Origin of the sequence: Paenibacillus sp. EKM211P (genome assembly GCF_011066175.1) — a bacterium.
GTDB classification, from domain to species: domain Bacteria; phylum Bacillota; class Bacilli; order Paenibacillales; family Paenibacillaceae; genus Paenibacillus; species Paenibacillus polymyxa.
Window position 1 is genome coordinate 1 of sequence record NZ_JAAMNS010000007.1, and the last position, 57671, is coordinate 57671.

51 protein-coding genes are annotated in these 57671 nt (G+C 43.0%); 19 read left to right on the forward strand and 32 right to left on the reverse strand.

What is annotated here, in order from left to right:
• Nucleotides 1-407: 407 nt before the first annotated feature.
• Nucleotides 408-1568 carry a trans-sulfuration enzyme family protein gene (locus tag G9G57_RS12495; RefSeq protein ID WP_019687223.1) on the reverse strand — a complete coding sequence of 387 codons (1161 nt, stop codon included), beginning with the start codon at nt 1566-1568 and terminating at the stop codon, nt 408-410.
• 226 nt (nt 1569-1794) lie between these two features.
• Here G9G57_RS12495 and G9G57_RS12500 point away from each other — a divergent pair, with 226 nt between their 5' ends.
• Genes G9G57_RS12500 through G9G57_RS12510 form a run of 3 tightly spaced genes read left to right on the forward strand, consistent with a single transcriptional unit; the run spans nt 1795 to nt 5761 of the window.
• Complete coding sequence (locus G9G57_RS12500) at nt 1795-3414, forward strand: spore germination protein (protein ID WP_019687222.1); 1620 nt, start codon at nt 1795-1797, stop codon at nt 3412-3414.
• 9 nt (nt 3415-3423) lie between these two features.
• Nucleotides 3424-4626 carry a Ger(x)C family spore germination protein gene (locus G9G57_RS12505; protein ID WP_019687221.1) on the forward strand — a complete coding sequence of 401 codons (1203 nt, stop codon included), beginning with the start codon at nt 3424-3426 and terminating at the stop codon, nt 4624-4626.
• A 28-nt stretch (nt 4627-4654) separates the two neighbouring features.
• Nucleotides 4655-5761 carry a GerAB/ArcD/ProY family transporter gene (locus G9G57_RS12510; protein WP_019687220.1) on the forward strand — a complete coding sequence of 369 codons (1107 nt, stop codon included), beginning with the start codon at nt 4655-4657 and terminating at the stop codon, nt 5759-5761.
• A 125-nt stretch (nt 5762-5886) separates the two neighbouring features.
• Here G9G57_RS12510 and G9G57_RS12515 read toward each other — a convergent pair whose 3' ends face one another.
• The 15 genes from G9G57_RS12515 to G9G57_RS12585 form a co-directional block, all read right to left on the reverse strand.
• The gene (locus G9G57_RS12515) at nt 5887-6567 is read right to left on the reverse strand and encodes a YetF domain-containing protein (RefSeq protein ID WP_019687219.1); all 681 of its coding nucleotides are present in this window, start codon (nt 6565-6567) and stop codon (nt 5887-5889) included.
• Nucleotides 6568-6748: 181 nt separating this feature from the next.
• The gene (locus G9G57_RS12520) at nt 6749-7015 is read right to left on the reverse strand and encodes a metal-sensitive transcriptional regulator (RefSeq protein ID WP_016819043.1); all 267 of its coding nucleotides are present in this window, start codon (nt 7013-7015) and stop codon (nt 6749-6751) included.
• 94 nt (nt 7016-7109) lie between these two features.
• Nucleotides 7110-7625 (reverse strand): DsrE/DsrF/DrsH-like family protein, encoded by a 516-nt coding sequence (locus G9G57_RS12525; RefSeq protein ID WP_019687218.1) that lies wholly within the window; start codon nt 7623-7625, stop codon nt 7110-7112.
• Nucleotides 7622-8212 (reverse strand): sulfurtransferase TusA family protein, encoded by a 591-nt coding sequence (locus G9G57_RS12530; protein WP_019687217.1) that lies wholly within the window; start codon nt 8210-8212, stop codon nt 7622-7624. Before G9G57_RS12530 ends, G9G57_RS12525 begins: the two co-directional genes overlap by 4 nt.
• 210 nt (nt 8213-8422) lie before the next feature.
• A complete protein-coding gene (locus G9G57_RS12535) occupies nt 8423-8950 on the reverse strand; it encodes a TetR/AcrR family transcriptional regulator (RefSeq protein ID WP_164965022.1) in 528 nt (175 codons plus the stop codon).
• A 144-nt stretch (nt 8951-9094) separates the two neighbouring features.
• Nucleotides 9095-9883, reverse strand: a complete 789-nt coding sequence (locus G9G57_RS12540; RefSeq protein ID WP_019687215.1) for a DUF4309 domain-containing protein — start codon at nt 9881-9883, stop codon at nt 9095-9097.
• Nucleotides 9884-10002: 119 nt separating this feature from the next.
• Nucleotides 10003-10629, reverse strand: a complete 627-nt coding sequence (locus G9G57_RS12545; protein ID WP_016819038.1) for an HXXEE domain-containing protein — start codon at nt 10627-10629, stop codon at nt 10003-10005.
• Nucleotides 10630-10647: 18 nt separating this feature from the next.
• Nucleotides 10648-11238: a TetR/AcrR family transcriptional regulator gene (locus G9G57_RS12550; RefSeq protein ID WP_019687214.1), complete on the reverse strand. Its 591-nt coding sequence runs from the start codon at nt 11236-11238 to the stop codon at nt 10648-10650.
• A gap of 246 nt (nt 11239-11484) precedes the next feature.
• Nucleotides 11485-12717: an aminopeptidase gene (locus tag G9G57_RS12555; RefSeq protein WP_029515023.1), complete on the reverse strand. Its 1233-nt coding sequence runs from the start codon at nt 12715-12717 to the stop codon at nt 11485-11487.
• 47 nt (nt 12718-12764) lie between these two features.
• Nucleotides 12765-14354 (reverse strand): acyl-CoA synthetase, encoded by a 1590-nt coding sequence (locus tag G9G57_RS12560; protein WP_019687212.1) that lies wholly within the window; start codon nt 14352-14354, stop codon nt 12765-12767.
• 177 nt (nt 14355-14531) lie between these two features.
• Nucleotides 14532-15635 carry a hypothetical protein gene (locus G9G57_RS12565; RefSeq protein WP_019687211.1) on the reverse strand — a complete coding sequence of 368 codons (1104 nt, stop codon included), beginning with the start codon at nt 15633-15635 and terminating at the stop codon, nt 14532-14534.
• 197 nt (nt 15636-15832) lie between these two features.
• A complete protein-coding gene (locus G9G57_RS12570) occupies nt 15833-17857 on the reverse strand; it encodes a S9 family peptidase (protein ID WP_019687210.1) in 2025 nt (674 codons plus the stop codon).
• Between the two features lie 316 nt (nt 17858-18173).
• Nucleotides 18174-18722, reverse strand: coding sequence for a GNAT family N-acetyltransferase (locus tag G9G57_RS12575; RefSeq protein ID WP_019687209.1), 549 nt, complete (start codon nt 18720-18722; stop codon nt 18174-18176).
• Between the two features lie 286 nt (nt 18723-19008).
• Entirely contained in the window at nt 19009-19512 is a 504-nt protein-coding gene (locus tag G9G57_RS12580) for a ferritin (protein ID WP_013371107.1), read from the reverse strand.
• Nucleotides 19513-19648: 136 nt separating this feature from the next.
• Nucleotides 19649-22636, reverse strand: a complete 2988-nt coding sequence (locus G9G57_RS12585; RefSeq protein ID WP_019687208.1) for a glycoside hydrolase family 48 protein — start codon at nt 22634-22636, stop codon at nt 19649-19651.
• Nucleotides 22637-22913: 277 nt separating this feature from the next.
• Between G9G57_RS12585 and G9G57_RS12590 the strand changes: the two genes are divergently transcribed.
• Nucleotides 22914-23282, forward strand: coding sequence for a DUF423 domain-containing protein (locus G9G57_RS12590; protein ID WP_017428559.1), 369 nt, complete (start codon nt 22914-22916; stop codon nt 23280-23282).
• Between the two features lie 81 nt (nt 23283-23363).
• On the opposite strand, the gene G9G57_RS12595 is transcribed toward G9G57_RS12590, so the two are convergent.
• Together G9G57_RS12595 and G9G57_RS12600 are read right to left on the reverse strand one after the other, a co-directional pair.
• Nucleotides 23364-24221: a sugar phosphate isomerase/epimerase family protein gene (locus tag G9G57_RS12595; RefSeq protein ID WP_123797185.1), complete on the reverse strand. Its 858-nt coding sequence runs from the start codon at nt 24219-24221 to the stop codon at nt 23364-23366.
• Between the two features lie 16 nt (nt 24222-24237).
• Nucleotides 24238-24972, reverse strand: coding sequence for a thioesterase II family protein (locus G9G57_RS12600; RefSeq protein ID WP_016819027.1), 735 nt, complete (start codon nt 24970-24972; stop codon nt 24238-24240).
• Between the two features lie 224 nt (nt 24973-25196).
• Between G9G57_RS12600 and G9G57_RS12605 the strand changes: the two genes are divergently transcribed.
• The 3 genes from G9G57_RS12605 (at nt 25197) to G9G57_RS12615 (ending at nt 29539) form a co-directional block, all read left to right on the forward strand.
• Complete coding sequence (locus G9G57_RS12605; RefSeq protein WP_164965023.1) at nt 25197-27632, forward strand: GH36-type glycosyl hydrolase domain-containing protein; 2436 nt, start codon at nt 25197-25199, stop codon at nt 27630-27632.
• Between the two features lie 95 nt (nt 27633-27727).
• Complete coding sequence (locus G9G57_RS12610) at nt 27728-28852, forward strand: GGDEF domain-containing protein (RefSeq protein WP_017428555.1); 1125 nt, start codon at nt 27728-27730, stop codon at nt 28850-28852.
• Between the two features lie 168 nt (nt 28853-29020).
• Complete coding sequence (locus G9G57_RS12615; RefSeq protein ID WP_017428554.1) at nt 29021-29539, forward strand: NAD(P)H-dependent oxidoreductase; 519 nt, start codon at nt 29021-29023, stop codon at nt 29537-29539.
• 93 nt (nt 29540-29632) lie between these two features.
• Here the strand turns inward: G9G57_RS12615 and ectB are convergent, their stop codons facing one another.
• Nucleotides 29633-30895 (reverse strand): diaminobutyrate--2-oxoglutarate transaminase, encoded by a 1263-nt coding sequence (gene ectB / locus G9G57_RS12620; protein ID WP_019687204.1) that lies wholly within the window; start codon nt 30893-30895, stop codon nt 29633-29635.
• Nucleotides 30896-31443: 548 nt separating this feature from the next.
• Between ectB and G9G57_RS12625 the strand changes: the two genes are divergently transcribed.
• Complete coding sequence (locus G9G57_RS12625; RefSeq protein WP_016819022.1) at nt 31444-32136, forward strand: response regulator transcription factor; 693 nt, start codon at nt 31444-31446, stop codon at nt 32134-32136.
• A 5-nt stretch (nt 32137-32141) separates the two neighbouring features.
• Here the strand turns inward: G9G57_RS12625 and G9G57_RS12630 are convergent, their stop codons facing one another.
• The 5 genes from G9G57_RS12630 to G9G57_RS12650 form a co-directional block, all read right to left on the reverse strand.
• Complete coding sequence (locus G9G57_RS12630; RefSeq protein ID WP_019687203.1) at nt 32142-34706, reverse strand: hybrid sensor histidine kinase/response regulator; 2565 nt, start codon at nt 34704-34706, stop codon at nt 32142-32144.
• Between the two features lie 149 nt (nt 34707-34855).
• The gene (locus G9G57_RS12635) at nt 34856-36856 is read right to left on the reverse strand and encodes a methyl-accepting chemotaxis protein (RefSeq protein ID WP_017428551.1); all 2001 of its coding nucleotides are present in this window, start codon (nt 36854-36856) and stop codon (nt 34856-34858) included.
• Between the two features lie 387 nt (nt 36857-37243).
• The gene (locus G9G57_RS12640) at nt 37244-39319 is read right to left on the reverse strand and encodes a thioredoxin domain-containing protein (RefSeq protein WP_017428550.1); all 2076 of its coding nucleotides are present in this window, start codon (nt 39317-39319) and stop codon (nt 37244-37246) included.
• Between the two features lie 202 nt (nt 39320-39521).
• A complete protein-coding gene (locus G9G57_RS12645) occupies nt 39522-40526 on the reverse strand; it encodes an alpha/beta hydrolase (RefSeq protein WP_038978241.1) in 1005 nt (334 codons plus the stop codon).
• Nucleotides 40527-40925: 399 nt separating this feature from the next.
• Nucleotides 40926-41195 (reverse strand): CD3324 family protein, encoded by a 270-nt coding sequence (locus tag G9G57_RS12650; RefSeq protein ID WP_025364821.1) that lies wholly within the window; start codon nt 41193-41195, stop codon nt 40926-40928.
• A 342-nt stretch (nt 41196-41537) separates the two neighbouring features.
• Here G9G57_RS12650 and G9G57_RS12655 point away from each other — a divergent pair, with 342 nt between their 5' ends.
• The 3 genes from G9G57_RS12655 to G9G57_RS12665 all read left to right on the forward strand — a co-directional run bounded on the left by G9G57_RS12655 (nt 41538) and on the right by G9G57_RS12665 (nt 44036).
• Entirely contained in the window at nt 41538-42260 is a 723-nt protein-coding gene (locus tag G9G57_RS12655) for a TetR/AcrR family transcriptional regulator (RefSeq protein ID WP_016819016.1), read from the forward strand.
• Nucleotides 42261-42286: 26 nt separating this feature from the next.
• Nucleotides 42287-43033 carry a type I methionyl aminopeptidase gene (map, locus tag G9G57_RS12660; RefSeq protein WP_016819015.1) on the forward strand — a complete coding sequence of 249 codons (747 nt, stop codon included), beginning with the start codon at nt 42287-42289 and terminating at the stop codon, nt 43031-43033.
• Nucleotides 43034-43505: 472 nt separating this feature from the next.
• Nucleotides 43506-44036: a DUF4303 domain-containing protein gene (locus G9G57_RS12665; protein WP_016819014.1), complete on the forward strand. Its 531-nt coding sequence runs from the start codon at nt 43506-43508 to the stop codon at nt 44034-44036.
• Nucleotides 44037-44053: 17 nt separating this feature from the next.
• Here G9G57_RS12665 and G9G57_RS12670 read toward each other — a convergent pair whose 3' ends face one another.
• Together G9G57_RS12670 and G9G57_RS12675 are read right to left on the reverse strand one after the other, a co-directional pair.
• Entirely contained in the window at nt 44054-44737 is a 684-nt protein-coding gene (locus tag G9G57_RS12670; RefSeq protein WP_016819013.1) for an alpha/beta hydrolase, read from the reverse strand.
• A gap of 92 nt (nt 44738-44829) precedes the next feature.
• Complete coding sequence (locus G9G57_RS12675; protein ID WP_016819012.1) at nt 44830-45555, reverse strand: RNA polymerase sigma factor; 726 nt, start codon at nt 45553-45555, stop codon at nt 44830-44832.
• A gap of 199 nt (nt 45556-45754) precedes the next feature.
• On the opposite strand from G9G57_RS12675, the gene clpP reads away from it, so the two are divergent.
• From clpP to G9G57_RS12695, 4 genes are all read left to right on the forward strand, one after another.
• Nucleotides 45755-46339, forward strand: coding sequence for an ATP-dependent Clp endopeptidase proteolytic subunit ClpP (gene clpP, locus G9G57_RS12680; protein ID WP_016819011.1), 585 nt, complete (start codon nt 45755-45757; stop codon nt 46337-46339).
• Between the two features lie 69 nt (nt 46340-46408).
• Nucleotides 46409-46615 (forward strand): hypothetical protein, encoded by a 207-nt coding sequence (locus tag G9G57_RS12685; protein ID WP_016819010.1) that lies wholly within the window; start codon nt 46409-46411, stop codon nt 46613-46615.
• A gap of 116 nt (nt 46616-46731) precedes the next feature.
• Nucleotides 46732-47397: an MBL fold metallo-hydrolase gene (locus G9G57_RS12690; RefSeq protein WP_016819009.1), complete on the forward strand. Its 666-nt coding sequence runs from the start codon at nt 46732-46734 to the stop codon at nt 47395-47397.
• A gap of 534 nt (nt 47398-47931) precedes the next feature.
• Nucleotides 47932-48372 (forward strand): hypothetical protein, encoded by a 441-nt coding sequence (locus tag G9G57_RS12695; protein WP_044786526.1) that lies wholly within the window; start codon nt 47932-47934, stop codon nt 48370-48372.
• Nucleotides 48373-48525: 153 nt separating this feature from the next.
• Here the strand turns inward: G9G57_RS12695 and G9G57_RS12700 are convergent, their stop codons facing one another.
• From G9G57_RS12700 to G9G57_RS12720, 4 genes are all read right to left on the reverse strand, one after another.
• Entirely contained in the window at nt 48526-48858 is a 333-nt protein-coding gene (locus G9G57_RS12700) for a hypothetical protein (RefSeq protein WP_017428546.1), read from the reverse strand.
• Between the two features lie 15 nt (nt 48859-48873).
• Nucleotides 48874-50094 carry a WXG100 family type VII secretion target gene (locus G9G57_RS25885; protein WP_017428545.1) on the reverse strand — a complete coding sequence of 407 codons (1221 nt, stop codon included), beginning with the start codon at nt 50092-50094 and terminating at the stop codon, nt 48874-48876.
• Nucleotides 50095-50320: 226 nt separating this feature from the next.
• Nucleotides 50321-50599, reverse strand: coding sequence for a DUF6809 family protein (locus G9G57_RS12715; protein ID WP_164965024.1), 279 nt, complete (start codon nt 50597-50599; stop codon nt 50321-50323).
• Nucleotides 50600-50842: 243 nt separating this feature from the next.
• Nucleotides 50843-51685 (reverse strand): alpha/beta fold hydrolase, encoded by an 843-nt coding sequence (locus G9G57_RS12720; RefSeq protein ID WP_025364815.1) that lies wholly within the window; start codon nt 51683-51685, stop codon nt 50843-50845.
• Nucleotides 51686-52473: 788 nt separating this feature from the next.
• Here G9G57_RS12720 and G9G57_RS12730 point away from each other — a divergent pair.
• The 4 genes from G9G57_RS12730 to G9G57_RS12745 are packed head-to-tail and all read left to right on the forward strand — an operon-like array spanning nt 52474 to nt 56474.
• Nucleotides 52474-53901 carry a spore germination protein gene (locus G9G57_RS12730; RefSeq protein ID WP_164965025.1) on the forward strand — a complete coding sequence of 476 codons (1428 nt, stop codon included), beginning with the start codon at nt 52474-52476 and terminating at the stop codon, nt 53899-53901.
• 44 nt (nt 53902-53945) lie between these two features.
• Entirely contained in the window at nt 53946-55124 is a 1179-nt protein-coding gene (locus tag G9G57_RS12735; RefSeq protein ID WP_274597703.1) for a Ger(x)C family spore germination protein, read from the forward strand.
• A gap of 6 nt (nt 55125-55130) precedes the next feature.
• Nucleotides 55131-55358, forward strand: a complete 228-nt coding sequence (locus tag G9G57_RS12740) for a hypothetical protein (protein ID WP_016819002.1) — start codon at nt 55131-55133, stop codon at nt 55356-55358.
• Nucleotides 55359-55370: 12 nt separating this feature from the next.
• A complete protein-coding gene (locus tag G9G57_RS12745) occupies nt 55371-56474 on the forward strand; it encodes a GerAB/ArcD/ProY family transporter (RefSeq protein ID WP_044786533.1) in 1104 nt (367 codons plus the stop codon).
• A 54-nt stretch (nt 56475-56528) separates the two neighbouring features.
• On the opposite strand, the gene G9G57_RS12750 is transcribed toward G9G57_RS12745, so the two are convergent.
• On the reverse strand, nt 56529-57221 hold the full coding sequence (locus tag G9G57_RS12750; protein ID WP_031463481.1) for a pseudouridine synthase: 693 nt from the start codon (nt 57219-57221) through the stop codon (nt 56529-56531).
• Between the two features lie 140 nt (nt 57222-57361).
• Nucleotides 57362-57553: a DUF3934 family protein gene (locus G9G57_RS12755; protein ID WP_016818999.1), complete on the reverse strand. Its 192-nt coding sequence runs from the start codon at nt 57551-57553 to the stop codon at nt 57362-57364.
• Between the last annotated feature and the right edge of the window lie 118 nt (nt 57554-57671).

Here is a 57671-nt window from a genome sequence, read left to right on the forward strand (position 1 = left end):
GTCAACCTGTTTCATCTTCATCCACTCCAATGAGAAGAACCGAAGATGAAACAATATAGAAAGAGCGATTAGCTCATTTTGAAACTGACGAGATAAAATATCTCTTTTGGATTTTATAAACAAAATCCGTACTCACTCGTTGTTCAGTTTTCAAAGATCAAATCAACAGCCGTTTAACTGGCTGGATATATAATTTATCACGTGTATACCCATCAAGCAAGTTGTAATTTTTCCCAGTAAATAATTTGTGTTTCTACGCAGTGTGATTTTTTTCTGAACCACGCCTTCACATAGTGATTTGTCTATAACAACCGAAGGTATAAACGTTATAAATCATAAAAGCAGAAACTCTTTATTGATGGAACTGCTGCTTTCACTTTTTTTATATAAAATCCTGAAATGATCGCTTAGCTTAAAGCTGTAGCTAGGTCTTCTATTAAAAGTTCAGCAGGTTCATGCCCCACAGCCAAGCGTATTAGGGATTCAGGCATGTGTTGTTTTTTTAGACTCTGATTATTGAACCCGTAGTTCGGTGAGATCACCTGGCTCTCCATAGCCCCCCACGATACACCGATCCGAATCAGTCGCAGTTTATTGATCACTCTGCATATATCCTCATAACCCGAATCTTTTAGTTCAAAGCTGAATAATCCGGCATACCCTTTAAGCTGTCTACATGCCAGCTCATGCTGTGGGTGAGAAGGAAGTCCAGGATGATTTACTTTAGAAATGGCCGGATGATCTGATAGAAAACGGGCAACCAACAGAGCATTCCTTTGATGGGCTTCCATACGGAGCGGGAGTGTTCTTAGACCCCTAATGAGTAGCCAGGCTTCAAAAGGGGCCAACGAGCCGCCAATCAATTCATATTCTTCAGCATACATACGATTTATTATCTCTTTAGAAGCGATTACTGCCCCTGCAATTAAATCATTATGTCCCCCCAAGTACTTGGATGCGGAGTGAACGACGATATCAACGCCCCATTCCAATGGTTTTTGGAAAAGGGGTGTAGCCCATGAATTATCTATGATTGTGCGTATACCCTTCGCTTTGGAAAGTGAAGTTACCTCCTGAATATTTACCATATCGAATGTAAACGAGGTAGGAGACTCCATAAGAATAGAACGAGTCTGCGGTTGGATGGCATTAGCAACTGCTTCCGTAGAAGTCGAATGTACAATGGTGTAGTTTATATCGAACTTCGTTAAGTATTTGGCTAGGCTGACGGAAGTTTCATATATATGTCCGACCAGAATCAGATGATCCCCTGCAGATAAGCTACACATTAGAGCGGCACTGATAGCAGCCATTCCAGAGGCAAAGCACTTACAGTCCTCCCCACCTTCTAGCGCAGCAATCATTTGCTCTGCAATCTGAACGGTAGGATTGGTCCCCCTCGAATAGACATAATGCTCCTTTTCATGATTAGCCGCTTCAGCATAGTCTTCGTAGGTATCAAAGAAAAATGGAGCAGTCTCATAAATAGGAGGAACAGCAGCCTTAGCAAAATACCCTAGTTCGTCCTCAAATCGGAGACAGATAAGCTGATCATCCGAGAAACTCAAATCTGATCACCACTTTCTGAAATTTCAAAACCATAAGAGATAGTCTCCTCAATTCGGGACTCAAATATTCTATAAGACAAATTGCTTTGGATCTGTGCTGTTTAATTTTCGAAGGAGTTATGAGGCTGCCAAATGTCTTTCACTAAGTATCCAATTCATAAAAATAGCGTATATTTTTGGGTTGCAGGGCAAAGATATGCTTTATCAATATAGAGGGGGTTTACTTGTGTTAACACGTTGGATTAGAAATGTTCTGAAGCCTGGAAAAAGGTACACACAGGATATCGAAAAATCCAAACAGCAGGCCTCTTCAGAACCCATAAATCCATTATTAACACATACTCTATCTTTACTTAAATTAAAACTCGGACAAAGCTCTGATTTTATCATTCGTGATTTTTCGGAAAGTTCTGTCCATGCTGGACATCTTGCCGTTTGTTATATTGAGGGGCTGATTGACCAAAACTTACTTTCCGATTTAATGGAAGGCTTAATTACAGAGCCGGTCTCCGCAGCTTCTTTTAAGCTTGAAGAAAATACCGCAGTTTCGCTAATAAAAAGAACAATCCCATCAGGAAATATTCGAATGATACACTCGCAAAATGAAATTTATCAATCCATCCTCTCCGGCAATGCTGTCATTGTTATCGATGGAAGTACATATGCCCTGGCAGTTTCCATCGGCGGCGGAGTAAGACGAGCTATTCAGGAACCCAGTACTCAAACCGTAGTGCGGGGTCCTAAAGAAGGATTTACGGAGGATATCTCAACCAACATCACACTGATCAGAAGAAAATTGCGGACACCTGACCTTAAATTTGATAGTCATATTATTGGGCGATATACACAAACTAAAATCATTTTAGCTTACATTGAAGGTGTCGCTAATCCAGAAGTAGTGCATGAAATTACTAAACGGCTTCAATCCATTGATACAGACAGCATACTTGAAAGTGGCTACATCGAAGAATTCATACAGGATGAACCACTTAGTCTCTTTCCCACCATGCTAAACTCAGAGCGTCCGGATACAGTCGCAGGTAGCCTTTTAGACGGACAAGTAGCTGTTCTGGTTGATGGGACGCCATTCGCTCTGATTGCACCTGTAACCTTCTTTAATTTCTTTCAGACGGCCGAAGACTACTACCAGAGATATGACATTTCAACTTTTTTAAGGGCTCTTCGTGTGGTATCTTTTCTAGTCTCATTGTTGCTTCCCTCTCTATTTATAGCCTTGACGACTTTCCAGCAGGAAATGATCCCCACCACGCTGTTAATTACGCTGATGGCTCAACGGGAAGGAACTCCTTTTCCTGCATTAATTGAAGCATTAATGATGGAATTGATGTTTGAAGTGATTCGTGAAGCCGGTGTGCGAATGCCACGGGTCATCGGACCAGCCGTTTCCATTGTAGGAGCTTTGGTTATCGGGCAGGCAGCGGTACAAGCCGGACTGGTCTCAGGTGCAATGGTGATCGTTGTAGCCTTCACTGCTATATCGAACTTTGTTATCCCGTATTTTGGTATGGCTTCAGCAGTCAGGTTGTTGCGTTTTGCACTTATGCTACTGGCGGGGGCTCTGGGATTATTCGGTATTTTAATAGGAATTATCCCCCTTCTTGTTCATCTTGTATCTCTCAAATCATTCGGAGTTGATTATTTTGTGCCCTACAGCCCCACCTTTAAATCTAATATGAAGGACCTTATCATCAGAGCTCCGTGGTGGGCTATGAAAACTAGACCTAGCGAAAAAACAGGCCATAACCAGACAAGACAGGCAGCTCACCAATACCCTGCTAATTCGGATAAAATTAAAAATAATGACAAGTCTGATACCCAAAAATAGGAGAGATCAATGGTGCGGCAATTAAGAGTTAGTTATGTTCTGTTTATTACAGGGTTATTACTTACAGGGTGCGTAGATCGTACAGAATTGAACGAATTAGGCATCACAACAGCAACTGGAATTGATGGACATAAGGGCGACTGGATCAATACCTATCAAATTATAATTCCATCAGCCATGACGACTGGATCAGGTGGTTCTTCCACTGGGGCATCGCAAAGTGCTGTACATACATTTTCTACACATGGAAAAACATTGAGAGAGACCGTTACGAAGAGTAGCCTGGAATATTCACGTAAACTATATTTTGCCCAAAATAATATACTCGTTATTGGAAAAAAAGCAGCAGAACAAGGCATTGAAGAGATTATTGATATTTACCTCCGCAATCTTGATTCACGAGAAACTGTAAAAGTATTCATTGCCAACGGAGAGGCTCGTGATTTTTTAAAAAAGCTTGTACCACCAGAGAAAATTCCTGGTCAAGCTTTAGAAAAGATTATAGAAAGAGATAGCAAATTAGGATCAATTTACCCCGCAATATCCATGTATGAATTTATTTCGAAAATTAGCTCCGATAGTGGTGCAGCCGGAGTTCCAGAAATATCTCTTGAGGGTTCCGAGCCGGAGAAACTAGACTCTGTTGATGTTTTCAAGGAAACCTCCGCTAAAAGTAAACTCAAGTTATCAGGCTTAAGCATTTTTCAGAAAGACAAGAGAGTCGGCTTCCTAAATGAAAAGGAAAGTATAGGGGTTTCATGGTTAAACAACCAGATTAAAAATACCACTGTAAACTATGTGGATGGGAATGTTACGTCCGCTTTCCTCATCCGGAAAGCCAAGGTTAAGGTTACGCCAATCAAGAATTTAAATCATTATTACCTAAACGTTGACGTTAAAGCTACCGGTGATCTTCTGTCAGCCTCTTCGCAAAGAGAAATGAAAGATATGCAAAGTATACATCAATTGCAGATGCAAGCAGCGGAAATAATCAAATTGCAGATTCAGGAAAGCTGGAAAGCCTTACAGCAAAAGAATATCGACCTTATTGGTATTGGAAATAAAATTCATCACAAGTATCCAGAAGACTGGAAAAAAATAAAAGAGACGTGGCCTAGGGAGTTAGCAAACATGGATATAAAAATAGATGTTAAAATGAAGCTTGCGCGTCCAGGATTATTCGAAAAATCTTTTAACGAACTGTTGAAATGAAATAAACAGGGAGAGGTGAATTGAAGTAATGCGTCAAAATACAATCCGAGTATCCGAGCTGATTATTTGTATGTCTTTATTTGAAGTTGGAAGTACAACTTTGTTTTTAATGGGGGCTGAAGCAAAGCAAGATGCTTGGTTAGTTATGTTGATAGGAGCATTAGCAGGACTACTTCTGCTAATGCTCCATCTTGCAATTCACCATCAAGATCCTGAATTAGATTTGTTCATGTTGTTTCGCCGTTACACTGGGAAATATGTGGGTACACTCATCAACTTACTCTTTGTGATGTATTTTACATATGAAGCTTCTCGGAACATACGCGATTTAGGCGAGGTGACAGTAATGACTTTGCTCCGCCAAACACCCTTGTGGATCATCATCTTGATCACAATCGTGGTTGTATCCAACACGGTTCGTTACGGCTACAAAGCATTATTCTTATTTTGCTTATTTCTTTTCCCTTTTTTTGTACTTGGATACGCCATAATTAGTATATTAATTCCGACAACTGGTCTCTTTCACTTGGAAAATTCCCTTCCGGTTTTAGAGGAAGGATGGAAACCCATATTTAAAGCCGCTATTCCTGAGCTGATCTCCTTTCCATTCGGACAAACTGTGTTATTTCTTGTATTTTATCCGCTTGCACATAAAGGGCGGAATCTCACAAAACCCGTTTCCTTTGCCTATATAATAACCGCACTTGCTCTAACATTTGTTAATCAATTGGAAATTTTTGTTCTCGGACCCAAGATCGCCGCAAATAGCACACTTCCTCTTTTGGAAGCCGTTCAGTTGATTGAATTAGCAGACGTGTTCGAACGAATGGATGCCCTTTTCACCTTGCTTCTTTTTCTTGGCTTGATCATCAAAATGTCTTTATTTTTTAATGGTGCCGTTATAGGACTAGAAAAAATAACCGGAGTCGGATTTAAAAAATGGATTCTTCCCCTTGCTGCACTTATTTATGGTCTTTCTTTTTTGTCCCCTAACTATACTCATCACATGGTAATCGGTCGAAAAATTATAATTAATTCCTGGTTTCCTATTTTTCAAATCTTCCTCCCTTTATTACTATTTGTGGTTATTGTCATCAAAAAAAGAAAAAAGACAAATAAACAGCCCTCTTCATGAGGAGAGAGTAGTTCAATACTCCGAAGTTATACCTCTATCTCAGCAGCTACACCATACACGGTAAGAAGCGCAGAACTATAGTATGTCTATCATTCAAGTATTCAGCCTCTTTTATTGTGCTTTTTCTATTTCATCGGCACGATGTGAAGTGTCCCATCCTCGCTAAACTCTGCATAGGCAATCTCGTCGATACTATCATATCCCTGCTCTCGCACCTTTACTTTAATCTGTTCAATATCGATTGACTTCCCACGCATAGATTCATTTAGCAACCTTCCCTTATCAATGACAGTAACAAAAAAAAGGTCAGGCTGTGCATCGATTCCCATATCCTGAGCAGCAGGTGGCTCGTATTCGGGTTTGCGCATGACTGACAATGAACCGTTCGTCTCTAGAGTGGCGTACCAGACCTCACGAAGAGAAAAAATATTTTGCTGGCGTAGCATGGAGAGTAGCTGTGTAAATTCTATATCATATTTCTCCAGCATTTTTTGATTAACCTGCCCTTTATCTACGAGCAGCACTGTTCGACCTTCTGCCATATATCCAAATTTCACAAAATGGGTCGTCGCTTTCTCGAAAAAGTAGGCCAGCGCGCACCATAGTGCCAGAGCAAACAAAAGATGCCAGATCGTCACCTTATCGTCATATAACGTATTCCCTACAATTTCGCTTAATACCAATGAGGTCAGAAAATCGAGCGGTGTTAACTGGCTGAGTGTTTTTCGACCTGTAATAAAAGTAATAAGCCATAGGCCAAAAAAGCTGATGATCAATTTGACACCAATTGTGACAAATACCTCCATACATATACCCTCCGAAAGAAGTTATTTCTCTTATGGGTTATTTACACTCGTACACTTCTGTATAAACAGAGGCTTATTCCATTCCTAAAGTTGTCCGAAAAAAAGCCCACCGCCAGCTATAGGCAGCGAACTTTTTTAATTACCGCTATTATATATTCTTTGTTTTCGTGTATTCACATAATTATCTACTTTTCACCAGCAGCTGAATTGCTTCTTTAACCAGCTTATCTGTATCTCCTCCAGCTTCTCGCTCTTCCAATATACAACGTTGCAGATTTTCTGCTACAATTTGGGCTATTGCTTTATCTGATGCGTTGCGTACAGCTGATAGCTGGCTGACTACATCCTTGCACGACTTTCCCTCATCCATTAAACGAAGCACCCCACGCACCTGGCCCTCAATCCTTCTCAAGCGCGTTTTCAGTTCATCACTGTAATTGTAATCCATAAGTAATGCACTCCTTTTTTGACTTACCATATACACGTATAGGTATATTATAAACCAAAAAAATAAATAGAATACCCTAAATAAATAGAATACCCTAAATAAATAGATTCACCTGTCCCTGCAATGCATCTCCCAAGTAGGCGGCCACTCCAGCATACTCCAGACCATCTATTAGCTCTGCTTGCTGCAGTCCTAATAGATCCATTGTCATGGTACAAGCAACGAGCTTGATGCCCTGCTCTCGTGCCAACTCTATAAGCTGCGGCAAGGAAAGCGCATTGTGCTTTTTCATGACATGCTTGATCATCTGTGGACCGAGTCCGGCAAAATTCATTTTGGATAGCCCAAGCTTTTTGGGTCCACGAGGCATGATCCAGCCAAAGGCTTTTTCGAGCATTCCTTTATTGGAGCGTATGAGTTCATCCTTACGCAATATATTTAGTCCCCAAAATGTAAAGAAAATAGTTACTTCATGATCATATACCGCCGCTCCATTCGCAATAATGAATGCAGCAATCGCCTTATCCAGCTCGCCGCTGAATAATATAATCGTTGTTTTGGGCTGAGCATGTTCTTGATTATTTGCATAAATTTCTGCTGTTGTACTCATATGGATTCGCTCCCCTTAGTCTCTCCAGCCCAGTCGGATATGCCTGAAAGCACAGATTTGACTTTTTTAGCGCCTTTGGAAACTAATAACTGACAGGCCCTTTCACTGCGTGCTCCAGCTTGGCAGATCACTGCGATTTCATCTTCCAGATTCAGCTCAGCGAGTCTGTTCTCCAGTTCGCCAAGAGGGATATGTTTAGATCCAGGGATATGTTTAAACGCGAATTCGGTGGGTTCACGAACATCGAGCAAAATGAAGTTCTCTTTTAAAGAACATTTTGCTTGTAGTTCTTCATGGCTTATCGTAGAAGAAAATATTTGCTCCTTCTTCACTTCAGCCGGATTTGCTTTGCGTAAATAATGTCGCATGACATCTCCTTCTTGGAGAGTGCCCAAATATTGATGTCCAGTGTTTTTAGCCCAGCTCTGAAAATCGGCTAATGAACCTTTGTCAGTCGCTTGAACCTCCATAATCTTTCCGGGAACGAGGTCATTCATAGCCTTTTTTGTTTTTACAATAGGCATTGGACAAGCTAGCCCTTTGCAATCAAGAATATGATCTGCTTGGATATTGTTAGTTGATGACATTCTATAACCTCCGCCTGTTTTTTGAGGGGGATTAGTTTAGCAAAATCCCCTAATACATATACCCCTATGGGTATAAGAATAACGGGACTCACTTCCCTTGTCAACCTAGTTAGCTTCTTTCGCTCAGAAACTAACGAATTTATGCCTTGTACTAACTAAAAGCAAACAAAAAAAGCCGCACAAAAGCGCGACTCTACTGCATACATAAAATTAATCGTCTATTTTCATCAGTTCTGGTAGATCCAGCGACATCGAGATATTACATAGCATTCCTCTGGCCAAAAAAAGCATCGTTTTTTCCATCGCATGTTCGATATCTGCCTGCCGGAAAGCGTTATAAACTGTTGTATGAATTTCACGAAATCCTTGCTGCATAACACTTACAATCACATCCTCACGGATCGTCTGCGCCTGCATTTGTAAGAGGATTTCATTGCGATAGTCCATCATAATTTGCGAATAGGCTGCAATCAGTTCTTGCTCTAACTGCTCAGACGAAGTCGAATGAATGACCTGGTGAAAAGAGTTTATGATGCGTGCAAATGAAACCTTCAACGCTTCAATAAGCAAAGCTTCCTTGGTAGCAAAAAAGCGGAAAACATAGGGCTGAGAAATATTGGCCCGTTCCGCAACTTTGGCTGTTGTAGCTCGGTAGTAGCCCATCTCTGCAAAGACTTCGATAGCAGCAGATATGATTTCCTTTTGGCGATTTATTGATGTTGATGTAGCTTTAGCCATATTTTCTCATCCTTTGTTTGTTACATTTTCCTAGTAGTGATTAATCAATTACTAATTAGTATAAATGTCACACTCTAAAAATGCAATCGACCACAAAAGTCGCCTCCCTAATCATGATGGAAACGACTCTTTTGGCACACTCCATTATGGCGTCATCGTGTTAAAGTAAAACCGAACATAATTGACCTTTTGCGTTTTGGTTTGATAAGAAAATATTAAATAATAACTAAGATCTGACGTGTTGTTGATCGTATAATTAGCTTCTGCTGTGCCGGATGTGTCTTTAGAGGTGTCAATTGTTTCTGTGGGCTGGCCTAGTTCGCTAATAACTTGTTTAATAAGCAACTTCTTATATTGTGGATCGTAAGAAGTAATTTCTGTAACTTTGTCACTTCCATCCAGTATGAGATCTGTATGATATTTAGCGTAACTTCTCATAGGGCCTGTAGAACCAGAATCGGATTTCCCCCATAGCTCGAACAACAGATCGCTGCTCGTTCCTAGACCAAGACCTTTAGGCAGATTGGGCAACGTCCCCTGCTTGGCTGCGCTCATTATAGCAGCTGCGGAGCTGTGTTTACTGTCAGGTGTGGCTGTACTACTAGCAGGTTTCTGCTGTGGCGAGGTTGAACCTTGATCAGACTTTTTTCCAGGTTTCTTGGAATTTTCTGCATCCGCACTAGGCTTACTGATATCTGTATTCGTCTTGTTATTGGGAGTATCTTGCTCATTTGTATTGATGTCTGTATTCTGATCTGTTGAATTACTGGCAGATGGTGTGGCTGATTTTGTTGTAGATGGAGCAATTGAGCTTGCTTCTCCACTATTGCCGCATCCTGTCATTACAGCAAAACCGATTGCTAATAAAGCGCTGGTAGTGACTAGCTTGCAAGCTAACTTTTTACGATTGCGAGATTGATGTATAGGTTTCATTATGAGATCACTCTTTCCTTGTTCTTGAGTACAAACCAAGTGTAACCGAACCTCGTTTCGAGAATACCTCTACTTGTATCCAACTTGTAAACAATAGCGTTATAAATTTCTAATACATCCTACCTGCGATCGTAAGCGCCTAGCTGTTGTTTAGAAAAGGCGTAAGGGGAGTCACTCTTCTTCAACCATATATTCCCTTTCACAATAAAAATGTATATAGCAAAAACAAAGTAGATTGTGCCTGCAATCCAGTCTATTGCCGTAGGAATGTCTCGCTTTACAATTTCATGGATATACCAGATTCCGACAGGGACATGCAGGAGAACTGCCGTACACAAACCGGGATTATATACAGTTTTTGCTTTGAGATTGACAACAATTCCGTGCCAGATGACCTGAAAAAATCCCATCAAAACAGGTGCGAGTCCAAGCCAGATTACGTGGGGAAACCAGACGGGGAGTAGATAAAATACATAGGCAATTGCCACATTAATGATCATTGCTGATTGAGTGTTCAAGGGGTAATGATCCGGGGCTTCACTTTTAAACAAAACATTGTTAAATAAACCCGCAAAATATCCGGGCCAGCGGTATTCTTCAAATTGGTGAAACAAAATAGCCACAAAGCTTAACCACAGTATACCTGATAGATCCGATAAGATGGCTGAATTCATAAGCAAAACAATACATACAGCCACTCCGATGATGCCCCCTGCATCTTGCCAATATTTTCTCAAAAAATCCATGGCATTCACCCCTAAGATTTATTTGTGATCAAAATATCTTTCAAACAGCAGGTTTAATTGTTCCTCTATTGTAGGCATTTCCACAACTGCTCCAGATTCAAGAATTGGACTCATCAGTGCAGGCAGAAAAATGGCTCCGAATATTTGCAGCATCATAGCTAACAACCGCTCTGGCTGTTGCTCACCTGTTAGCTCCTTGATTGTGTTCTGGACCTTTGGAAACCCCATTATGTTTAAAAATCTTCCGTATTCCTGTTGAGATGTAAAGGGCGTGCTGCCCATCACAATAATTCGTGATAGTAGCTCTGGATATTGGCGAATGACCTGTAAATAGTTAAGTAAAAATTGTTTCAGTCTATCTTGCGGGGGCATCGCTGTATTGTCCAAAACAGAAAATGTGTGCTGAAAGCTGTTTAGGATCACTTCGATAGCTTCGCTGAGCAAATTTTCTTTGGAGCCAAAATAATAATTAACTAGAGAAATATTAGTACCAGACAGGTCAGCAATTTTTCGGATTGTAACCGCCTCGAAACCTTTCTTTTGGATAAACTCCAGCGTAGACTGTAGAATTTTTTCTTTGGTCTGTTGTTTTTTGTCTGGGTGACTCATCTTTTTCCTCCTCCTGTTTAGTTTAATCCTAAAGGACAAATGAAACGGACTACTTTAAGCAAAACAACAATTTAAGCAAAAATTAAAACAATATTTAAAACACTGTTTAAATTATTGTTTGAACTTAGCTTAGCACTTTACATTTCACAAAACAAGTAAAGATATGAGAATTAGGCTATGAAAAAACCCGCAAAACGAATCAGATCGTTTGCGGGTTGAGTGAAGTGAGATTAAGAAAAGACTAAACTAAATTGCCCAATTTCCTTTGCGGAACACAGCCTCTGTGCTTCCGTCTTGCAGTTCACCATCAATATCCAGCTCGGCTGAGCCGATCATAAAGTCAACATGAGTCAGGCTGACATTGGCACCGTTCTGGAGTAACTCCTCCCGGTTCATTTGTGTCCCATTTTCGATATTAAATGGATACGCACTGCCTAGGGCCAAGTGACAGGAGGCATTTTCGTCGATACCTGTATTATAAAAGATGCGATTGAGATTGGAAATCGGTGAATCGTGCGGCACCAGGGCAACTTCTCCCAGATAGCTAGCCCCTTCATCCGTAGCGAGCAAATGAGTGAGATGCTGCTCGCCGGATTCTGCTGTATATTCGGTGACCTTACCGTCCTTAAAGGTAAACGTAATGCGATCTACCAGTTGTCCATTTAAATTAAGCGGCATGGTACTTGTGATGTGACCATTGACACCTGTACGCTTAGGCATTGTGAACACTTCTTCTGTCGGCATATTTGCCACGGTATAAATTCCTTGGGCGTTTTCACCGCCGCCACCACGCCAAATATGTCTTTCGGCCAATTCAATTTTCAAATCTGTTCCTGGTGCACGATAATGGAGACTTTTATAGTTTTTATGATTCAGCTTGTTTTGTAGCTGTTCGAGATTGTTTAAATGTCCCTGCCAATTTTGAATTGGATCGGAGCCGTCTACACGATTCATTTGGAAAATCGTATCCCACATGACACGAATTCGGTCCTCTTCTGCTATATCGGCAAATACTTTATCTGCCCAAGCCTTCGTCGGCGCTTTAACCAGACACCAGCTAATCTTAGCATTCCGCGTATAGTGAGCATAGCCTTCTCTCGCCGTAGCCGCCGCCTTTGTTGCGCGAGAAACGTGTTCCGGGTCAATACCTTGATATAAATCCGGGTTCGGCACTTTAATCGTTATCGTAGCTCCACCCTCTTCGGCGAATTTCTCCATCATCTCTGCCTTCCAAGCAGGGTAGTAATCAAAGCTGGCTTCGTCACCATGTTCAAAACGACTGCGTGTAATGGAATCGTCCTCAAACTCTACCTGTACATATTTAGCGCCTGCTTCATAGGCTTTGCTGACAATCAGGCGTGTAAACTCAACAGTTTCCAGTGGTGCAGTTACCAACAACGCCTGTCCTGGCTGAATGTTGACCCCTACTCTTACGACCAGTTCTGCGTATTGCTCCAACAATGATTCAAATGTACTCATTTTTCCACGCTCCTGTTTCGTTTTAATAATATTGAATGGCTTCATCACTACAGTGCGGATTGCTTCTCCAAATCACGCAGCTCCACTCTCCGTATTTTGCCTGAGCTGGTTTTAGGGAGTTCCTGGATAAACTCTATTTTTCGTGGATATTTGTAAGGTGCCGTCCATGTTTTCACATGATGTTGCAGTTCCTTCACTAACTCCGGTGATCCTTCTACTCCGGCTTTGAGCACGATGAAGGCTTTTACAACATGTCCACGGATTTCATCCGGACTGGCTACCGCTGCACATTCCTGCACAGAATCATGCTTCATCAGCGCTTCTTCTACTTCAAAAGGACCAATGGTATAGCCAGAACTGATAATGATATCATCACCGCGTCCTTCAAACCAAAAATATCCATCCTCGTCCTTTCGAGCCCGGTCTCCTGTAACAAAATAATCTCCATGCACACTAGCTAATTTGCGTTCTGGATCATGATAATACGTATGAAACAATGCCGGCAGATCAGCACGCACTGCAATATCGCCCACTTGCCCTGGAGCCAGCGGAATACCACCCTCGTCTACGACCTCAACAAGTCCCGGTGCAATGGATTTGCCCATCGAGCCTGTGCGCAGAGGTGTGTCTCTTAGATTTCCAATAATTAACGTACTCTCGGTTTGGCCGTAGCCATCACGAATCGTAATGTTGAACTGCTCCTGAAACTTGTTGATAACCTCCTGATTGAGCGGCTCCCCCGCAGAAACTGCGCTGCGCAATAGGGATAGATCGTATTGATCCAAACCATCCATTTTTGCCATAATTCGATATTCAGTTGGCGTACAACATAACACTTGGACTCCGTATTGCTGCAGCAACTGCAAATAACGACCCGGACGGAACGAACCATTATATACGAATCCAGTCGCCCCATTTCCCAGTACCGATAAAAACGGACTCCAAATCCATTTTTGCCAGCCAGGTGCGGCTGTGGCCCATACTATGTCTGAAGCTTGAATGTCCAACCATGGTGATGTTATCCGCAGATGGGCATATCCCCAGCCATGGCTATGTACAACAGCTTTAGGATTTCCTGTGGTACCCGAAGTATAGGCCAGAATGGCCATGTCGTCACGGTGTGTCTTCACAGCTTCAAAAATATCTTCTTGTCCTTCCATCAGCTCATCCAGCACAATCCAACCAGGTGCATTTGCTGTGTGGTCCCCGGGGACTACAATGCGGTGAGCCAAAGCAGGCAAATCATCACTTATTTTATCTACTTCACCTGTTACTCCGGTCCAGGCAATGACTGCACGCGCTTCCGAATGGCGAAGGCGATATGCAATATCCTTGGCCCGCAGCATTTCTGAAGATGGGATGACAGCAAGCCCCAGCTTCAAGCATGCCAGATAAATGACATATGCAATAATACGCCGTGGTACTACGACCAGAACTCTATCTCCTTTGTTAAATCCCAGACTTGCAAGTCCTCCAGCCAGCCGGTTTGCTTTTTTTAAAAGCTCTCCGTAGGTAATTTCTTCGTATTCTCCTGTCTCACTTAACCACTTGAGTGCGGTCTTACCAGCCTCATGGTGTTCCATTTCCGAAGTCATATTGTAATATTCAGGCGCAAGCCATTGTTGCTGATCAGTCAAATTATACCTTCCCCTTTATACATATGATAAGAGCAACTTCCTTTATGTAGTATAACACGTCTTAGTACCAGGTTCTAATACCAGAATTAATTTATTTGGAAAAAAATAAAATTTGTAAAACAAACGACAAAAAGAAAGAGCCTGAATACAGACTCTTTTCTTTACTATTATTGTAATCTACAACTCAATGTCTACCACTGTAGAAGCCGCTTCCTGCCCGTTTACGAGCAGCACAATTCGGTGCGCTCCCGCATAATGACGACGAGTTGTCAGGTCTGCGAACCGGTGTGTTCGTGTACCCGTTAGACGGGTTCCTCCAGGGACCGTTTTGTCAGAAAGCAAAAACAGTTTGCGTGAAACTTGTCCTCTCGCCTTTACAAAGTCGATGCCATATTCGATGCGAACTCGTACAGGTTCACCTTCTCGAAGCTGAAGCACATAGCTCAGTTCACTGTGATCCCCGATCTTTAATACGGCAGGGTCTGTGGTGAAAGAGGCTGCTGTGACCAGCGGCACCCCATCCGTATCATCCGCATAGCCGAACATGGCCATCACTTCAGGGATGGATTTGCGAATCAGGGATCGACAGCCATGACGCACAATCCAGTCGGTATCAGGATGTGCGCCCTTCCACCGTTGAGCCGTTGCGATGACAATATCGGGATGATCCTTGGCAATATCGTTCAGGTTGTTGGCTACACTTTTACGTACATACAATGATGGATCGGCCTTCAGCAGTTCCAATACAGCCAATACCGGAGCAGGATCACGTTTGAAGACAGGCAGCGCCTGTCCCCAAGGCAGCCGTGGACGACAACCTTCGCTGGCAAGACGGCGGACGTGTTCACTGGGGTGTCCCGCCCAGGTCATCATCTGCCGCATCATCCGTTCTGGTTCACGCAGGAGGAAGGGTCTCACAGCGAACTCCGCAGAGGATTTTGATGTAAATCGCTCCAGTGCATTCATGGACAGGTCCCAATGCTCTTCTCCCTGCCCATATACCTCTACGAAATCAGGGAAAAACAAGTACGGAAATCCGCTACAGTACTCATCAATGGCAAATAATATAGAAAGAGCTTCTTCATAACTACTGGGCAAAAACGCCCCTAATGTTAACGAAATACGCCGTATTCGTTCTTTTAGCTCCAGCTCTCCCCATTTTTTATCCATAACTTGATGGATAAATCCGTCAATGTCGAACGGACTGTATGCAGCCTGTACTCTTTCACCGAATAGACGAAGGAATTCCTCCGTGTACATATTTTTTAAGGGTTCAGCCATTGTATATCTCCTTTTAAATATGAATGTAAGCAAGAAGCGATGAACGAACAATATCTTCGTATATGATAACCGTAAATCGTGACCCAGCACCAGCACTAAATGGGGTTAAGAGAATGGATATAAGACACATTAAAAAATGCCAAGTCCTAAGATTAGGACCTGGCATTTTTCCATAATCACTACAAATCGAATGAGACTTATATTTTGTGTTGGACAAACCAGTCGGTAATACGTTGCAGTCGTTCCACGCGAAGCTGTGGGTGCCCTTTACGTGAAAGCTCGTGACTCGAAGCTGGGAAACGGACAAATTGGGTGGGCTTTCCCAAACGACGCAATGCTGTAAACAGCTGCTCTCCCTGCTCAATAGGGCAACGTAGATCCTGCTCTCCATGTAATATGAGCAGCGGTGTATTGATTTGCTGTACATAAGCCAGCGGGGACTGCCTCCACAAAAGCTCGAAATCATCCCATGGATTCCCGCCAACTTCATCTTCCGTAAACGAGTACCCTATGTCACTCACCCCATACATTGACAGCCAGTTAGATATGGAACGCTGGGTCACAGCTGCGCGGAAACGATCCGTATGCCCGACAATCCAGTTTGTCATAAAGCCACCATAGCTGCCTCCCGTGACACCCAGTCTTTCTGGATCGATGAATGGGAATTTGCGTATAGCCTCGTCCACGGCGCTCAGTAGATCGGTGTAATCACGTCCGCCGTAATCTCCAAGGACAACATTGGTAAAAGACTGTCCATACCCTCGACTTCCTCCCGGGTTCGTATAGATGACTACATACCCCCGAGCCGCCAGCAACTGAAACTCATGAAAAAAGGAATTGGAATACATGGCATGGGGGCCGCCGTGAATTTCCAAAATGGCAGGGTAAGATCCCCCCTCTTCAAACCCAACAGGCTTCATCACCCACCCCTGTACGCGTCGGCCGTCCTCGACCTCCGTCCAGAAGCTCTCAGGCACACTAATCTCAATCTCATCAAGCAGAGAATCATTCACTCGTGTTAGCCGTTCCTCGGTCCCTGAATGGATCGCAATCCGAAACAAATCGCCTGGTAAAGCGACATTGGTGGAAGCAGCAATGATATGCTGCTCATCCGAAGTAAGCTCGAATTGGTAAATTTCCCGTTCTCCTTGGGTTAAAATTTTAAAAGTTCCATCAAGCGCAAACTGATATACGTGCACATTTCCTTCAATGGTTACCAGCGTATACAGGGATTGACTGTCCGCACTGAAGCGTGGTGGTCCTACATGAAGATGTGAACGCATGTCGCTCATACCCGCATTACCGAGGTGAGCATCAAGTGTCTCACTAACGCATACTGCCGTCCCGCCACTGGAGGGAACCGTATACAGTCGAGTCTGAGTAGCGCCTTTGGCATGACGATCATGACCGTAAAAGGCAATCAATGTACCATCGGGAGAGAATGCAGCGCTCTCGATTTGAAGCTCGGAATGAGTCAGCTTAAACGGTACTGCCGCATTGCTATTAGAAGTCGCAGGAGCTACCGTAAACAAATCATTTTGCTTGCGTAAATCCGTATCCTCTTTGGAATGCTCCGCTATTCTAGCCACAAATAAAATCTGTTGGCCATTCGGTGACCAGACAGGCTCCGCGACATCATAAGCGCCGGATGTCAGTTGAACCGTGTGCCCTGAAGTCACATCAGTTACATACAAGTGATCACGAGTATCATCCCACAGCCCATAGCCGTCGGATTTAGCTTTTGTTCGATTAACCACTCGTCCCTCAAGCTGTGTCTCCTGCTTTCCTGCGTCGCATGTAGGACTTGACTGGTTCTCAGCAGTTTTAGCTACAAACGATATGCAGGCTCCATCCGGCGACCAGGCTAATGAACGAACATTGTTCCCTACGTGCGTAAGTTGTCGGGCTTCTCCCCCGCGTGCTGGAATAATCCATACCTGGCGCTTGCCGTCTGCCGAACGGAGAAAAGCAAGTTGTGATCCGTCCGGTGACCAGACAGGTGTTTCATCTTTCGGTCCATATGTAAAGGGTATTGGAGCTTTACCTTCGAACGGCAACAGCCAAATAGCCGAGTTATAGTCTGTTCGCTCTTCATTAATATACTGTTCTACATAAGCAATTTCGCCACTCGTGGGATGAACAGCTGGATCGCTAACCCAGTGAAATCGATATAAATCCTCAGCTGTTATACGGCGTTTGGTGTCAGATTGCGAGTTGCTCAAATAAATCCCTCCTTAATATTGTCAGATTTGTACAACTTCACATTCAATTAATCCGATTAATTTTATATGAATTTAAATATACAATTACGTTACTCTTTTTATGTATCTCTGTCAATTTGTCCAAAACTCAAATAACCCTCTCTCAGTCATAATGACTCGAAAACACCGCGCTTCGGTTGCTTTCTTGAGAGAAGGTCATATCTGTTATCGTTCTTCTGTACCGTACGCATTAAAGCCAAGTTCCTCTGCAATCACAGCCTACCTGACGATATTTTGGAATTTCTACTGTGAACTCAGGCTTCTCCAGTGATCGTGTCTAATTTCGGTTAGCAGTCTCGGCTTCATTCTTTTCATGGATGTAGGTGGAGAATAATTCAGGATTCACTACTTTACGCAGTAAATGCATCGTCCCGTCCCCTGTTCCATGGTCAAAAGCATGGATACGTTCATATCCCCAACGCTCGTACATGGATAATAAATAGGGATGTTTTTCCGCAGTGGCTAATGTCACTGCAGGAGCTCCAACCTGATCACGAATAATCGTTTTCTCTACCCAGTTCAGCAGTTTTTTTCCATATCCTTTGCCCTGAGCAGCCGGATCTACGGCAAACCACATCACAAACGGAAGATCGGTTATAAAATTAAGGGCTCTATTTTTCAGATGACTAACGGTAGCCTGGATGACACCATCGACTTCCAGCACATAGCAATCATTATTTTTAATGTTTTCTTGAATGAGAGCGACGTCTGCCTGAGCGGCAGGCCATTTAAGCTCCAACTGCCGAATTGTTTCATATGCCTCATACGTTATATACTGCAATCTTTCTGCATCCTCTTGACGTGCCAGACGATAGATCTCGCTCATAGTTCCCCGCCTCCCTATAGTATTGTAATAATGTGCATAAATTTTTTTCAACTAATCCTATCTTTTTAATCAGAAATAAAAGTTAACATAACTGTAGCATGCTCACCATTCAGCGACAAATTAATTTTTTCTATACCTTCATTTAAAATAACAATATCCCTTGAGGGTTGGAAAGTCCGCAATTCAAATAAAAGCAAAAAAGCCCGAAAGCCGGGCTCCTTTACTTTCTAGACAAATAGAATGCTGTCCCTGTCTCTGGGGCATTCAAACCAACCTGTACGCTGTGTTATTCCGCAGGGGCAACAAAGCTGCGTTTGGCAAACTCGCTGTCCAGCATATAAAAGGCATTGCTGTCTCTTTCAATGCGCTTAAGCTTCTGGATAACACTATCGAACAGAGCTTCCTCTTCGACTTGCTCATCAATAAACCATTTCAAGAAATGGATCGTTGCATGCTCTCGTGCATCGAGGGCCAAGTCAGCCAAATGATAAAATTTTTGTGTGTTTTGCTGCTCATGCTTGTAGCCATGCTCAAATACGTCCAGCATGGAATCGTAGCTATTTTTGGGCTCCGGTAATGCTGCCAATGTGGCGCGTCCTCGACGGTCGTTAATGTATCTATACAGTTTCATGGCATGAAACCGTTCCTCCTCTGCTTGTACCAGGAAGAAGTTTGCAAACCCATCCAGACTTTCACTAGAGCAATATGCAGCCATCGCGAGATATACGTGAGCGGAGTAAAATTCAAAGTTCATTTGCTCATTCAGAGCCTGTGCCAAATTGTCATTCATGTCTTAGGTCACCTCGGTCAGATATGTAATGATGTAACGTTCTTAGTGTACCATGAATTTGATCACAAAAAAACGGACGGAAGTGAATTCAGACACACTCACGTTCCGCCCGCCTTGCTCAACATTTAGTTCACAATCAAGGTTCCAGACCCCAGACACGTTTGTCGTTTATATACAAAGGTGTTTTGTCCCAATCTGTATAAGAGGTCTTGGTTGCATCATAGGAAAAATCGTCACTTTCGTTATAGTTGCTCCAATCCGTCTTGTTCATGCGAATCTGAATATCCCCCGTGTTTTCCCCTGCTGCCAGACTTCCCGCACCGGCTCCAAAGGAGATCTCCAAATAATAATCTGCCCCAGTTACGGCCTTATCCAGTTTCACAAACCGTCCCTGAACATTGCCGCTGCCCAATTGTGCATAATCACAGTGAAACTCCTGCCCCTTATCGCCATCTACAGTATAGTAGTATCTCAGCTTGACGTTTTTCAGATCAAGAGCCTCTTTACCCTTGTTTACGACACGGAAGAGTGGTCGAATCTGGTTATCTCCCGGGTTGGTGTCGCCCACACGGTATTGGGCAATTACATCTCCCTTCGCCGGAATCGGGGCTGCTGTTGGCTTGGCGCTGACCTCAGCAGAATCCGGGCTGGTTCCTAAGGAATTTGTTGCACTTGTTACATAATAATAAGTGGTTTCATTCACCACCCCTGTATCCTTGTAAGTGGCGTCAGTTACCGTTGCTACCGTGGTATACGGGCCACCACTGGTTGTGGAGCGCTTAACCGTGTAGCTATCAGCACCTGTCGCTTTGCTCCAGGTTAGTGTAACTTGTGCATCTCCTGCACTCGCCTTTACATTTGCCGGAGCTTTGGGAGCTGTAGGTTCGGCTGGTCCACTACCATTAATCAGACGGTCATACTCTGCATAAGCAGTTGCCATATCTACTTGGGACCAGAAACGGTGATACGTAAATTCTGGCGCACCTTTATCCCATTTTTTGGTCTGTTTGTTCCATGAAGTCGTGTATTTGTCTTTAAGATAGGACCATTGCGGATCTTTAGTGATATTAGGGCGGATGTCGCTATAGCTGGAATACGTACCATTCCCTCCCTTGGACGGATCAGACGGTGTAGCGTCTGTGCCTGGGATCGTGTTGCCTTGCCCAGTCTTACCACTCCATCCGCTCGGGATATATACTTCTTTAGTAAAATAACGATAATAATCCTCACGTGCTTCCTTCGTTGTAATTCCTATGCCGTCGTTATAGCCCCATGCTGCATCAAGCAAGGCTTTGGACAGATCTTTGGCTTCCTTGCCTAACTCGGTGTAGTCTCCTTTTTCAGCTTTTGTTCCGGCAGCGAAGAAGGTTAGCGCTTTCACATAACTGCCCAGCACTCCTGCATCCTGTCCTGGACTTTTGGTTACGACATGAAGATTGGCATTTCCTTTATGATTGGCAAATCCGCTCCAGGTTTCAGGCTTTCCACTCCATTCCAGATTGCTCGGCAGCCAGAACTCACCTTTAGCCGCTGTAGTGGCTACCTTCGGATTTTTGCCACCCAGAATACGCTTGCCTTGTGCATCCAAATAGTAACCCTGCGCATCAGTTACAGGCCGTTCGTTGGCAAATACATAGCTCTTGGACCAAGCGATCCAGTTTTCCGTCACTTCTTTAGCCATTTTAAACTGCTCAGACGAAGTGTCACCTTTCTTGGCCAAAATATAGTACAGCTCCGCAATCCGCTCGACAGGCCAAGCCTGCATGCCAAACCAGTTGTTGGACGGTGGATCTTGATATACAGGAGCCCCTGTATAAGCCATGCCATAAAAAGTGCTCGTACCAGATGGATACGCCTTGTAGGCACCATCCCAGCTATTCGTTGCTCCACCTGCAATGGCCCCCTCATCAGATTGCAGCCAAGTGTAAAATTCCAATTGGCGCTTGAGCGAGGTCGCCCAATCCTGTCCTGCCGTAGGTGAATTTGGGATCAATCCGCTATCCTTATCCGATAATGCATATGCAGCAACGACATTCTGGTAGCCCTGATGCGCATGGCTGGCACCAATCCGCCAAGCCCAGTTGCCGCTTTGGCCCAGTCCGCCGCCCCAAGCCGTATACCATGCCATTAGATAAAGACTGGCATCCTTGCCCGTGCCAGCAATCGGACTTCCATTGGAAGCGCTCCCTACTTTCTGGAAGTATTTATCGTACATGCCGTAACGCAAGAAGTCTCCCATCTTTTTCGCTTTGTCCAAATATACCTGGTTGTCATAACCGAGTTCTTTTGCCCAGTACATGGCTTGAACCGCCCGTGCGTCCGCATCCGTGGCATTCGTGTAGCGCCATTGCTGTGCAGGAGCATTATTTTCCTTGGTGAACAGGCTCATGAAGCCTTCATTAGGCTTGCCAAACTTGTGATTATCCTGCGATGGATGCGGTACGGCCTCCCAGACCGATTCCTGTTCCCCGCGCTGGAAGGTGTTCACATAGGTCGTCGTATGTGACGGATTCAGCAGATTGCCAAAACCGTACCAATTGTCTACATCCAGCAACCAATGCATCAGGTAGGTCTGATTGTTGCCATAGGTTGCCTTCAGCTCAGAGTCCAGCGGGTCCTTGCCAGCACCATACTGACCACTCAGACGGCTTGGGTACTGATCCGGCTGTGGATATTCTGCGGCATAAGTGGCAGGGCTGTTCGGATTATAGTTACTCATTGTAGGCTGCTCTTCCTTACCGTCACCCTCATTAACAGGAATGATATATTTCTCCATGTTGTCCCATGCCGATTCCAAATGACCCCAATCCCCGGTATAATGACCATAGAGAACTTCTAGCCACATCCAATAGCTGTATGCTTCCGAGGTCGTTAAGTGTCCATAGTCAGGCGCCTCACTCATAAGTGTTTCAACGGAATGATAAGGGATACCTTCTTTAGAAAAGTAACCGCTAGCTGGGTCCTTCAGTTGTTTATACATTTGCAAAAAGCGTGTTGATTCAGGGGTTGCGGCTGATGCACGGTCGGGTTCGGCCTGAAATAAACCCAAGCTTAACGGAAGTACCAAAATGGCTGACATGACCATAGAGACAGATTTTCTGAACACAGATTTTCTACTGATCACTTTTGCATTCATCCTCTCCATTATCAATATTGGCTTTACTTAAAATTTGGTTCCGAAAAACGACAGCACAAAAAGACAGCGCCATCACCTCACTTTCCCGTTATAAAGGTGGAGGACACGCTGTCCATAGCTCCAAATGCTTCACATTGGCCCTGGCAAGAATATACCACACTAGTCGCCAAATGAGAGTCGAAAAATTCTATATGTTTAGAGTTGCACAAGGAAAATTGACGAAATCGATAGGAATCGGTACTATTTCACAAGGAGGCGTTAAAACATGAAAGTGTTGCTGTTGCTTGGCTGTATTGTGATGTTTTTAGCTGTAGCTCTGGGAGCATTCGGGGCGCATGCGTTGAAAAAAAGACTTTCCGCAGACATGATGAGTATATTCCAGACAGGAATTCAATATCAAATTGCTCACGGTTTGGGTTTGTTGCTGCTGGGAGTTCTTGCAGGCAACCTTGCCCATTCTTCTCTTATTGTAACCGCAGGTTGGGTTATGCTGGTGGGCATTCTTCTGTTTTCCGGCAGTCTGTATGTTCTTAGTGTGTCTGGTGTGAAAAAGCTTGGAGCCGTCACCCCGATTGGCGGGCTGGCTTTTTTGGCAAGCTGGGTCATTGTGATTGTGGCGGTAATACAAGGCTAAACAAATAAACAGAGACTTGGAAAAGTAGGCGCTTCCAAGTCTCCTGTATCATGGCCGATTTATTGATGAAGATGAACGCGTCTATGATTTCATTTGCACTTGCTGTGCTTTCTGAGCCGCGATCCGATGACCTTCGATATAGCGTTTGGATTGAGCCATTTCATGCTCCTGAGCAGCTTCCATAATAATATGGACCCCTGGCTTGTACTGCTCCAGCAGTTCCATATATAGACCATAGTTCATGTCACCAAAACCCGGCGGTACGGTCTCGATCTCACCTGATGATGACAAACGTCGGTCTTTGGCATGCGCTGCGATAATCCGAGGTCCCAGCAGCTGAAAAGCTTCGCGGATGATCTCATCCTGTCGCTCTAGGTTTTCCGTTTTTAGCAAATTACCTGGATCAATCACAACGCCTATGTGTGAAGACGGTACTTCCTCCAGAAAGGTAGCCAGTTCTGCTGCTGTTCCGACCAAATGATCGTTAGCAGCCTCCAATCCTACGAATACCCCCCATTTCTCCGCCTCATCTGCTAATTCTCGCACAACTTCTTTTACAACTCTCCAGTCTCGCTCCGAATAAGGGGTCCCATCCTCATTGCGTCCGACTTCAGCTGCAACCATTGGTGCTCCTAACAGACTTGCGTATCGGATCAGCTCTTTGAAACGCTCTACATTTTCACGTAACAATTCCTCATCCTGTACAAAAAAATGCAAATAGCACCCGAGCACTGATATGGATACTCCGTACTTACGAAATTCCTCAGCGATAGACAATGCTAATCCCGGATTGAACTTGCCAGGTTTATTAAAATCGACATCACTGATCGCTCTCCACGGAGCGAGCTGAACATGAGTAAAGCCCGCTTCACCTACCTTTGCAGCCAACTCGCGATAAGGCAACTTGCCAAACAAATGTGCCAATACACCTACTGTCACTAAAAATCACCTCTTTTTATTTTTGTATTCTACTAATCGCCGTACTCAGCTCCAAGGACTCATTGATGATTTCTGTAATTCGTTCTACTTCATCATGAATAAAGAAGTGTCCTCCCTCAAAGGTAAACACACGAAATTGCTGATCCGTATGCTGTGCCCACGCCTCTGCATCTTGTAGGGCCACCGTGTTATCAGTCAGTCCTGTCAAGGCGGTGATAGGGCAATGTAAAGGCGTGGCTTTGCTCATATACTTATACATCTCGACTGCTTTGAAATCTGCTCTTAATACTGGCATAAAATAGTCATACAATTCCTGATTGTCAAAAATGGCTTCCGAAAGTTGACCATACCTCTGCAAATGCGTTCTGAATTGATCTGCAGGCAGATCATGTAACCACGGGAGATTTCTTGGGATATGCGGTGCCCGTCCACCCGAAACAAATAGATGAGCCGGCTGGCCATATCCTCCAGCCACCAGCTTATAATACAGCTCGAATGCAATCATCGTACCCATGCTGTGACCGTATATGGCATAAGGATCACCAGGGGCTAACTCATGGCTGATTTGATGCAGCAGATCCTCGCTCATCTCCTCAATACTATCCTTAAGCGGTTCCCCAGAACGAATACCTCTGCCCGCCAATTCCAAAGGGACAAGTTTAATCTGTGGAAGCAGCAGCTTTTTCCATTTGAAGCTGACTGATGCCGATCCGCCTGCATATGGGATGAAAAATAATGTGATAGGTACCATTCTTGCAACCTCCTGTGTTGCGGAATTCTAACTTTTTTATTTTAGCACAAAAAGGTATATTTACCCATTTCAAATATTTTGCAAATTCGAAAAAGAGGGTTGACGAATTCAAGCACATTTTGCATAAAGCAGGAAATGTCTTTCTTAAGGAAGAACTGCTGTATGTTTGAATATAATCATGTGTTGGGTCTTTTATTTTTCCAATTTGAGAGGAGTCCTGCGCCATGAAGTATGGTTTCTTCGATGATGCCAACCAAGAATATGTCATCACCACCCCTCAAACTCCGTATCCCTGGATTAATTATTTAGGTAATGAACGATTTTTTGGACTCATCTCCAATACAGGCGGCGGCTATGCATTTTATCGAGATGCTCGCTTACGTCGCTTAACACGTTACCGGTACAACAATATTCCTGTCGATAACGGTGGCCGCTATTTTTATATTTATGATGATGGAGATTATTGGACTCCGGGCTGGATGCCGGTTAAAAGGGACCTGGAGCAGTATGAATGCCGTCATGGACTTGGATATACCTCAATTATGGGGGAACGCAGAGGGATTCGGGCTACGCAACTAGCTTTTGTGCCCCTATCCTTTGACGGCGAGGTCCACCAGGTCAAGCTTCAGAACACATCGTTACAAACTAAAAAGATCAAACTCTTTTCATTCGTCGAATTCTGCCTGTGGAACGCCTATGACGATATGACCAATTTTCAGCGTAACTTGAACACAGGCGAAGTTGAAATACAGGACTCTGTCATTTATCACAAGACAGAATACCGTGAGCGCCGCAATCATTATGCTTTTTTCTCTGCGAATCGTCCGCTGGCGGGCTATGACACAGACCGTGAAGCTTTTTTGGGTCTCTACAACGGACTGGATCAGCCCCACACCATCACCGCAGGGCAAGCGTCTAACTCGATAGCCAGCGGCTGGTCCCCTATCGGATCGCATTGCATTGAGATTACACTGGAGCCGGGCGAAGAAACAAGCTGTAACTTTGTACTCGGATATGTGGAAAACCCAGAGGAAGAAAAATGGGAGTCCCCCGGTATTATTAACAAAAAACAGGCTCATGCTATGATCGCGCAATTTGCGGATGAAACCGATGTGGACCGTGCGTTAAGTGAGCTGCGAAGTTATTGGAACAATCTGCTGTCTAAGTACACCCTTCAAAGTCACGATGACAAGCTGAACCGAATGGTGAACATATGGAACCCGTATCAATGTATGGTTACATTCAATATGTCACGTTCGGCTTCGTATTTTGAATCCGGTATTGGACGTGGTATGGGTTTTCGGGATTCAAATCAAGACTTGCTCGGCTTCGTCCACCAAATACCGGAGCGGGCAAGGGAACGGATTATCGACATCGCTTCTACTCAATTTGAAAATGGCGGGGCATATCATCAGTACCAACCGTTAACCAAAAAAGGAAATCACGAGGTTGGCGGTGGCTTTAACGACGATCCGCTGTGGCTTATTGTCGGTACCTCAGCATATATCAAAGAAACCGGAGACTTTGGCATACTGGATGAACAAGTTCCCTTTGACGGGAATATAGATCGTGCCGCTTCGCTGTTTGAACATTTGAAGCGTTCTTTTTATCATGTTGTAGACAATCTCGGTCCGCATGGTCTTCCGCTCATTGGTCGGGCTGACTGGAACGACTGTCTGAATCTCAACTGTTTTTCTGCTACGCCAGATGAGTCCTATCAGACGACACAGAATTTGGAGGGCCGCATAGCCGAATCTGTGTTTATCGCCGGACTATTCGTGTATACTGGACCGGATTTTATTGAGCTTTGCAAGCGCAGAGGTTTGAATGAAGAAGCAGTCACCGCTCAAGGACATGTGGATCGTATGCGGACAGCCACATTGGAGCATGGGTTTGACGGGGAATGGTTCTTGCGTGCGTACGACCATTATGGTAACAAAATAGGGAGCAAGGATTGTGAGGAAGGGCAAATTTTCATAGAGCCTCAAGGCTTCTGTGTAATGGCAGGAATTGGCATTGAAGAAGGCCTGGCTCATAAAGCTCTCGACTCTACACGTGATCGGCTGGAAACTCCCTACGGCATTGTACTACAACATCCGCCTTATTCCCGCTACTATATTAATCTGGGTGAAATCTCTTCTTACCCTCCTGGGTATAAGGAAAATGCAGGTATTTTCTGTCACAATAACCCCTGGATTATGATGGCAGAAGCTGTCATAGGACGCGGTGATCGCGCTTTCGAGCTGTATAGCAAAATTGCTCCCGCTTATCTAGAGGACATCAGCAACATTCATCGTACCGAGCCATATGTGTATGCTCAAATGATTGCGGGCAAGGATGCGGTTCGTGAAGGTGAAGCCAAAAATTCCTGGCTAACGGGTACTGCGGCTTGGAATTTTATAGCTATTACTCAATCCATCCTCGGTATTCAGCCGGAATGGGACGGTCTGCGTATTGATCCGTGCATCCCCAAATCCTGGGGAGAATTCACAGTCACCCGTGTCTTCCGAGGCGACACCTATGTGATTCATATCACGAATCCACAGCACGTCTCCAAAGGTGTAGCTACAGTTACCGTAGATGGCACTGTTCTAACGAATAATATTCTGCCGGTTGCAGGAGATGGAACTATTCACCAGGTAAAAGTGTTACTGGGCTAACGAGTTCGTGCCCTTCAAAAAAATTAGCTTCAACTTCACCACATAGTATCTTATAATACGAGAATGGCTATAGATACATTAAGTGTGGTGACATCATGAACAAGACAAAACGGCTTACTCAAACCATGGATTACAGAACAAAGCAAGCCCGCTGGGTGCGCAAAATGTTATTACTTTACTGGATGATTATAACCGTACATTTTATTGTCCAGCTGGGCAGCTACTTATTCCTTGATTATCCCGCTTCGCCTTATGAATTTTACGTTGGGGTCCTTATTGTTCCCACACTAATCATGAGTGGATCCAACTTACTTGCAGAACTGGCACATTTTAAATTTAACAGGTATTCTTTTGTGATTCTGTTTATGGCAAGCACCGTCATTTGTTGGATGATTATTCGCCTTAACTATGACATTCGGATTATTCCAGCATTGTGCTTGTTGCCTATTTTCTCTTCAATCTTGTTCTTCAATCGTCGCTTAATATGGCTTTCTTTTGTATTGCAAGTGATCGTCTTCTTTCTATTGCTAGCAATAGATGGATCATTCCGCAGCTATTTGTCAGACTTTGATATCGTGGCGATTCCGACATTTTTGATTATGTCCACCTTTATTGCCCTCATTATTCAGGCCAGCGGCCGCGATTTGTTAGTGGATTTATACAAAACAAAGCGTGCTCAGCAGGAATTAATGATCAGTAACGCGATTATTAGTAAAATGTCCATGACTGATGGTTTAACGAAGCTATACAATCATTTGTCTTTCCAAAACTTTTATGAAAAAGCACTGGAATATGCCGAACAAGGCGCGATCATCCATCTGGCGTTAGTGGATATTGATAATTTCAAGAAGATCAATGACACTTACGGGCATCAGTTTGGAGATAAAATTTTGGAAGGCATCTCGCAAATTATTACAGAGCAGATTACAGCAAATGACATTCCGGCCCGCTATGGCGGTGAGGAGTTTGCTATTTTGATGTTCGAGCATACTTTTGAGGAAGCTTACCAGATTGTAGAGAACATTCGGCGTGAAGTGGAGAAAATGACCTTTCAGGAGAAAATGCAAATCGTTTCTGTAACCGTAAGCATTGGATTAAAAAGCTATACCGAGGATATGAACAAAGACAAAGATGTATTTTTCCAGGAGACAGACGACTATTTGTATCAAGCCAAGCGCTCCGGTAAAAATAAAATTGTTGCTCTTAACCATATCGCTTAATGTAAAAATGCATTTAATGCAACTCCGGCATATAGTTGTCGGAGTTTTTTTGTATGTAGAAACTTAAAATTGAGAAGAGTTGACAATTTTATGGATTGCAAACTAAAATGGTTACACGCGGAATGGTTATTTACTTACGAAAAATAAGCTTTAAGGAGATGGTTTTACATGTCAACACTCGTTATTGTTGTTCACCCTGATCTTGCAGAGTCTCGCGTTAACAAAAGATGGATGCAAGAACTCAAAAAGCAATCCAGTGTGACCGTTCACAACCTGTATGAAGTATATCCGGATGAGCAAATCAACGTTGCCCATGAGCAAAAACTGCTAGAGCAGCATGATCGTATCGTTCTGCAATTCCCTTTTTACTGGTATAGCAGTCCTCCCCTGCTGAAAAAATGGCTGGATAAGGTTTTAACCTACGGCTGGGCTTATGGAAGCGAAGGTGACAAGCTACAGGGCAAAGAGTTGTTGATCGCCTTGTCTGCTGCCAGCGTGGAGGAGAACTATCAACATGACGGAAGAAACAGATATACGATCGAAGAGCTGTTGAGACCTTTTGAAGCTACAGGCCTTCTGATTGGTGTCAAATTGCTCCCTTATTTCGTGCAGTATGGTGCCGGAGTTTTGACAGATGAGCAGTTGGAGCAATCTGCACAAAAATACGTGCAGGCGGTTATTTCTTAATTTACACAAAATACCCCTTGGAAGGTGCCCACACCTGCTTGCCCTACAGCAGACGTTGGCTCCAACCAAGGGGCTTTGCTGATAGAATTACATTTACAGCGTAACCAAGTTACTCGTTACCTGAGCCATGCTTTCTTTAATAATATTGCAGCCCTTGCTCAAGTTCTCCATACTTATCGTCAACGCTGGCATAATTTTAAGTACCGTATCGTTACGCCCAGCTCGCTCAATAATAAGTCCCTTACTAAAGCAGAGAGTTGCAACCTCCTTGGCGAAGGCTTCTCCCAAATGGGTCACATCAATTCCCCAGATCAGTCCCAAGCCGCGAATTTCAATAAGTGGATCCATTGTTTGGATATGTTCACGCAAGAACTGCTGAACAAAAGCTTCTTTTTCCTTCACTTGGGCTTCCAACCCAACCGTGTCTCTGAACTCCAGCGCTGCCTTTGCTCCGACAAACGCTAGCTGATTTCCACGGAAGGTGCCGTTATGTTCACCAGGACTCCAAATATCCAGTTCTGGCTTAAGCAGCAACAAGGACATTGGCAGACCGTATCCACTGATCGACTTGGACAAGACAACCATATCAGGCACAATGCCTGCTCGCTCAAACGAGAAGAACGAACCAACTCGGCCGCAACCGACCTGAATATCGTCAACAATGAGCAAGATATCATGATCATCGCAAAGCTGTCGCAAATCACGCAGCCATTCGTTATCTGCAATATTAATACCGCCTTCAGCCTGTATCGTTTCCAAAATAATCGCAGCAGGCTTCTCCACACCGGAATGAGTGTCTGTTAAAAGCTGTTCCATGTACAAAATGGTATCCATTCCGTTAAATGTGCTGTTATAAGGTATAAAGGTAACATTATTCAGTGGGACTCCTGCGCTCTCTCGCATGGAGTTATTGCTGGTAATCGATAAGCTACCGAGCGACATACCGTGGAACGCGCCCATAAAAGCAAAAACACCATTTCTTTTTTTTACCTTACGCGCAAGTTTCAGTGCTGCTTCCACCGCATTGGTTCCCGTCGGTCCGCAAAATTGAAGCTTATAATTCAAGCCCTTAGGCCGGAGAATACGCTCGGAAAAAGACTCTATAAACTCTTGCTTGGCCGTGGTGTACATATCCAGACCATGCATGATCCGATCGGAGGTTAAATAATCTAGTAACCGGTTTTTCATAAAGTCATTATTGTGCCCATAATTTAGAGCCCCTGCACCGGCGAAAAAGTCAATATATCCCTCTCCTGCCTCCGTGTACAAAACATCGTTTTTCGCTTTGTTGAAAACAACTGGAAAACTCCTGCAATAAGACCTTACATTGGACTCCAGTGTTTCGAATGTGTTCATAAATATTCGTCCTCCCGCTGACCTGATTTTTGAAAAATACAAGCATGGAAAGCAAAAAAAGTGTAAATATGTAATCTAAAATGAGTAGACAGTCTGAATTCACAATGGGATATCCACACCATAAAATCTTGAGTACGATCACAAGAACATATAGAGTACAAAAGAATACAACAGAGATGCACATTGAGAGTAAGATGAATAGAAGATTAAATAGTGGGGTTTTCTAAGAGGTCTGTCAGAGGATGTCAACTCCTATGTAATAAAATACCATAATTTTCATTAAAGTCAATGCATGTTTCTGAGATCTTTTGTTAATTTATTGTAATTTTAGGACATTTCCTTGCAGTATATTGTTAAATAAATATGAAATATGACGTAATATAGTAATAAATCTCAAAAATAGTACATTTTCATATCAAATAGATATATATCTAGATCGTCCGGAGACTGGATTTCCATAATAAAGCTGAGCTTTTGACAGACTGACCAAAGGAGTTTACTCTATCAAAAGAACTTGCTAAATTTAAAAATAGATAAGGAAACACATCATGTCTAATGTTTTGATTATTGAAGATGATAATATGCTGGGTGACACTCTCTCCTTATATTTAACAGGGGAAGGCTACCACGTTACACGAGTGGAACAAGCGACTGAGGGTATTGCCCGACTCGATAGGGTACAGCCCGATATTATTTTACTAGATCTGTTGCTTCCAGATTTGGATGGCGTGAATCCCTGCCCACTGATACGCAAGCATACGGACGTACCAATCATCGTGATTTCTACAGAAAACGACATTTCAGAGCGCATTCGTACACTTACGTTGGGAGCAGATGATTATATTTGCAAGCCTTTTAGTATGCAAGAGCTCAAAGCACGGATCGAAGCTCTTTTCCGTCGGATCAAAATCACACGCTTGCAAGGAAGAGGCATTTCACCTGTAGCTGAACCTGAAACAGGCATTACTTTGGATCTGGCGAGAAGAATGGTTACCGTTAATGGTCAGATGGTAGAGATGACCTATTCGGAATTTGAGCTAATGAAACTTTTTTATACGAACCGAGGAATTGTATTTAGTAGATATGCCTTGATTCAGGCTCTCCGTGGCACAGACTCCTTTATTAATGAGAGGGCAGTGGACGTACATATTAACCATTTACGTAGAAAGATCGAAAAAGACCCCAAGAAACCGCAATTGATTAAGACCATTTGGGGAATCGGTTACAAATTTATGCAATAACGCAGCTAGATCCAGGGAATGGATGATTTAATTTGATTAATCTCCTTTTGAACCCTACTCAGTTGCTCTCTCCAGTCTGGATACAGCTCTCCCCCTGAGGTTTCATTGCTGCGCTTCAATGCTTTCTCCAGCTTTATCACCTTTGCCAGCAGCTCAGTCGCGCACAGATTCCCCGTTCCTCCCTTCAGCGAGTGAATTAATCGAAGAGCAGAAGATAACTGACCATTGTCCATTTTTCTCACAACTCTTCTATCAAGATACTGGTATTCCTGTATCCATTTATGTAGGGCAAATTGAAAAATATACACCTTGCCATCCATACCGGCTATCGCTTTCTCCGCGTGAATACCATGTAATTCTTGCAGCCACGCTAAATGAATCCAGCTATTTAACATTCTTGTTGCGGTTAATTCATGTACAGGCTTGAGCAGCACATCATTAATGCCTGCACGAAGACAAACCTCCTGCTCAGGCTGCACAGCATCCGCGGTAAAAGCGATAATGGGGAGTCTGTTAAAAGCTCTGTTTCTTCGAATATGTCTGGCCGTCTCAAAACCATCCATTTCCGGCATATGCAGATCAAGTAGCACCATATCCCATGAGCACCGCTCCAGTAATTCTATAACTTCTCTTCCATTTGTGACTATCGTTACCTCAAAACCACGCTCTGCCAAAAACTCAGTGATCACAACTTGGCTAATCTCGTTATCCTCTGCTATGAGGATTTGATATTTTTGTGTTGAGACCCCAACTTCATATTGGAGGTCCATTGTTGCAACAGCTTCCAGACTATGATTATCTACAGACACTGGCTTTTCCTGCTCAGGTCTCAAGCGGAGCACCTCCAGAAGAGCGCTCCGGGTTACTGGCTTAGACAAAAAGGCATCTACCCCCTGCTCTGTAGCTTCAGCGGCTACTTCTTCCAACTGGAACACGGTTGTAAGCCCAATGACCTGAGTCATTTGCTTATCCAGTATATGAAGCCAATGCCTGCGTGATTCAAGCTCTCTAAAGTCTTCCATCCCCATATCAATCATAACCAAATCAAAATGTTCACCCTTTTGAAAAGCGTCTGAATATTCCTGTAAGGATGAAACGGTGAGTGTTTGTAGCCCCAAATCTTGCAGTAGTTCGTTCAGGCTGTGGCTCACCAGTTCATGCTGTGCAATGATTAAGGCTTTGCCGTTGACTGGTTTTTCCAGCTGTGTGCTTCTCGCATTAAAATCCCCTATTTCAAGCTCCACATTAAAGTAAAATTGACTATACTCTCCTAAACAGCTTTTCACTTCTACGCTACCGCCCATAGCTTCAGCCAATTGTTTGCTAATAGCCAAACCCAGCCCGGAACCCCCATATCTGTGGGTTGATGTACTCACTTGCGTAAAAGGGACGAATAGCTTGTCCATTCCGGTCTTGGAAATGCCTATGCCCGTATCTTCTACCATAAAAGAGACACTCACTCGTCCGTCCTGCTGGCTTACCATTTTTACCTGTAACAATACATGTCCCTGGTCCGTGAACTTAATGGCGTTGGTCAGAAGATTTAAAAGCACCTGTTCCATTCGAAGCGGATCTCCCTTGAACCTTTTCGGTAATTTCGGGTCCGCTATGAAAACGATCTCTACTTTTTTATGTTCCAGCAAAATCCCAACGGTATCTGCGAGATGCCGAAGCATGTGTTCCAGCTCAAATTCCGCCTTTTCCAGTTCTACCCTACGGACCTCCATTTTAGAAAAATCCAAGACATTATTGAGCATGGACAAAAGAGTACGCGAGGAGGCGAGCAGCTTATGGAGATAATCATTCTGAACGTCAGTCAGTTGAGTCTTACTCAACAGCTTTGAGAGGCCAATGATGCCATTCAGCGGCGTTCGAATTTCGTGGCTCATATGAGCTAGAAAAATACTTTTTGCATGGTTAGATTCACTCATCTCCTTTCTTTTCTGCTCGGAAGCTTTATACTCCGTAATATCCAATACATGACCGATGACATATCTGGTGAGTCCCTCGTCCCTGACAGGATGCAAGGTAATTAAAGCTGAATATTCCCAAAACTCCAATTCAAATACGGTCCGATCACCGAACCAAGCCTGTTTGTAGTATTCGGAAAGCTGCTCTAGTGTTTCAAAGGAAAGCTCCAAAATATCCCCGATACGTTTCACATGCTCCCATTTATTGAAATTGACTTGCAGATTCAGACCCATGCGCTCCAGCAATTCACCATCAAGCAGCATATAATAAAATTCATCCCCCCTTTTCTCCAGCCTGAAGGTAAAGCCAGGTTGAACTCGAAGTAAAGTTAGCAGATCATGATTTTTGTCAATCGAACGCTGTCCATTTGTATACCTGGCGGGGATTAGAGCCTGCCCAAACAGAGTTATGAACAATAGACCAATCCCTATTTCCAACCCGCAGGTCAGCAGTGTTCCATCACTTATGCCAAAATATAAGAACAGAACTCCTGCCAGCCCGTATAAGACGCCCGTGATCGCCTGACGAATGAGCTGACGCTGAAAAATCAAAACTAATAATAATATCACGATCGTATATAGCAACAAATCTCGAACCAAGTGTTCGTCCTCCTTGTAATCTCCCATACGTTGCGAAAAGCTGTATCGGAAATATAAAAAAACTCAGGACAGATTCCTTATGCCATTAGGCTTAAAGAACTGTCCCGAGCATTCATTGTACTATAGATTCCATAAGGTTCAAGCTCGTTTTAATATTTGAAACGACTGATCATCACCTTCAAATCAGCAGCCATATTGGAAAGCAATTGAGCAGAGGCTGAAATTTCCTCCATGGAAGCCAATTGCTCTTCTGAGGAGGCGGCCACTTCTTCAGATGTAGCGGCATTACCGGTTGCAATCGTCGCCAGCTCATTGGCTGTCGCTGCAATCTCTTGTACACTGGCTGAGATTTGCTGGGCTATCGAAGCAACCTCCTCTACCTGAGGCGTGGTCTCTCGAATGCCTTCCATCGCATGATTCAGCTTCACAATGGTCGCTTTGGAAATCTGTAGCCCATCCTTCACCTCAGTCGTAACCCTATCCATCGTCTCCACCGTAGTTTCGGTTTCATGTTGAATTTCGCCAATCAAGTTGGCAATCTGGGTGGCAGAACTCTGAGACTGTTCTGCCAGCTTACGCACCTCATCCGCGACGATGGCAAAGCCTTTACCATGATCACCTGCTCTAGCTGCCTCAATAGCTGCATTCAACGCCAACAGGTTCGTCTGATTGGAGATATCGCCAATGACCTTCGTAATTTCTCCAATTTCATGAGAGCGGGCTTGCAAGGTTTGAATCATCCGGTTGGAACGCTCTACTGACTCGTGAATGGAATTCATCTGCTCGCCTGTCTGCTCTACAGATTTTCGTCCTTCCTCAGCTTGCAAGGCAGATTGTCTGGCCAGATCCGCTACTGAAGTCGAGCGTTCAGCGATTCGAGTGATTCCATGTGCTATTTCATCCAGTGCCACCGAGTTATTTTCCAGCCCCATAGTCTGCTTCTCCGCACCGCTAGCAATTTCTTGCACGGCTTGGGACACCTGCTCACTTGCAGCGCTGGTTTGTTCCGCGCTTATCGTCAGCTCATTCGAGGAAAGAGCGACGTGATTTGCACTGTTTCCTACATTCTGAATAACAGATCGCAAGTTGTTCTGCATATTCTGAAAAGCTACTCCTAATTGTCCAATTTCGTCTTTGCTCATGACTTGAATGTCCTGTGTCAGATCCCCGGCACTCACATTTTCCGCCTGTTCTTTAAGTTTTAAAATCGGTTTAATGATGGAACGGATCAGGAAATAAACAATGATAACACCAATCACAAGACAACCAACAATGGTAAGCAAAGTGCTGATCAAAATCGGCTGAGCTGCTTCATCGACTTCAGATAAATAAAGCGTTCCGCCTATCTTCCAGCCTGTCAGCTTATTGGTCGCATAGTTCATATATTTGAGCTGACCTTCATATTCATATTCGTATTCACCAGTATCGCTTTGAAACATGCGTGATTCAATATCTGTAATTTTGGTGCCTGCTGTCTTCGTTGGATGAACAATGTAAGTATGGTTGCTATCCAGCAATATGGCATAACCCTCATGGCCTACTTTAATATTGTTCAATGTATCTTTAATACCACTAATTTTCAGGTCAATGCCAATAACGCCCGATCCATCTGTCGTTGCTCTCGACACTGTAACCGTCATCTGCTTTGAATCTGCCGAAAGATAAGGTGAACTAATTACTGTCTTTGTTGGTCCCTTTATCGCTTCATCGTACCAAGGTCTGATACGTGGATCATAATTATCGGGTAATTGCTTTTGTGGATAGGTTGTAATTTTAGCGTCTTTCGTACCATAATAGATGGATTCTGCTTCTGGGTGAAGTGCAGCATACTGTTTAAACAACTCTTCCAGTTTAGCCGCTTGTTCCTCCGTCTCGATCCGATTGCCTTTTAGTCTTTCTGCAAAATATTCTGCATCATGGATCTTGGGTTCAATGGTACTATCAATGATAAAATTTGTACGGATTATAGCCTGCTCGGCGCTCTCTTCAATCTGGTTTCGAATCTGCTGACTAGCGCTCACAAACGACAGAGCACCCACGATCATGGATGGTATGATCAAAAATGCAATAAAGGCCACCATTAGCTTTGTTTTAAAATTTTTACTGAGTATCCTCGATACCTTCCATTTTCTTCCTGAAAACTTCTTCATTACTAAGCATCTCCATTTCATCGCCTGAATTTTGTAACCTATGGTGAACCGCTTAAATCTTGTCGATGATGACAGTCACCCGACAGATTCTCTCTCACGTTTTTTCACATCTCTTGCTGAGATGCTTCGATATAAAAAAATATAAACACGCTAGTCGAATAGGTATATGTACTTATTTTTGAGCGCCACAAGGCTGAACGGAACCGGTTCTTTGATATAATATACCTAAAAATTATTAAAAAAAATGCAATGTAGATGTTAAGAAAATGTTAGTTTCCCCACACTATACCTACCTCTTTACATAAAATAATCCCCTTGAAGGTGGCACACATAAGGTCATTTATCGAAATCACCATATGCTACACCCGCAAGGGGATTAAATATGCTTTATTCCATTCTATCCAGCAAAGCCTTAAAATCGTCGATATGGGTGACCGGTGCCTGACAAGCAAAATGCTCACACACATATACGGCTGGTTTGCCATTCACAAGATCGTAATCATGGATATAAGGAGCTAATTCTGCAATCTCCGGCTGTCCTTTATCCTTAAAAATAACAACCATATCCGGCCTAAAACCAGCTTGAACCACCTGAACGAACTGGGCAGTCTGCGGATCATCCCTTTGACCCACAATCACAATCTCTTTCGTCTTTCCCGTCGCATACAACAACGCGCTGAGCAGCGCTGAGTAGCCTGAGGGGTAATGAGCAACCATCCCGCCAAAAGCCTTAAACTGCTTGGCTGCATAGTCTTCCAATCGAGTTTCCCCCGTTAGCCGCGCAAGCCGCACAAAATTATGGGCCGCAATGCTGTTACCTGACGGAATCGCACCATCATAAATTTCTTTGGGTCTGGATATCAATTGTTCGCTATCTGATCCGGTAAAGAATAATCCGTCCCGTTCTTCATCCCAAAACAGATCAATCATATTCTGATTAAGCGTCAGTGCCCGCCGTAGATATTGCACATCAAAGGTCGTCTGGTACAACTCGATCAAGCCCCACACATAAAAAGCATAATCATCTACATAGCCGGGGTAAGCTGCCTGACCGTCCCGATACCGTGCCAATAGGCGTCCATCCCCCCGTCTCAAATGGTTCCACAAGAACGTCTCTGCCTTTCGAGCTTGCTCAGTATATCTGGTATCTCCAAAAGCTTGCCCCGCCTTGGCCAAAGCAGCAATCATCAACCCGTTCCACGAGGTCAAAATCTTGTCATCCTTTTGAGGATGAACCCGCTGCTCCCTAGCAGTAAACAGCTTGGCCCGTAGCTCACTGACCCGCTGCTCTAGCTCTGGCTCGGTCAAGTCATGCTTGTTCGCATAGGCTTCCAGATTGATATCAATCAGGTTTGGAATATTGTGGCCTTCAAAATTACCGTAAGGTGTGATTCCGTACAAATCGTTGAAAAAAGCGGCATCCTCATCGCCCAGTACAGACTTTATCTCGGAGTCGCTCCAGACGTAAAATCTACCCTCTTCTCCTTCAGAATCCGCGTCCTCTGCCGAATAAAAGGCGCCACCTACATCCGTCATGTCTCTTGCGATATATGTAAAAATTTGTTCAGTGATTTGTCGATACAGTCTCTTGCCTGTCACCTGCCAAGCCTCTGTATACGTGATGGCCAACAAAGCGTTGTCATACAGCATTTTTTCAAAATGCGGCACCAACCATTTCTCGTCCACTGAGTACCTTGAGAATCCCATGCCTACATGGTCGTAGATTCCGCCCCGTGACATCGCATCCAGCGTCTTCTCTACCATTTCCAATGCCTGTTGATTCCCCGTATGTTGTGCATATCGCAGCAGAAAAGACAAGTTATGTGGAGAGGGAAACTTCGGCGCTTCTCCGAAGCCACCATATTCATGATCGAAGGTGTGACTGTATTCATGGAAAGCTTTATTCAAGCACTGCTCATCCAGTTCTCCGCGATAACCTGCAAGCAAATCCTGTCGTTCATGCTCGGTAAGCACCTGCTCACTCAGCTCCATCAGCTCATCCGGCTGTTCTTTCCAGCGGATTCCCACCTTACTTAGCAAATCCAAAAGTCCGACACGCCCAAACTTCTGCTCCTTGGGCAAATACGTACCCGCAAAAAAAGGCCTCTGATCCGGCGTCATCAAAATCGTCAGCGGCCAACCCCCATGCCCGGTCATCGTCTCGCAGATGGACATATAGATATGATCCACATCCGGACGTTCCTCTCGATCCACTTTAATGGATATGTAATCCCGGTTTAATACCTCAGCTACCTCTTCATCCTCGAAAGATTCTCTCTCCATTACATGGCACCAATGACAAGTCGAATAGCCAATCGACAAGAAAATAGGCTTGTTATCACGCTTAGCAATTTCAAAAGCTTCATCTGACCAAGGGAACCAGTTTACCGGATTGTAAGCATGTTGCAATAGATACGGTGACTTTTCCTTGGCTAATCTATTCGGTTTGCTGCTCGTTGACATGGGACATCACCACTTCCGTAGTTGGATTTTATGCTCGGTATTATTTTACCCTAAATGGTTGGTAAAAGTCGGAAGAACAGAAAAAAGATAATGACCTTTTATCGAATCTATCAATTAATTGTTTATTCAGGTCATAAGTAGGTATGAAAAAGCACTGATGGGTATTCTCCAACAGTGCTTTGTTTACTGCAATCGTACCTTATTAGCCTTTAGCATTATACTCATTAGCGTTTATATCAAATATGTTCAGAGCTTTCAGTAAGGCGTATTCACTTGTTCTGGTCCCTTCTTTTGAAAAATGTGCATCTGGAAAAGCGGGGGACATATGATGGTACCCGGGATAAACATGTAATTCCACTAAGACACCATCAAAGACCAGTTGTTTAGCAAAAGATAAGGCTTCATCAATAAACAAATCAACGGTACCTATATTTATATAAGTCGGTGGTAACCCGGCCAATGACTTTGCACGGGCTGGCACATAATACTCACTTACCTCCTCAGAACCCGGTTCAATCCCCAATACAGATTTCCAGCCAAAATAATTACTTTGTTTTGTCCAAATAAACTCTCCTGCGTATGGATGCTCCGGTGCGATACTTGTGCGGTCATCTAGCATTGGCCTCATTAATCTTAGATGATGGATTTCGAATTCCTTCTGATCGCGAATGTACAAAGCTAAACCAGCCGCCAAACCACCACCAGCGCTACTGCCCCCGACGGCAACTTTCTGAGTATCTATCCCTAACTCTTCCGCATGTTCAATACACCATTTTAGGCCCGAATAACAATCCTGTAACTGACTTGGCTGTACATGCTCTGACGCTAGGCGATAGTACACAGATACACAACAGAAACCTTGTTCTGCACCAAGAGCTGCATTAGCAGGACGATCCACGACTGGACTTCCTAAGACCATCCCGCCTCCGTGTATGGAATAATACAGAGGCATCTTATTATGCTTTGATTGTTTAGGCTTAATGATTTCTATTTGAATATCTGGACCACTAAAATAACTTGGCACAACCTTTTTTTCCAATGTAACAGGGAACATCTGCGTTACATCTAATGGTTGCATCATTTGAGATTGGCTTTTACGTGCTTCCATTAGTGTAGATTTGGTAAGATCGGTTGTTGGTATTAAATCAACTGCACTGATAATTTCTGGATCAATCAGATGTCTACTTCTACTTTTTTGTTCCCCCATGGTAGTCGTTTCCCCACTTTCTTGTTTCAATGACAATAAATCAATACATGTTTCCCTTCATTTATTCAGAATCGGCACCGTTCCAAATCCGTTGTTTCTGTCGTTTATATTCATATTTTAAAGATTAAAATAAGCTTTATAAATGAAAACAACGAGTTAGAATCATTTTTGACATAAAAACAATAATGAAAAAATGAGGTGCAATCAAATCTTTTGCCAAACAAAAAAACGTGACCGGATTGGTTTTTCACCGCGATCATCCAGTCACGCCCTAAGCTCACCATGTTATGAGCCAAAACTAAATTTATTGACGCGAGTATAGCACCACGCCACTTTGCAAACAGGTATTTTTTATGTCCACTTCATGGGGTATCGATCGATATTCGCTGGCGTATCCCCCTACTTTTTATGTGAATACACAATTTTCTTAATGGTTTCGGTAGAGAGAAAAAACTCCTTAGCTAATTGCTCAATACTGCTACGATTTTGAAAAGCATTTCTGATCGCGGCATTTCGCTGTTCAAGCAACCTTCTCCCGCCACTCAAACTGCCCCAATCCATATATTCCGTTTTTGGCTTAGGAATATACAGAGTCTCTCCTTGAACATATTTTTGAATTTCCATAATTAGTTTTTGAGGTAAAACTTTTGTAGCATTCGTATATCTCAATTTTGCTCGCTCCTTATTTTGATTTTTTAAAATAAGGTGCAAAGCCAAAAATATTAAAAAAGCTTGTTCAGCGTTAAAAAATTGTTTCGCCCCATACAAAGTAACGCTTTCTCAATAATTGGCTTTGCATGAGTGTAAGAAGTCACAGACAATCCCAATAGATTCTCCATCAGTAGGCACCCCCTTTTACTTCGCAAGTATAGCATAACTCTGCTCACCTGATCTTCATCCATTTACGAGGTGCTGTCGGGACGCTTTTTTTGCTCGACTCTTGTTATTCGTAAGCCGATGTTTTATATTGACATAAGAGTAGGTCAAAAACAAAAGAGGTGAACGGACGAGATGTCTCCACGAACGAAGGAACAAAACGAAGAGATCCGGCTGCGGCGACTGGCACAAATCCGGAAAGCCGCTGCCGATGTGTTTTTGAATAAAGGGCCTTTACTGGAAATCCGCGATGTGGCCGTGCAGGCGGGACTCGGCTATGGCACGGTATACCATTATTACGGCAATAAGGGTGATCTGCTCCACGATCTGCTATGGGACGCGTTGGAGCGGTCCGGGGGATGGTTGGAGGCCCCGCGTGCTTCGGCTTCGGGGCAGGCGCCGGCGCGCGGGCATTTCGGCTTGGCTGTGGCGGCAGATATCGGGAACACGTCTGCCGCGGATTCCCAAAGCAAAAGCCGCGAAACGGCCGCTACCGCAGAGCTTGGCCCCGTCGCCGCCGCTGGCGTCCGACTACTGCAGCTTTGGGCGGAGGACCACGCCCTGTACCTGCTGCATAAGCTGGCCGGTGAGGGCTTTGCCTCGCTGCCTGAAGCGCGCTCGGCCCCACTCTCGGACGCTTTTCGCCGGGAGGTGCTCGCGCCGCTTGCCGCTTTGCTGGAGACTGGGCGTGCGGTGGACGAGGTTGCCGCTTCCGGCGAAAATACGGCAGAGTCGCCGTATCGGCTACACCACGCGGAAATGCTGCTGGCCGCCTTGGTCGGCTGCGCCTCGCTTTCGCTTCGTCGCGGAAAGCTGCACGAGGAGGCCAGGGATATCGCCCGGTTTTTAAAATTATAGAATGGATAAGGAGCGAATCATCAAAGATGATCATCTTAAAATCACCTAGAGAAATCGAAGAAATGAAACCGGCAAGCCAGATCGTTGCGGACTGCTACCGCGAGGTGGTCAAACTGATCGAGCCTGGGATTACCACTCGGGAAATCAATGACTTTGTTGCCAGACACATCACCAAGCTAGGCGGCAAGCAGTTTACGAAAGGGTACAACGGTTTCCCCGCCGAAACCTGCATTTCGGTCAACGATGTGGTCGCCCACGGCATTCCTTCGAACCAGGTGCTTATGGACGGCGACTTGCTGAAGCTCGACATCGTCGTGGAATACGGCGGATGGTTCGGCGATTCGTGCTGGTGCTATGCGGTGGGCAATATCCGGCCGGAGGCGCAAAAATTAATGAAGGTGACAAAGGAATGCTTGGATTTAGGGATTGCCCGTGCACTCCCCGGGGGCCGGCTCGGCGACATAACGTCGGCGATTCAACAGCATGCGGAAGCAAACGGGTTTTCGGTCGTACGCGATTTGCTCGCGCACGGGATCGGACGGAGCCTGCACGAGGAGCCGAGCTACGAGCATATCGGCATCGCTGGTAAAGGCATTCGGTTAAAGGAAGGGATGGTGTTTACCATTGAACCGATGATCAACGAAGGTACGTTTCGTATTACGATCGACGACGATCAATGGACGGCGAGAACGGCCGACGGCAAGTTGTCGGCACAATATGAGCATACGATCGCAGTTACACAGGACGGCCCACTGATTTTAACGGCCCAGTAAGAATAAAGACAAACAGTCGGGAATGCGTCATTTTAGGAATAAGTCGCCAACCCGGCCTGCTTGGTCCGGCGAAAGTTCGTAATCCGAAACGTGAAAAAGCGCTGGTCCCAGGCTGGAACCAGCGCCTTTTTACATGGTTTGTATCTTTACCGATTTACGAAAAACCATATTGTTATGCGGTTTTTTATTATGACTTTGGTATCATGTTACGGATTTACACTCTCTCTTGGCTAGCCTATCTTGCATGTATGTTTTTCATTGCATATCTTGCTATTGGCTGAGCAATCAATAGCTCAATCCAAAATGCTACACCAAAATTTCTAAACCAGTTGTGAAAGAAGTTCTGGAAAGGTTCTAGGCTTATTTGTTTCGTACCAACCAAGTTCCTATAATTGTGGTAGGCTGCACTGCATCGAGCTAATGATGTAAAATATAAACAAGCATAAAACTCACAAAGGAGTATATGAACCAGATGAACAATTTTCTGAATGAATTTGAGGAAAGATTTAGAACAGGATTTCTAGATGATCTTAAAAGCATACTGGAAGAAGTGAAGAATGAGAAGGTTTACGCCTGTGCTTTTGGAACAGACAGCGATTTTGTCACCTTATTTCTAGCTGTTAATACGGAGGAATCACTTGTTAGACATGTCATAAACATGAAAGCCGAAGGCCTGTGCAACAGCAAGGAAGATGAAATTTATTACAGATGGGGATTAAGCGAATATCAATATGGCGATACAACACACCTCAATCATATTAGCAAATTTCTGTATGCAACCGACAATGTGTTGGATTATAAAGATGAAATGATAAAAATTATGGCCAAGGTCGTTAAAGAAACCGACGATGTACTTTTTACTCAATTCGGCCAATCCAAAGAAGATATTATTTTTTTCGTGTCCATGACGGATGATGATATGGCCGAGGAACTGGAAGATCAATCTGTAATGCAGATGACAAATGCCAATTTAGTTGATGGCTTCTTGCATCGTTATCAGTAGAAGTCATTTGAAGCAACTCACGAACAGGCAAATTGCAGTTGCTCTTTGGTGTGAAAATAATGCTTTCCACGTTCCATCACTTTTAGCTGGCAATGAAATCGGCTTGCAAACGTAGATATGACGTCATATTCACACAAGTCATCTTCAGAGCCATAAAGTATGGCAGTTGGCTTATTCCATGTATCAATTGGATGCGATTTAACATAGCAGTAATAATCCCAATAAAGTGTTCGCCCAATGGGTGTAGATATTTCTTTTTCAACTTTTAATCTATCCTCACTTACACTGAACCATGTCATCATATTTTTGATTATTCTCTCCATATCTAGCACTGGAGAAAGAAACAGACATTGTTTTAGTGGGAGATGATGATAAGCAAGCAAACTAAAATACGCACCCATGCTACAAGCGAAAATACTAATTTCATGCCATTGCTTTTGTGTGTAACGCATGATGATGTCAAGATCATGAACACAATTTTGAACTTTACAGACGTAGGTTTCTTCTTTGCGGTCACCATGTTCAGGCAAATCAAAACTAATGACTTGATACCCTTGTGCCGTTGCTTCTTCTGCAAATATAACGATCACATCATCTGCCTTGTTTGACATATTACCGTGGATAGCTATAAGTATCTTATCTGATTCACCACCCCACAAAATTGCCGGGATGCCCTCGATTTTCAATTTTTGCTTTATCATTACTTTATCCTCGCTTAAAACAGCTTGTTGTTGTCTTCCTTATCAAAATATTCTTTGTGATTCTATCCTATGATACTACGATGATAAGAAAACTACGCCGCCATCATACTTATGGTATCGAAATTCGCTTGTTTTGCTGAGATGTGACTCCAGAGCAACTTATTATTGACGATACTGATCATAACTTCTGGTTCTATTACATCCTGGTAGGAAAGCATAACCAAAGTTGCAATATCTCCCATCTGATATGCAGCCGTTAATGCCCTTAGAAAAGTTTTCGATTTTTCACTTTCTGGTAAGGATAATTCTCCTTTGAGGAGTTCCTCCTGAACTGCTCCTAACGATTTTCGTGCCCGATGAAGTGCAACTTTTACCGCTCCCTCTGTTGTGCCCAGTATATCGGATGTTTCACTAATCGAAAATGCGAACACATCTCGCAGCAGGAAGACAGTTCTCTGAAGCGGTGATAGATGATTCATTAAGGACTGCAACGCTATCTCAATTTCAAAAGTTCCATGATCCGCTTCAGTCACTTTTGCTTGTTCCCTATTCAATATCCGAGTGAAGACTGCTTTTCTCCGTATCTCATCAATCCAGGTGTTTTTAGCAATCCGCAGCAGAAGCGCTTTGGGATTGGTATGTTCGAAATTGTTTAACTTTCCTAATGCTTTTACCCAAGTATTCTGAGCCAATTCTTCCGCATCCCAATTTGATTTCGTAAGTGACAGACAGTAACGCTTCAGGACCGCCTGTAATTCGTCAAAGTTGTGGATGTTCACTGAATTGTCTGTCATCTGTATAGAATCATCTATGTTCATAGGCCTTCTCCTCCACAGTCATATTCTGCCCTCTGCTAAAGCAAAACCATTTGCTACCTTCATTGTAAACGAATTAGGGGTTGTAGAAGTTACACCATATACGCAAATCGTTTTTCTAATAAAAACTCCGTATCTTTTTACAGTCTGGGTTCGTTTACAAGGAGAAATCAACTGAACCAAGAAAATGGGGGTATACAAAATGAGTGTTTATGTTCCTTATGTTGTTGAGCAAACCGCTCAAGGTGAACGATCATACGATATCTATTCCAGACTGTTAAAGGATCGCATTGTGTTTGTAGGAGCAGCCATCGACGATCAATTAGCCAACAGCATTATTGCTCAATTATTGTTTCTAGCGGCAGAAGATCCGGAAAAAGAAATCTACATGTACATCAACAGCCCGGGTGGCTCTACTTCCGCAGGATTTGCCATTTATGATACGATGCAGTACATCAAACCCGAGGTGCATACGATATGTACTGGATTTGCTGCTTCGTTTGGCGCGATCCTCTTGCTGGCTGGCACCAAAGGGAAACGTTCGGCACTACCGAATAGTGAAATTATGATCCATCAGCCGCACGGCGGCGCACAAGGGCAGGCCAGCGATATTGCGATCAGCGCCAAAAGAATTTTATTAACTCGTGAAAAGGCAACCCATATCACAGCTGAACGGACTGGGCAACCTTTGGAAAAAGTCGAAAAAGATATGGACCGGGATTTTTTCATGTCTGCTCAGGAAGCACTGGAATATGGCATTATCGATCAAGTGATAACTTCTTTGTAGAGTATGCACAACGACTTTATGCTTTCCCTGCTCCGGCCAAGAAACTACAAAAAAACACGAGGTGATATCATGTTAGCAAGTTTGCAAGGCAAGGAAGTAACTATTCATTTCATTGACGGAACATGTGCAAGCGACGGGGTATTGGACCAGATTGACGACAAGTATGTTAAATACCTTACGCAATATCAGACGCTTGTTATTCCAATTACGTCCATTCGCACCGTATCCATAGACATTAAAGAAAAACAATCCAACAGAGTTGGATTCGCCCCATAAATCTAACATAGTATCACAGGTAATCGCCGATCCCACAAGTTTAAGCCATCCTTCCATGATTTGTGGAATCGGCAACCCGCATGGGTGAAAATTTCATTTTACGGAGGCATGGTATTATGGAAATCTCAAAGGGAGTGGAAATGCTTCAACTAGATTTTCATGGGAACAGGATTCATCCCATTCTGTTGTGGGATCGAGAAATGGCAGTGTTAGTAGATACAGGATTTCCAGGACAAATCGAAGATTTACGCATGGCTATGGAAAAGGTAGGCGTGTCGTTTGGCAAACTAAAAGCTGTGATTTTGACACATCAGGATGTGGATCATATAGGTTGTCTTCCTGAGATTTTGCAGGAGTGTGGCAACAATATTACAGTATATGCGCATGAGCTGGATAAGCCGTATATTCAAGGGGAACTCCCTCTTTTAAAAGATGGTCACCTTGAGAATCCCCCGAAGGGCAGAGTGGACAATACCTTAATAGATGGTCAGGAACTGCCGTTTTGCGGAACAATTCGAGTCATCCATACGCCTGGGCATACCCCTGGTCATATCAGCCTTTATTTGAAGCAAAGTAAGATTCTCATTGCTGGTGATTCGATGTACAGCGAAAACGGGATTCTCAGAGGAATTCATGCTCCGACTACACCTAATATAAGTGAAGCTCGTCTCTCATTGAAAAAGTACTTGGATCTCGACATTGCATCGGTGGTTTGTTATCACGGGGGATTAAGTAATACTAATGTTAATGAGCAGATATTAGGACTTAGCAAAGGATTATAAAATTTACTCTTAGTTACGATATTAAAACCGGATTCCCTTGTAGACCGAAAGGGTCCGGTTTTTCCGTTACGTGAGATGCCTCCATGTAGCGACTAGCGCAAAAATTCAATAAGAATTAATGATTGCTGCTTCCGTTTGCGGTGAACAATACTATTAAGCAAATTTATATGGTTTCATTCTTTCTAGATCTTTCATAATACAATAAATTGATTAACCCTCGAGACTGTAAATATAAGACCCCACTTTAACAAGATCGGAAGATACTGATTTTCCAATGCATATGCCAATATTTTTCTTCCCAGCTATTGAAGTTGAAATTTGAACCGAGCTAACGCTTAACTCAATCAGGCGAGGTTCTGGAACTCGGGTGTGGTACAGGATTGACAACCATTCACTTATCAAAATAGGGATACATATAACAGGTACTGATATTTCTTCATCAATGCTTGAATATGCGCGGGTTAAAGCTCAAGGTTTGCCTGTGGATTTTATTGAAGCTGGTGCTCGTACATTCGATCCGAAAAGCGTTTTTCCATGATATATTCGACAGAAAATGCATTCCAGGCATTTTTGAGCGATGAGGGTCAACGAGCCTCACTCGAAACCGCCTACAAGCACCTAGAGCCAAATGGGTTGTTTGTTTTTGAAACCCGAACCCCCTTGAAAGTATATTTATCCAATCAAGAGGAAAGCATCTGGGGAAATTTTATCGATAAGGATGGAATTAAAGTCAAGGTTTCTGGGACACAGTTGTATGATTCAAGTAACCAGATCATGCACTGGGCGACGTTTCGTGATTGGGGATCGAAGAAAACAACTTCTCGAATTGCATGTCGCTTTACTGATAATGACACGCTTCAGCGTTTATTAACGAGCCCCGACTTTTGTATCGAAAATCAATATTCGGACTGGGATAAAACACCGTTCACACCTTTATCTCCTTCTATCATTAGTGTTTGTCGAAAAAAACATTGAGCCCAGAATGAATAATCCCGGGACGTTCATCCCAAGTGTTCGCCGACTGCGCGTATGCACCAATATTTCCTAATATCAAAAACTTATTTCTCCTCAGCGTTCGAGGTGAAATAAGTTTTGAACTGAGTACATTTATCTAGATGAACAGGAGACTTACCACTCGACTTCTTCAAACAGACGGAAAAGCATCTTTTTTTCGAATTCATCTAAAATTTCAAAACCAGTTATCTCATCTTCTTTTTCTCCAAGTTTTATCATAGTAGCGATTGCTAAGTCTCCCACCTTATAGGTACCTAAAAGCTTATCTTGAGGTTCCCTTTTTAAAGACAATTCATTTAATTTTTTTAATATTTCCTCTGCACGAATGCCTTCTTTTCCGATATGTGTCATTGCATGATATAAAACTATGGGGTTTTTTTCTTCTAGCAAATTTTCTAACTCATCTATTGAACATTTTCCTTCTTCTAATTTTTTTACTATATTCATTTTATTCCTCCTGAATTATTTTAAATGACTTGTTAGTAATTTTCTTTCTTGAATATAATTTTCAAATAACATATTTGCAATATCATTACGTCCCAAATCTTCGGCAATTTTTATTTCTCTCATATATGCATTTAATTCCATTTTCACACGATTTATTGTTTGAAAATGGTAACTCATTCCGGGGAATCCATGCTTTGAATCGTCCAGGTAATGAGTATACTCATGAATTAATGCTCCTATAGAAGCGTCTTCATCTATTATTAGTTGGCCGGGCCCACCTTTGCTAGGGGAATAAGCCATTGTGTTGCCTTTATATATAACTTCTACTCCCTCTGAATGTAATTCGTCAATAATTTTATTCCATTCTTGTGGATGTGACTCTCTTCCGGGTCCAATAACTTCTTTTAAAGGATCATCGGGATTTTTTCTAAATTCTTCACCAATATCTCTATAAAACTCTCTTCCAAGAGCAGGGTGCTGTTCACTATCTTTTAAGATATTGCTCGTACTTTTAGCGCCTTCATACTTAACGGATCCCTCCAAAAGATTTTTGGGCTTAATCAGTGCTTTGGTCGACGTAGAACCTATCATCAATCCTGCTGTACCAATCATATTAGCCCAGTGTTCCTTTGACCACGCATTGGTAGGATTGAATGCACCCTGAATCATGCCTGTTACTCCAAATGTACCGAAATTGAGCATGTCATTCCATGAATCGTTTTGTTTGGCTGCTCGTTCCATGTACCCTTGATACATTCCTTTTGGAATACCGTACGTCATATAATCCATGAAGCTCCAGAATGAATCAAATTTTTTCTCATATCGTTCTGAATTAGCTACTACAAAATCCTGGCCAAGCTCTGCTAAGCTATCCGCCGATTTTTGGAAAGCATTTCGAGTATCTGGAGCAGGAACAGAACATGAATTAGGTGGAGGTGGTAAACAACTGGCGTCAATATTACCTGTTTCCAATAAATCAGTTAATCTAAACTTATCTGCATGATGGCGCAATTCTTTTGCAATAGAATCTGTAAGTGTAACAAATTCATTCATATTCTTCTGGGATGTTTGAAATCTGTAATAGAATTGCTCCTTCGTTATGCCCTCCCAGAATCGTTCCATAAACGAGATATGCTGCGATAACTTACTATTCATCTGCATCACCGTTTGCAGCGCAAGCTCAAACTTCTTAGAGACAGCTATAAGATGTTCGGGTGTCACTTTAATGGTTGTCATAATGTACCTCATTTTGAGTTCGTTAGGACATAATACCATTATTCTAATTTATGGAAAACCTGCTTCATTCCTAATTGTTATAAGAATCAGAAGACTTATTCCCTATGACCTCTGACTTATATTTATTCAAATACTTCTCTTTTGCTGTCCATTCCTAAAATACATCTTACTTAAGTTATATGATTCACCTTATAAAAATAAGCCGATACATTGAAAGCTCGATCTCTTAGTTTCGGTAGTTTATCCCATCAATTATTTCAATTATCGTCAAAGCCCCTGCTTTGTACCCTGAAATATAATCTGAGGCAGATAATATAGAAATCAGTACATCATTTAAATCGGATAGTTCTTCGATTAATTCGTAATCTTGTTCCGACAATTTTGCTTTTAATGCTTTCATAGAAGCGGATATTTTCTGATGGACTAGCTCAAGCTCAGGGTTTTTAGGTTTGGTTCGTTCGCTTGGGTACCATTTTCCACAGTATAAATCCTCCAAGATACTCATATATTCATCTTCTTCTCCCTTTTAATAAGATTTTGTGTAAATTCCAGAATCGTAGATGCATTTTGTTCCCTGAAAATAGAATATCCCATTGTAATGTCAATAATGATGATTTAGCGAATATATCACTAGAAACCATTAAAAAGCCCTACCCCGTAGGATAGAGCTCTACTTTTCTAATGACAACTTTGACAAAGTTGCATTTTCTACTCTAATTTATCTGATCTAATTATTCGGGTGATTAAACTAATTTGGCATCGAAGTGTGTTTTGAAATTGAATCGATAATTAAATCCCAGTCGTCATAGTGAATCTCATGTCCGGCACCTTCCAATGCCAGTAAAAACGCACCCGGAATTTCGTTAGCAAGATGTATTCCGTGTTCATAAGGGATAATCGGATCTTCAGTACCGTGTATAACCAGTGTAGGAACGTTTATTTCCCCTGTCCTAGCCAAATAGGATTCTCCACCTGACAGCATTGCGTGATTATTCATACTAGCCATATTATTGCTTCTTTTCCATTCTTCTTTTGCCAATTGATAAACCTTATTCTCATCGAAGGAATGCTTTGAACCTACTAGAATTCTTGATCTACCCACCACAAAATCAACCACCGATTGTTCGTTCGTCCAATCTATTGCTTCCATATTCGAGAAATAGTCCATAACCTTTTCCTCCATCGGTGGGAGATCGGGAGCAAAATTGGACGTGGCTAAAAGAGTCACCGTTAATACTCTGTCTGGATGTCGTAGAGCTATCATCTGAGTCAGCATTCCGCCCATAGACATCCCTACGATATGCGCTTGTTCAATCTTATAAGCATCCAAAACTCGAATCGCATCATCTGCCATGTCTTCAAAAGTATAGTCTGGTTGACCCGGTTCATAAGTTGTAGAACGTCCGACATCTCGGTTATCATAACGAACGACAAAACGACCTGTATCAGCTAAACGCTGGCAAAATTCTTCCTCCCACCAGATCAGTGAGGATTGAGCGCCCATAATCAGTAATATTGCTGGGTGAACTCGCTCGCCGAAACTCTCACTACAGATTTCTATTCCATCGCTTTTTATAAGTAGTTCATTCATGTAGAATTCCTCCCTTCAATGATATATAACAAAAAAACACCGAATATTACCTTCATCACTTATCCTCATTAAGTACTTCCAGTGCCTCTCCCTCAGACAGACAGGAATTACCGATCTACTCGGTCGCTAGTTTAAGATATTTTGTTGCAAGAAATTTAGAAAATCTCTTTGCATAGAGCCAAGCGTAAGAATTTTTTTGATTATCCTGAACCTACTGTGCTGGCCTTTGATTTTAAATGACCATATTGCAGAAGACAGGTGTCCAGAATGATATTTTTGTTCCTGTAAATCAGCTATTTCATATTCAACTTTTTGTACTACTTTTGTGGAAAATAGATTGAGGAAAAGGATAATAATCCTATCATTATTTAAGAGTAATATGGCTCGACTTGTATAAGCCGAAAAGCTCTGTGGAGTTGAATAGCAGATGAGCATGTCAGATTCTCTATAAGGTTCTGCTAGCTTGTCGATCAATTTTTTTGTAATGAATAGCATGATCAAATCCCTCTCTATCTGGATGTTTAAATGAATTGACAGTAAAGAATATCCGTCAAAAATATTATACTACACAAGTAAACTATTCCAAAAAAAGATAGTCATCTGTAGCCTGTTTGAATAATTGGATGAATTGAAATTTGGATAAATTAAGCTCTTTACATAGTATTATTGCAGGTATTGTATCCTCCACCGTTAAAGATGTTATTAATCTTAACGAAATGAATAAATCATGGATTATTGTGGTATTATTTCGGATTATTGTTAATACTACGAATCTGAGGAGGGTAATAATGAAGTTACATACCAAATTTTCAAGACAATTATGCCGGAATATAGATCTCATTTGTGACTTCATGGGAAACAGTTCGGATTTTGTTGTTCGTGAAATCACAGCTGGCCATAAACACGCCGCTCTTTTTTATTTGGACGGCATGACTGACATGCAAAAGGTACAGGACAACGTGATCCGCCCGTTGCATGATCGTGTCTCCTCTGATGAGATTACTTTACCGTTATTGAAAAACGCAATTTTGGACATTGGTGAAGCAAGCTTCACTCAAAATTTTGAAGATGCTTTGGAACAGATCCTCTCCGGTGGTCTTCTCCTACTGCTGGATGATATGGATGAAGGATTGGTCATTTCATTGCCTGGATGGGAAGAACGCAGCATTTCGGACTCGAAGACACAGCCAGTGGTCAGAGGTCCGCAAGAAGCGTTTACAGAAACTTTGCGTACGAATACGACTATGGTTCGTCGAAGGGTGAAGGATACAAGAGTACGTCTTACTGCGGTAAAAGTTGGCGAAAAAACCAAGACTGATGTATCTGTTATGTATTTACATGGGGTCGCTGACCCAAAAAAGGTGCAGGACATGATATCCAAGTTAAAGAACATGCAAGTAGAAGGCGTGCTTGAAAGCGAATATTTGGAAGAATGTCTCCATGAAGATAAGCAACTCACGATATTTCCACTCTATTATAATTCTGATCGCCCAGACTCTATTGCAGCAGGAATTATGGAGGGGAAAATTGCGATATTTGTGGATGGTTCTCCCTTCGCCATCCTTGCACCTGCGGTATTTGCAGATTTCCTTCAATCCGCAGAAGATTATTATCAGTCCTATGTTTACAGCAGTATTATTCGAATATTAAGGTACATCTGCCTGGCAATCTGTATGTTGGCTCCGGCCATCTATGTCGCATTAACAACATTCCATCAGGATATGATTCCAACAGTTTTGTTATTAAGCTTATCCGCGCAACGTGAAGGAGTACCGTTTCCAGCATTTATTGAGGCGATGATCATGGAAGTGGTTTTTGAAATTCTGAGGGAAGCAGGTCTCCGTATGCCACGGACGGTCGGTCAAGCCGTTTCTATTGTCGGGTCCATCGTGATCGGCCAGGCAGCTGTAGAAGCAAACATCGTTTCGGCTGTTATGGTCATTGTTGTTGCAATAACTGCCATTTCGAGCTTTGTCATTCCCTCGTACACCTTTGCTATTCCAATTCGGATATTACGTTTCGCTTTCATAGGCATAGCCGCTATGTTTGGTGTGTACGGATTGACTGTTGGTATTCTCATGCTCTTTGTGCATCTAAATAGGCTCCATTCATTCGGTGTACCGTATTTGAGTCCCTTTGCCAATTACAAATCGTCGGAGCAGAGGGACGCCATATTGCGTTTTCCATATAAAACTAAAAAACAACGCAAAAACTAAAGGAGTAGACCATCATGAACTCGTACCGATCCACCATTTTATCAATGTTTACGTGCATCTGGCTAATGGTGTTTCTTACGGGTTGCTGGAACAGTAAGGAATTGAGCGCAATTTCCGTCGTGATGGCTCTGGGCATTGACGCAGTTGATGACCAATATGAAGTCAGTTTACAAGTGGTTGACCCATCGAAAATGTCTCAGAATTCCCCTATGGAACGGACGCCAACGATCGTTTTTTCCAAACGCGCCGATACCATATTTGAAGCTATTCGAAAATTAACAACAGAATCGTCCCGAAAAATGTATATGTCTCACTTAAAATTTGTCATTTTTGATGAAAAAACAGCAAAAAAAGGAATCAAGGAGCCGCTGGACTTTCTATTCCGTGACCATGAAGTTCGGCCTGATTTCTATTTGGCCGTTGTCAGAGAAAACTCAGCAAAGGAGGCCGTTACTTTTGTAGCTCCAACCGAAGTCTTGCCTGCAATGGATATGTATAAGGCATTAAAGAACTCTGAAAAAGCATGGGCTCCAACTTCCGCAGTCAATGTAAAAGATCTTTTGCAGAAATTTACGAAGGATGGCATTGAACCAGTTCTCACCGGTATTCGACTGACAAACCTAGAAAAAGGTCTAACTATTGATAATGTGACAAAGTCGCCCCAACATGTTAAATATTTTTTCACTGGAATTGGTGTTTTCAAGGGCGATCGACTTATCGATTGGATGGATGATTCGCAAAGTAAAGCCTTTACCTATATATCCAACCGTGTTTCCAGTACCGTAGCTTCCATCAATTGTCCGAATTCCAAAGGAAAATTTGTTGTTGAAGTAATCCGTTCCAAAGTAAAAATACGCCCAGAAATAATAGACCATGAGCCACGCATTTCTCTTATTGTGGATACAGAATCCAATATCGGAACGGTCTCGTGCAATGCCAACCTTAAGAATGAAGAGACATTTAGAAATCTTCAAGAAACAGCTAAAGAGCATCTGGAACAGTCTTTGAAGGGAGGCATTCGAAACGCACAACAAATGGGTTCCGATATATTCGGATTTGGAGAAGCTTTTCACCGCAAGTTCCCGCATGAATGGCATAGATGGAAAGAGGATTGGCCACAAAAATTCCAAACTCTTAAAGTGGATATTCAGCTCAATTATCGTTTAGTTCGGTTCGGAGACATTACCAGTCCAATTGATATGGGAATACACAATCAGGAGTGAGTACATATGCTTTATGTTATTCTCGTAACTTCCATTTTAGCATCGTTGTATGAGTTTAAAAAATTTAAAGAGAAACAATATGTACGTGAAATTGTATTCAGCTCAATATTGTTGATTATAGGCGTCATATTGATTATCCTACGGATCGTCAGCATTAAACTGCCGACTCCACTGACGGGCATTCAAATCCTATTTCAACCGATAAGCCGGTTACTTACAGAAATGTTATCTTAAGGGGGTATTGGGATGAATTCCAACTTGACCGTTCGACAAGCTATTATGTGGTTTGCATTATATCAAATAGGAAGCGCATATCTGGTACTCCCAGCGGCAATTACCGCTACCGCAAAACAAGATGCCTGGCTCTCCATCCCAGTCTCCTTAGGGTTTCATCTGTTATTGATACCTTTATATGCCTCCATCGCTAGGCAAATACAGGGAAAATCTTTCGTAGAGCATCTCCGTTGTCTCTTCGGTCCTTTTTTGGGCGGGACGATCAGCATCGTTTTCATTTTTTTCTTTCCCTTTCTTGTGTTCATTATGACGCTTCGAAATCTGGGCGACTTTATCACGATAGCTATTATGCCTGAAACTCCCCCCGACGCGATATATTTCATCATGCTAATAGTCATTTATTTCGCCGTTCGATCAGGCCCTGCTGTAATTGGCCGTTGTGCGGAAATCCTGTTTTTTTTCCTTCTTGTTCTGTATCTTTTGGTCAGGATTACCCTTCTTCCTGAGAGCAACATAGATAATGTGCTCCCTATTTTTGAGTATGGTTTAAACCCTATCGTTCTCGCTTCGTTCAATTTGTTTGCCTTTCCCTATCTTGAGGCATTTCTGTATCTTTTTTTCGCACAGTACATCCCTGATCCAAAAAAGTGGAGAAAGACAGTGATAACATGTGCTTTGATTAGCGGCGGCATGTATTTTTTCATGGTTCTACAAATAATCGCAGTGATGAGTGAAGGTGTTGTATCTAATTTGACGTTTCCTACTTTTTTTATTAACCGAACAATCAGTAGCGGAGAGTTTCTTCAACGGTTTGAAATTTTTGTTGCCGTGTTTTGGTTTGTCACCATTTTTTTCCGACTCGCACTGCTTTTATATGTGTCAGCGCAAGGGCTTGCAAATGCTTTTCGCCTGCGGAGCGCTAACTCTCTCTTAATTCCTCTGATCCTAATTGCAATGGCAATGGTTCGTTCTATCTGGCCAAACATGCAGTTTATAACCATGTTTTTTTCAGTATGGCCTTTTTACGCCATGATTTTCGGTATTGTGTTTCCTATTGTGTTATGGCTGATGGGCAAGGTAGGCGGCTCGTTGAAATTACGTAAAAAGTATCACTAAAGTTGCGTTGGCTGTATAAACATACGGTCCTCAAATAAACTTTTGTTGTACTCATTATTGCAATTTAGCAAGAAGTAGCTCCAGTTCCTCCTTCTCAAGATGTCTCCATTGCCCACGTTCCAGATGATCCAAGGTAATATTCATAATTCGAACACGTTCCAGCTTTAGCACCCTGTAGCCCAAAGCCTTGCACATTCTACGAATTTGCAGATTCAATCCCTGTGTCAAAATAATACGAAACTCGTATTCGCTTATATGTTCAACCTTACACGGTTTGGTAATGACGTTCAATATTTCAACGCCGCGAGACATGGTCTGTGTAAATTCATCTGTAACAGGCTTGTCTACCCTCACCACGTATTCCTTCTCATGACCATGCTCGGAACGCATCATTTGGTTGACAATGCTTCCATCGTTGGTTAATAAAATGAGTCCCTCTGACGCCTTATCCAGTCTGCCAATGGCAAAAATACGTGAAGGATAATTGATATAACGAATAATATTGCCCTCCACTTGCTCCGCTGCCGTACATACAATGCCGATAGGCTTATTTAATGCCAAATATACGGGTTTACTACGGTTAACTGGGATAGTTTCCCCATCAATTAACACGATGTCCTGTGGCTCTACTTCCGCACCCGCTTCACATACGCTACCATTAATTGTAATCCGCCCTGCTGCAATCAGCCTGTTCGTTTCCCGACGTGAGCAGAATCCTGTCTCACTAATGTACTTGTTAATTCGCATGATTCACTTCCTTTACATCGTAGCATCAGATTTATAGATAACTATAGAGAGTAAATCTGTATTGTTTTATTAAAAAAACATCTGATTACATATGCATAATCAGATGTTCGACTTTGAAAACAACCCTATACATGCTCGGCTTACTTACTTCTGCCGCCTCGATTCCCATTTGGCTTGGCAGCAGCGCCTTTTGCAGCTCCGGTCGCTGTATTTCCAGGTGCACCGGTAGCAGCACTTTTTCTCCTTACTGGCTTCGCTGTTTTGTTCCAGCGTGTCCAGCCTTTACTTCCCGTACCTCTGCCGGTTCCGCCACCCTTACTTTTTCCACCCATATTATAATCACTCCATGACTAGTCGTTCAGATTTAACTAAGCTATCATACCATTACTTTGAACATAATGCCCATTTGTTTTGAAAACAGAAGCAATGAATTGAAAATATTTATGTATA

Excerpts from the sequence above, each read along its gene's own strand:
- G9G57_RS12515 (WP_019687219.1), bottom strand. The coding sequence starts at position 6,567 with ATGGAGGTATTTGTCACAATTGGTGTCAAATTGATCATCAGCTTTTTT.
- G9G57_RS12540 (WP_019687215.1), bottom strand. The coding sequence starts at position 9,883 with ATGAAACCTATACATCAATCTCGCAATCGTAAAAAGTTAGCTTGCAAG.
- G9G57_RS12635 (WP_017428551.1), bottom strand. The coding sequence starts at position 36,856 with ATGAAGAAGTTTTCAGGAAGAAAATGGAAGGTATCGAGGATACTCAGT.
- G9G57_RS12605 (WP_164965023.1), top strand. The coding sequence starts at position 25,197 with ATGAAGTATGGTTTCTTCGATGATGCCAACCAAGAATATGTCATCACC.
- G9G57_RS12700 (WP_017428546.1), bottom strand. The coding sequence starts at position 48,858 with ATGAATATAGTAAAAAAATTAGAAGAAGGAAAATGTTCAATAGATGAG.
- G9G57_RS12745 (WP_044786533.1), top strand. The coding sequence starts at position 55,371 with ATGAATTCCAACTTGACCGTTCGACAAGCTATTATGTGGTTTGCATTA.
- G9G57_RS12505 (WP_019687221.1), top strand. The coding sequence starts at position 3,424 with ATGGTGCGGCAATTAAGAGTTAGTTATGTTCTGTTTATTACAGGGTTA.
- G9G57_RS12520 (WP_016819043.1), bottom strand. The coding sequence starts at position 7,015 with ATGGATTACAATTACAGTGATGAACTGAAAACGCGCTTGAGAAGGATT.
- G9G57_RS12675 (WP_016819012.1), bottom strand. The coding sequence starts at position 45,555 with ATGAACATAGATGATTCTATACAGATGACAGACAATTCAGTGAACATC.
- G9G57_RS12720 (WP_025364815.1), bottom strand. The coding sequence starts at position 51,685 with ATGAATGAACTACTTATAAAAAGCGATGGAATAGAAATCTGTAGTGAG.
- G9G57_RS12580 (WP_013371107.1), bottom strand. The coding sequence starts at position 19,512 with ATGAATGACAATTTGGCACAGGCTCTGAATGAGCAAATGAACTTTGAA.
- G9G57_RS12535 (WP_164965022.1), bottom strand. The coding sequence starts at position 8,950 with ATGGCTAAAGCTACATCAACATCAATAAATCGCCAAAAGGAAATCATA.
- G9G57_RS12575 (WP_019687209.1), bottom strand. The coding sequence starts at position 18,722 with ATGAGCGAGATCTATCGTCTGGCACGTCAAGAGGATGCAGAAAGATTG.
- G9G57_RS12715 (WP_164965024.1), bottom strand. The coding sequence starts at position 50,599 with ATGAGTATCTTGGAGGATTTATACTGTGGAAAATGGTACCCAAGCGAA.
- G9G57_RS12555 (WP_029515023.1), bottom strand. The coding sequence starts at position 12,717 with ATGAGTACATTTGAATCATTGTTGGAGCAATACGCAGAACTGGTCGTA.
- G9G57_RS12735 (WP_274597703.1), top strand. The coding sequence starts at position 53,946 with ATGTTTACGTGCATCTGGCTAATGGTGTTTCTTACGGGTTGCTGGAAC.
- G9G57_RS12600 (WP_016819027.1), bottom strand. The coding sequence starts at position 24,972 with ATGGTACCTATCACATTATTTTTCATCCCATATGCAGGCGGATCGGCA.
- G9G57_RS12590 (WP_017428559.1), top strand. The coding sequence starts at position 22,914 with ATGAAAGTGTTGCTGTTGCTTGGCTGTATTGTGATGTTTTTAGCTGTA.
- map (WP_016819015.1), top strand. The coding sequence starts at position 42,287 with ATGATCATCTTAAAATCACCTAGAGAAATCGAAGAAATGAAACCGGCA.
- G9G57_RS12690 (WP_016819009.1), top strand. The coding sequence starts at position 46,732 with ATGGAAATCTCAAAGGGAGTGGAAATGCTTCAACTAGATTTTCATGGG.
- G9G57_RS25885 (WP_017428545.1), bottom strand. The coding sequence starts at position 50,094 with ATGACAACCATTAAAGTGACACCCGAACATCTTATAGCTGTCTCTAAG.
- G9G57_RS12565 (WP_019687211.1), bottom strand. The coding sequence starts at position 15,635 with ATGGCTGAACCCTTAAAAAATATGTACACGGAGGAATTCCTTCGTCTA.
- G9G57_RS12625 (WP_016819022.1), top strand. The coding sequence starts at position 31,444 with ATGTCTAATGTTTTGATTATTGAAGATGATAATATGCTGGGTGACACT.
- G9G57_RS12750 (WP_031463481.1), bottom strand. The coding sequence starts at position 57,221 with ATGCGAATTAACAAGTACATTAGTGAGACAGGATTCTGCTCACGTCGG.
- G9G57_RS12755 (WP_016818999.1), bottom strand. The coding sequence starts at position 57,553 with ATGGGTGGAAAAAGTAAGGGTGGCGGAACCGGCAGAGGTACGGGAAGT.
- G9G57_RS12545 (WP_016819038.1), bottom strand. The coding sequence starts at position 10,629 with ATGGATTTTTTGAGAAAATATTGGCAAGATGCAGGGGGCATCATCGGA.
- G9G57_RS12670 (WP_016819013.1), bottom strand. The coding sequence starts at position 44,737 with ATGATAAAGCAAAAATTGAAAATCGAGGGCATCCCGGCAATTTTGTGG.
- G9G57_RS12640 (WP_017428550.1), bottom strand. The coding sequence starts at position 39,319 with ATGTCAACGAGCAGCAAACCGAATAGATTAGCCAAGGAAAAGTCACCG.
- G9G57_RS12550 (WP_019687214.1), bottom strand. The coding sequence starts at position 11,238 with ATGAGTCACCCAGACAAAAAACAACAGACCAAAGAAAAAATTCTACAG.
- G9G57_RS12695 (WP_044786526.1), top strand. The coding sequence starts at position 47,932 with ATGATATATTCGACAGAAAATGCATTCCAGGCATTTTTGAGCGATGAG.
- G9G57_RS12665 (WP_016819014.1), top strand. The coding sequence starts at position 43,506 with ATGAACAATTTTCTGAATGAATTTGAGGAAAGATTTAGAACAGGATTT.
- clpP (WP_016819011.1), top strand. The coding sequence starts at position 45,755 with ATGAGTGTTTATGTTCCTTATGTTGTTGAGCAAACCGCTCAAGGTGAA.
- G9G57_RS12730 (WP_164965025.1), top strand. The coding sequence starts at position 52,474 with ATGAAGTTACATACCAAATTTTCAAGACAATTATGCCGGAATATAGAT.
- G9G57_RS12655 (WP_016819016.1), top strand. The coding sequence starts at position 41,538 with ATGTCTCCACGAACGAAGGAACAAAACGAAGAGATCCGGCTGCGGCGA.
- G9G57_RS12685 (WP_016819010.1), top strand. The coding sequence starts at position 46,409 with ATGTTAGCAAGTTTGCAAGGCAAGGAAGTAACTATTCATTTCATTGAC.
- G9G57_RS12615 (WP_017428554.1), top strand. The coding sequence starts at position 29,021 with ATGTCAACACTCGTTATTGTTGTTCACCCTGATCTTGCAGAGTCTCGC.
- G9G57_RS12610 (WP_017428555.1), top strand. The coding sequence starts at position 27,728 with ATGAACAAGACAAAACGGCTTACTCAAACCATGGATTACAGAACAAAG.
- G9G57_RS12510 (WP_019687220.1), top strand. The coding sequence starts at position 4,655 with ATGCGTCAAAATACAATCCGAGTATCCGAGCTGATTATTTGTATGTCT.
- G9G57_RS12740 (WP_016819002.1), top strand. The coding sequence starts at position 55,131 with ATGCTTTATGTTATTCTCGTAACTTCCATTTTAGCATCGTTGTATGAG.
- G9G57_RS12525 (WP_019687218.1), bottom strand. The coding sequence starts at position 7,625 with ATGAGTACAACAGCAGAAATTTATGCAAATAATCAAGAACATGCTCAG.
- G9G57_RS12645 (WP_038978241.1), bottom strand. The coding sequence starts at position 40,526 with ATGGGGGAACAAAAAAGTAGAAGTAGACATCTGATTGATCCAGAAATT.
- ectB (WP_019687204.1), bottom strand. The coding sequence starts at position 30,895 with ATGAACACATTCGAAACACTGGAGTCCAATGTAAGGTCTTATTGCAGG.
- G9G57_RS12530 (WP_019687217.1), bottom strand. The coding sequence starts at position 8,212 with ATGTCATCAACTAACAATATCCAAGCAGATCATATTCTTGATTGCAAA.